Here is a 56626-nt window from a genome sequence, read left to right on the forward strand (position 1 = left end):
CGCTTAAGTTACTACCGCTTTAGTGGCTCTTCAACTCCTCTGGTGCATGACCGAAATCTTGCTCCAGTTTATCCATCAAAAACCCTAATATTGATAAAAGCAGCTACACAAGATGAGAGCTTTATTTCTTGGAGTAATTTTCAGCGAGTAAGTTATGTAAGTTTATTAAGGTGCATTGCTTATGAGCCTGAGTTTTTTGAAAAAGCGGTATCAGTCCTTACAAATTTCGCTCTAGGCGAAATAAATAATAATTATGGTAATTCAGCAAAAAGCATACTTAACTCACTTTTCAATTGCTATCTTTCTGGAACGAAAGCTGAGCCTGAGTTGCGATGCCAAGTAGCCAAGCCATTTCTTGTCAGTGCTAATGAAGAAGAACAGGAATTAGGTCTTAGTATGCTGCGTAGTGGCTTAAAAACTAAGAATTTCCAGTTAAGTCATAGTGTTGAGTTTGGAGCTAGACGACGTGACTATGGTTGGCGGCCGTCTACATTAGCTGATCGCAGTGATTGGTATAGGAGCTGGATTAATCTAGTAGCATCAATACATAACGATAACCGCCTACAGGCTGCTCTCAAAAGCATCTTGGCTGAATCACTACTTCGGCTTTGGGGCAAGTTTGGAATAGATGAGGAATTAACTAAGCTTGCTTATCAATGGCGTCATGAAAGTAGTTGGCCTGAAGGTTGGGCCTCTATTAAGAGACTGTTAGTGACTAAATCAACTAGAATTTCGCCTGAATCTTTAGACCAGTTAAAGCAACTTGAAAATCATCTTGCTCCGGTTAGTTTAGTTGAAGAGATTTATGCCAGTATCTTTGTTGATTCAGTTACAGCAATTTATAGCTTAGATATAACTTCAAATGAAAATGAAACTCTTGATTTATGGCCTGATTCAGAGCTGTATGAAAAATTGACTAAAGCAACCGAGGCTATCGGCACTAAAGCAGCAAAATCGCCTGAAACTTTAAAACGACTCATTCCTGAGCTTTGCTCTACCAGTACCAACAAAGCAGAGTTAGGGTATTTTGGTAAAGGAGTGGGCGAGCATTATCACGATGTGAATGCATTGTTAAAGTTGGTTCGTAATCATATTGAGAGTGTCGCTCCGGCTAAAGTAAGTTTACTTTGGGTGCGTGGAGTGTTGGCGGGCTGGAAAGAACAATCACCAGATGACCTTGAGATATTTTTAGATACTGCTGCTACCGATTCTGTTTGGTCAAAGCAATTCGGAGAGTTAGGAGTTCACTCCAAATTAAACCAACGGCAATTTGATCGTTTAATGAAAGCATTGGATACTGGTTGTTCAGTAGAACACCTCGATTATTTATGGTCAAAAGACCTAGCAGCAAACTCATCTGTTTCTCAGCTTATGCAGTTGAGCTACAAGCTGGCTAGTATAAACAAGCTAGGTATTCAAAAAGCAAACTTAATTTTGTACCAAGTCATTATAGGGATTGATCGCCAATCTGAATCTTATAAAAATGAACTGAGTAACGCCTTGTGGTTATTTTTTAATGATGTTGTCTGGAAAGCAGATGAGCTTTTTTTACCAAATGATCATTACCTTAAAACACTTATAGACTTCGCCTTTGAAAGATCAAGTAGTGACACCATAAACCTGCGAAATCTACATAGTCTTTTAGCTGCTACTAAAGAAACTTATTTTATTACCGACATACAGAAAACCGCTTTAAGAGCGTTCTTCAAGCATCTTCCTGAAATGACCTTAAGGGCAGTTTGTGATTTAGAAAATCAGCAAGCGATTAACAGAGCTGGACGACTTGTTGCCAGCCCTCTTTCAGAAGACCTCGACTCAGCCCTAATCTACGTTCCTAATAATATATTACTACATTGGTGTAGTGAAGGGCCGCAGAGTCGTTATCCATTTGCAGCAGAAAATTGCAAACTAATTGAGGATCATACAGCTCCAAATTTATTGCTCACAGATATAGCCTTATCAATACTCGACTTAGCACCGGATAAAAATACTATTTTAGATTTACTGGTTGAGCGCTTTGTACCAACTTCAGATAGAAGTTATAAAAGTTATGAGTCAAGATTATGCTTATTTGACCAGCTCAGGATTTCACAAGACTTAGAGCTAAATAAATTAATAGATGAAAAGCAACATCGCTTTTATTTATATATTCAAGAAGAAAAGGATAGAGAAATAAGAGAAAGTAATATGAGAAACTCAAGTTTCGAATAACTTCTACTCATCAATGCTAATTATAATCTTTGGCTAACTTCCATCAATACCTTGCCAATTTTCTTAATATTGCTTTTGCTAACATCCAACGCCTTCGCTATGATTTCCCACTGGTTCGTTGCAGCCCGAACCTCCTCAACAATCTCTCGCCAATCTTTCACTCCGCACTTTTCCGCCACTTGTTGAACATGTCTCAAGGTCGGATTGCCGCTGCCTGCAATATCGGTCGTATGCTGATTATTCAGTCCACTACTGAAGGTGAGATCAAAAGCAGGTGATAACTCCCAATCATGCTCAGGGCGGATAAACGCAAAATTTTTCGCATGGTCATCTTTGTTATGCGCTAGGACATTAAACACCATCAGGCGAAAGACTTTACGCACCTCTTCCATACTACGAGTGATATTGCGTGTCGCATTTAACACAGTTTCATAACTCACACTCGGTAAGCGATGATTAGCATAGATATAGGCCGACAAGCTCAGGGTATGTAGGCGTTTATTGCCCTCACGATCAAAACGCTTCACGGCAAAAAAACTCTCAGTTTTTTTACCCCGCTGCACAGAAATAAGGTGAGTTTCGGGCATTATTAAACCTGCTAAAACCGCCATACGCGCATAAGCTAACTCAATACGCCCCAGATCAGCTAAATCTTCACGAGCACGGAATTTCACTATCCAATGAGTAAAACCTTGCGGCAAAGTTTGGAAGCCGGACAAACATTCATCTGACTCTTCAGACAGAGCTACTGTTACCTTGGGACGTGCCCCACCTGGCGAACCACCTTGAATCTGCAATTGTTGCAAGACTTCAGGTGTTCCACCTTGCAATATTTGCTCAGCAGAATGTGCTAGCTGTGCAATATCTACCGTATTCGCTATCTCTTCTTTGAAAATTTCAGGTTGATACTCCAGTGCCCCCATTGCACGTGAACCAATATAAGCCAAACGATCCAGTGGAGTAATTTCATGAGTTTGCCAGCCAGTTAGCTCACGAAAAGCCCGATCCATTAACAATAATCCCCAACCGTCGGGTAAGGAATCATAGAAAACACCATGTAAACTACCGAACTCCTGCGGCTCTAGTGAAAGCTGAGGAGCTGCTTGAAAAGCTAAGGTGTCGGGTGACAAATCGAAACCATTTTTGAGCCATTCAACCGCGTATTGAAAATAGATAAGACCACGTGCATCCACACCTAAATCTCCGACTAGATCGCCGGCTAGTAGCACTTTCAAGTGTGAAATATGCCTCATAGACTCCCTCGCTGTCGTGGTTTTATGCTGAGTTCAGCAATCGACTGTGGTGGCTTTTCCTGAAATAACTGCTCAAATCCCGCCATATCATTTAGGGCATACGCAATTTTCAGCAGGTTTTGGAAGCTAATCTGCCCCGTAGTTTCAAAGCGTTTAATATTGGCTTCTGCTACCCCGGCCTTCTCGGCTAGTGTGCGGCGCGTCAGTTTCGCGCCCAAACGTCTTGCTTTAGCTTTTGCAGCTAGCGTGAGTGCTAATGACTCTGGTGTAGAAAAATTAAAAGCCATTATTTTACCCATAGGAAGGAAAAAAGCGTTTCTATAGCTATTATATTAGCTCTTAATAAAAAATACTTTTTTTTAGCACAACTTCATTCAATACTTCTCCAAATTTGTTAAGTAAGGGTGGTTGAAGTGCTCATTACCAGTTCCACAAACGACGGGTTAAAGACTTGCTAAACAAGCCAGCGTAAGTAGAATTCAGCTTGTGAGAATTAAGCAAACTAGCAGGCTTGACGCACTTATCAATTAGTGTGGCCTTTTAAGAAGGCACAAGCTTAAGTGAAGTCACACTGGAATTAGGGTTTGCCGACCAAGCTCATTTCCAACACCATTTTAAACGATGGCCTAGATCTAAACCCTACCAACGACAATTTGTTAAGCACTCAAACCTCATGAACTATCATCTAGCACAACTCAATATCGCGCAACTCTTAGCACCCATTGATTCGCCTCAGCTCAAAGACTTTGTAGACAATTTAGAGCGTATTAATACACTAGCCGAACAATTCGAGGGGTTTGTCTGGCGGCTACAAACTGAAGAAGGCGATGCTACGGCTTTGCGTCCTTTTGGTGAGGAGGTTATTGTCAATTTATCGGTGTGGGCCAGCGTGGAAGCCTTGCATCAGTTTGTTTATCGCAGCGCACACACACCCATTATGAGCCGCCGCCGTGAATGGTTTGCGCGTATGACGAATACTTATATGGTGTTGTGGTGGATTCCACAAGGACATGAACCCAGCGTTGAGGAAGCTAAACAGCGTTTAGACTTATTACAAACACAAGGGGCGAGTGCGCAAGCTTTTAGTTTTAAGCAGGTGTTTGAGCAGCCATCTAAAGCTTTTTAATGCACAGGCAAGCCATTCTTCAAACCCAAATGCTTTTGAAACGGTTCAAAATATTTATCCGCATAAAGCCGTTGAAATAGTCAATCTAAACACTGGAATCGACAAAAATCACGCTTGATCTTGCCATTTACAAACCCTGTAACCCCAGCCACAGCTCCAACAAAGCCATATGCCACAATTTACTGCCCTGAATCCGCGTCAAATGCTCTTCCGGTTTGCTCAAGACTTTTTCCACATAAGCCGGATTATATAAGCCACGCTCTTTAGCCTTTTGCGAGTGTAAAACATCGCGCATCATCTGCAGAAACTCGCCGCGCACGAACTTCAACGCAGGTACAGGGAAATAACCTTTGGGTCGATCAATCACGCTATCGGGCACACGCCCACGGGCTATTTTCTTTAACACATATTTGCCACCGTCACGTAGTTTCAACTCTGGCGGCATTTGTGCTGCAAGTTCGACTAGCTCTTGATCCAAGAAGGGCACACGAGCTTCCAAACCCCAAGCCATCGTCATGTTATCCACCCGCTTGACCGGATCATCAACAATGAAGGTTGTCACATCAGCACGCAATACCGCGTCTAAATGCTCGTCGGCGTACTCAGTTTCTAAGAGTTCACGCACCAGCTCGCCCGTATAATCGGAAGTTTGGAATTGGGGCTGTAGCATTTGCGCCATTTCGGTATGGTTGCGGTCAAAATAGTACTGAGAAAAACGCGCTAAGCGGTCAGGATTTTGGTCGGCATGGGTTTGCGGATACCAGAAATAGCCACCGAAAACCTCATCGGCACCTTGCCCGGATTGCACGACTTTGACGTGTTGGGAGACTTGTTCGGAGAGCAAATAAAAACCAATCGCGTCTTGCCCAAACATCGGTTCCGCCATATTCGCGACTGCTTCTGGCAGGCGCTTCAGTGTTTGCTCATTCGGAATATGGAACTTGTGGTGATTAGGTTTAAAACGCTCGACTACCGCATCGGAGTATTCGTATTCACTACCTTTTTCCTCAGGCTGGTCATCAAAACCAATCGTGAAGGTGCGAATATCTTTGATGCCGATTTCATCCAGCAGCGCGACCAACAGACTCGAATCCAAACCACCTGACAGCAGCGCCCCGACAGGTACATCCGCAATATTATTCCGCCGCCGTACAGCAACGCGCAGCGCTTCATGAATCGCCTCAATCCAATCTTGTTCACTGCGAACTTCATTGGGGCGCTTAGCGACTAGATTCCAATAGCGCTTTAAGGTTTGCCGACCATCCGCGTGAATGGTGAGTGAATGGGCAGGCGGTAGTTTGCGTATGCCATTCAACACCGTGCGCGGGGCAGGTACAACCGCATGCAGGGTAAATAAATTATGCAGCGCCAAAGGGTCAAGGCTAGTATCAACGTTCGGCGTGGCCAGTAGGGCTTGGGTATTGGAGGCAAAGCGCAAGGATTTAGCATTCTGCGTGTAATACAAAGGCTTAATCCCCATGCGGTCACGGGCTAAAAATAGGGTCTTTTGCTTCATATCCCAAATAGCGAAGGCAAACATCCCGATCAAATGCTTGGGCGCATCTTCGCCCCATTCGGCATAGGCTTTGAGGATGGTTTCGGTATCGCCATCCGAATAAAAATGATAACCCTTGGCTTTGAGTTCCGCACGTAATTCAGGGTAATTGTAAATCGTGCCATTGAATACCAGCGCAAGACCCAACTCTGCATCCACCATCGGCTGGCTAGACTTGTAGGATAAATCAATAATCGCCAAGCGCCGATGCCCAAATGCTAAAGGGCCATCCGAATAACTACCACCATGATCGGGGCCACGCTTCTCAAGCTTCGCCATCATGGCATTGAGATTGCGCAGGTCTGGAATTTGACCATCTAACCGTAATTCGCCGCTGATTCCGCACATGGGTTGTCCTTATTGATTTTTACCGGAAATAGTCTGCCATATTCTAAGCACGAAGGCGAAAACCCCAAGCTTATTAGGCTTGGGGCTGAGTTTGTATTAGCTCAGGGAGTGTTCTAAGAAAAAGCTCAGCATGGCTTCAGAAGCATTAGGTCCGGTAGGATCAACGTGGCTACCACGTACCTCACCGCCCGACCATGCATGCCCCGCGCCGTGCACTAACCAGTAGTCAATTTGCGTTTGACCCTTTTCATCTTTCATTTGTGTACGTGTATAGGCTCGAGCACCTGCAGGATTCGTTGTCGTTTGCTCAGTATTGAAATAAGCATCATTACTCGCCTCCAATCGCTGCTTAGCTTGGGCAAACACTTGCTCTGCATTCTTCAAATTGACCACAGGGTCTTGATCACCATGAAAGACAATCGTTGGCACAAAAACTGGGTATTGCTCAGTAGCTTGCACGTTATGACTGCCTTGACGCATCGCTGCCAGTGCTGCAATCACATTAGTCGCACTGCCTGCGGCCAAGCCCGAATGCACACCTACTGCAGCATATAGCTCAGGATAAGTCGCCCCCATAATCGCAGCCATAGCACCACCTGCCGACAAACCAGCTATATAGACCCGCTTAGCATCGACATAGTGATTTTGCATAATGGTTCGCGTCAAACCCGCGATCAACGCGGGTTCACCCCGATGGGTTTGCTGATTCTTCACTTTATACCAATTCCAGCAGCTTTTTGAATTGGCTGATTTGGCTTGATTGGGATAAGCCACCAATACCCCATACTGTTCAGCAAATTGATTCATCGCTGTACCTAAGGCGAAATCCTCTGCATTTTGCGTACAACCATGCAACATTACCACCAAAGGCAAAGGCTGATCGGTATAGCTACTCGGAATATACAGCTTATAGTCACGTGAACCGTATTCGTTGCTAAAATTGCGTGTCAGAAACTGTGCTTCTTGTCCAATACTAGGTTTATTTACCTGTTCAAAACACTCAGCAAGCTGCCCTGTTTCAGTCGGTTTTAATGGCTCACTGGCTGGCTGATTAGACTTACGGACGAATTGAGCTTCAATAACATTGTCATTTGTTTCATTCGCTGCACGACCTCCTTGGCGTAAATCACGCTGTAATGATTGTTGAATTAATTGGGTAGCTTGCTGTAATTGACCTAAGCGTACTAACCCCAATGCCTCTTGCATAGAATTCAAAAAACGAGCTTTCATGACGAGTCTCCTTAATAATCTTAAACGCCTTAGTGAATGCGTCCAGCTAAGGCGGTTTTCACCTCTGAGCTGGCTTGCAAAGCACCAAGTACGGTGATGGCTTCTATCGTCTCTAGCGCGAGTTCAGGTGAAACGTCGCTAGCAATCGTTGCTAGACCAACCACCTGAATATTTAATTTTTCTCCGGCGGCTTTAACCGCTTCTAAATCCTGCTTGCTGTAATGCCTTAAACCTAGTTCTAAGGTTTTGCGCACCACTGTTTGCTGCACCACTTGAGCATGGTGGGTCAGTTGGTTGCGAATCGCAGTCCGTATAAAATCGCTGCGATTCGAGTAAAAGCCTTCCTGAACCAACAAATCGATCTGTCCAAGATCGACATATCCCAAATTGATGGTAATTTTTTCTGTATCGCTACCAGTCTTGGGTCGTAGTGGTGTGATATTGCTCATTTTTTATCTCTATTGAAATTTTACCATCCATATAGATGTTATTAACCATCCATATGGATGTTATATAGTAAACTTGAGGCAATTTGTCAAATTTTCAATGAGCCAGCTAAATGATAGAATTTGGGAAATGTCCTTAACTAAGTAATACTAAAGACGTGTTAACTAGGTAAATAATTCAACAAAAATGAAAATTGATCAGCGTCACTATGACAAAAATCCAAGCAGTTTAGGCGAAAGCCTATTCATTTACGGCCTCACCGCTTTGTTCTTAGGTTTAATGTTGCTGGAGATTTTTACTCATTATGAACCGCGCAAACTAGCTGCTTTATTCTTCATTTTGTGGTGGCTCCCTTTAGTTCTTGTCCACGAATTTGGACATGCTGTGGTAGCACACGCTTTAGGCTGGCAGATACAGCGCACCGTGATTGGTTTTGGCCGCATCGTTTATCAAGGCCAACTATTTCGTGCCCCTCTAGAGCTACGCCTAATTCCACTTGAAGGTTTTGTACAGTTTAATCCAGTGTATGGTCGAGGAATGCGTTACAAGCATGCCCTCACCTACTTCGCTGGCCCCGGCATTGAACTCTTGTTGGCGTTTAGCATTATTCTGCTGATGGGTCGGGATAATTTCTTTGTGATCGAAGATGACTACACGAAACTAGCTTTCCAAGCATTGGCTTATGCAGCCTTAGCAGGTGCGATCATTAATTTAATCCCCATGGGCGTGGTCACACGCGACGGTGAAACACCCAATGATGGCTTAGGCATTTTAGTGAGCTTATTCAGTAGCGAAACAGACTATCAGAAGTCCATAACCAAGGAGCGCGAGCCAGAAGACCCTAACTCGCGCCCGTTCTAAGTTATTTTACTGGGCTACTCGCTGGAAAACCAACGGATACATCATCAGATGGGCAGTTGGCTAACTTGGAGACATTCAAATACGAGCCTTCCGCATTGCGCACAAAGGTATAGGCTAAGTCTAGCTCTTTACCATTCGCCTTAACTGACCAATACTCCTGCTCTTGGCGAGCCTGTATATCAGTAATAAGCTGCTCGGGCTTAGAGTAAAAATCTTTATCGCCGCAAGGCTCACAAAACTCCACCATCGTTCCACCCGGCTTTAGGAAATCTAAAGCATTGCCCGCTTGCTCTACAGAAATAAGTGCACATTGATCAGCCCAAGCAGCGTGCATCAAAATTCCGCTAGATAAAGCAACTAAGATTAATTTTTTAGATTGAACCGCTTTATTTTTCATCAATTTCTCTCGCAAACTATTTATTATTTAGAGAACTGAAAATAACAAAAGTTTAACTTAAATTCATAAAAGGTATGTTTAATTTATAACCGTTTGTCGTATGCTCTTTAAAAAAAGACTAAAAATCCAGCATAATGAATGGGCATGCAATAAGTTCACCAAGCGCTTGGATCCGGGCGACCTTTAGAGATCCAACTATAATGAAAACAATAAACTATAAATACGATAGCATTTACCAGCCTTTAAAAGTGGTCAATGAAGGTACTGATATTAAAAAGATTTGGCGCTTAAGACAGAGCGAATACGGAAAACATTATCCTGCTATGAATGATGCAGCGAACGATGCTTACGATCATTATTCCTGTATTTTATATACTGAAGATGCAACTGGTGATATTACTAGCACGGGACGTTTAGTTTTAGATACTGACTTAGGCTTACCTGCTGACGAAATTATTCTCCATGAAATCAATCTGTTACGCAAGAAACGTGGTGCTATTGCTGAACCAAGTCGCTTTGCCATTTCTGAGGCTGCACGGGGCATTCTACCCACTTATTTGCGTACTTATTATCGACTCGCACGCGAAAATGCAATTAACTCGTTGATCTTTATCACTCGCGATAAAAATATTGGTTTTTATCGACGCGCTTTAGGGGCGAACTTAGTTTGTAAAGATGTAGGTTACAACTACGGTACAGATTATAAGTTCTCACTCCTAGAGTGGGAAATTAAAGCAAACGATCCTATTTACTCACAAGCCTAATTGGGCAAAATCATATAATAAGGGCTATTCATGAAAGCATTAGATAGTAATGAGAAACAAAAATACCGTTATCCAGAGTCTGATTGGAATAGTTATGCACGTTTGTTTGCGGCTGTAACGACTTCGGTACAGTTGGCTGTTTACCGCGAAGCCTGTTTGCATTTACGTGGCAACGTAGTAGACTGTGGTTGTGGTAGTGCGAAGATAGCGCCGTTTTTAGCGGATAATGAACAAGTTAGCAGCTATACTGGAGTGGATTATTCAGCAGAAATGGTGACTGCTGCTGAGTGGGTGCTTAGTACTTTAGAGCGAGATAACTTTAGTATTCAGCATAGTAAGATTGAAAACGCTGTAGGCTGTTATGATTCAGCTGTTTCAATCCAAAGCTATTACGCTTGGCCAGACCCCTTAGTGACTTTACAACACATCGCTGCTCTTTTGGTCAAAGGCGGGCAATTTGTCTTGGCAACCCCTAACCCTAGTTTAAGTTTAACTAAATTGGCAAAAGATGCGCGTAAGGAATTAATCGCTCATCCTGATTTTCAGGCTTTTCAAGACTATAACCTGCAATTAGCCGCTAACCCGCAAGCTAATTTTGTCAGTATGGATGCTTTAATCAAACAAGCACAGCAAGTAGGGTTTGAAGTGATCGAATGCCATCAACAGCATTTCCAGGGTGGGTTAAATTTTTTAGTACTAAGAAAAACATAAAGTTAAATCATCGTAAGTCGACAACTTGCGATATGTAGAGGTGTAAAACGCTCATGCCGCTTAAGCATGTTTTGGTGGGTCATTTTGTCGATGACTTATATCAGGTTGAAACGGTATCTGAGCGTTTTCGCGTCTATGAAAACTACATTCATGCCTTAGGCTTCGACGGAGCAACCTACACCTTCTTTCCAAATATATTGTGGGAATTTAATAATTCTTTCTCGCCAATTTTCCTACACACTCAGACCTATCCCACCGCTTTTTTAAAACACTATGCAGAGGCCAACTTCCATGAGTGTGATTTTGCCATTCGTGTAGGCCATAAGCTACGTCTAGAAAAAATGCCCCCTTTGCCTATTGCACTCGATTGGCATGACTATGAAATAGCTGGCCTAATTAACGAAAATGAAACTAGCGTGATTGAAGTAGCACGTGAAGACTATGGCATTCGCAATGCACTGACTATTCCCACTCAACGTCCTGAAGCGGGGATTGGTGGTATGAGTGTGATTAGTAGTGAAAAAGGCGCGCGCTTCCAACATCTCAAACAAGAGAATATGGAAACGTTGCTCCGTTGTACTCAGTTGTTTCATGATATTAGCTTTAGTAATTCACGGAACATTGCTATTTTTGCCCAACCCTTCTTACAGACACTAAAAAATAAAGAAATTCAAATACTTAGGCATTTGGCTTTAGGCTATCGTCTCAAACAAATTGATCAGGGTATTTCGTATCGTTATGCCACAAATATATTAGATGAGTTACGTGCTCGCATGGGGGGGATCACTAAAGATAAGCTCATGTACTTGATTGGCCAACTCCATTTGCTCGACTTGATTTGAACGCTTAAGTGGTTAATACAGATTGAAAATGTGGAAATTTCCATATTGAAGCTACCTTTATAAACGGTAACACTCTGAACTGTCGGGAGATATGTTGAATGAGGGTACTTTTATGTCGGGAATCGACTTGGCTGAATATATACAAGAACGTATGGACACCCTAGGTTTATCGGTCACAGCAGCAGCAGGACGCTCAGGTGTTTCGCGCCAAACTTGGCACAAACTTATGCGTGCAGATATTCAGGAGGCTAAATTATCTACGCTTATGCGGGTAGCACGTACTTTAGAAACGCCTGAACCCTATTTGTTAAACCTGTATTTCTATTCAGGTCGCAAACGAGCGAATCAAGGCTAGAGCATCAGTAATAGCCAATTTCTGTAAGGCAATCAACCAGCAAAGCGCAAAATCACCTTCAAACCCGGTTGATTATCCGCAAGCTCAACTTGAGCATCATGTAAATCCGCAACGGCTTTGACTAAACTTAGGCCAAGGCCGTTGCCGGGTGTACTCCGCGCATTATCTAAACGCACAAAGCGTTTAAACACTCGCTCACGTTCTTCAGCAGGAATTCCAGGGCCTGTATCGCTGACAGTGAGCACTATATGGCCAGCTTGTTGCTCAGCGCTCAATTGGATGACACCCTCTTTAGGAGTGTATTTCACTGCATTATCCAAAAGATTAGTGATGACCTGTGCAATCAAATGCCTATTAGCCTGTAAAACTAAGCCAGCTTGTGCTTTGTAACTAAACTTAATACCTTCCTCTTCGGCAACCGCTTCATACAATTCACCTAAGTCACTAATCAACTGATCCAGTTGAATGGCTGTCCAATCATCTCTGTGCACACCCGACTCTGCTTGAGCAATACTCAACAGAGCATTAAAGGTTTTGATTAAATCGTCAACATCCTGCAAGGCATCCTGTCTAAGCTGCTGAAAATGCTCAGCATCTATCGGCTGAAAGCGACTCGTATCTAGGCGATTCCGCAAACGATTGAGTGGATTACGTAAATCATGCGCGAGATTATCGGTTACCTCCCGTGTAGCCTTCATCAAGTTTTCGATTCTCTGCAGCATGCTGTTGAGAACTAGGCTCAAGCGATCAAATTCATCATTCCGCCGAGTGACAACCATGCGTTGGCTAAGATCACCGTTGATAATTTCCCCCGCGGTTTGCCGAATACTATCAATACGCCGCAACACACCATACCCCATCAGCCAGCCCCCTAAAACTGCGAGTAAGAACATCAAAGCAATAGCTACCCACATACTTTTATAGAGCTTTTGCAATAAGGTATTTTGCTCACTCATATCAGCAGCTACCAGTAGCTGAGCTCCCCCTGGTAAACGTGTAACGACCACTCGAGCATAAGCATCGCGTCTTACTTGTATATCTAAGTCGATAATCTCTAAAACATCACTGAACCTAAGCATACCAAACACACGCCGCCCATCTTCACTCATATATTCGGCTTCTAATTTCTTAGTAAAAGGTAGCTTGGTGTTAAGGTTTAAGGCATAAACATAGAAGTGTGGTTCTACACGTTCATCATGCTCTTCATTTCTTATTCGAATAGCATCACGCAACGCCTGCAAAGACCCATAAGTCTTAGCAAAATTAATTAATAGATCACTTTGCAACTCCAAACGAACATCAGTCTGTTCACGGATTTGGCCTGAAGCGACCCAATAAATTGAAGCCATTGCTGCTCCAGCCACTAGGCTGAACAGCAAGGCATAAACTAGAGAAAGACGAAAAACAGTGGTATTAAGCAGCCGTCGGATCATAGAGCATATAACCTGCTCCACGAATGGTATGCAGTAAAGGTGGGTCAAAATCGCGGTCAATCTTGCCACGTAAGCGGCTAATGTGTACGTCAATCACATTGGTTTGTGGATCAAAATGATAATCCCACACCTTCTCTAAAAGCATAGTGCGGGTCACTACCTGCCCTGTATGGCGCATCAAATATTCAAGTAGCGTGAATTCACGAGGCTGCAAATTAATCACCGTACCTGCACGTTTGACTTGACGCTTCATTAAATCCATTTCCAGATCGAGTAAACGTAAAATTGTTTGCTCTTGCAAAGGTTGAGTGCGTCGGCCTAAGGCTTGTAAACGTGCGAGCAATTCGCTGAAAGCATAAGGTTTTACTAAATAGTCATCACCACCTGCCCGTAAACCCTCTACACGATTGTCCACCTCACCAAGGGCACTTAGAATGAGAACCGGTGTAGTAATCCCGCGAGTGCGCAGCGTTTGAATGACTGATAAACCATCGCGCTTAGGCAACATACGATCGACAATTAACACATCATATTGACCTGTCGTGGCAAGATGCAGTCCATCCTCACCATCTGCAGCATGATCAACAATATAACCGCTTTCAGCTAAGCCTTTCTGGATAAAGCTAGCAGTATGGATATCATCTTCAATGAGTAATATGTTCATAGTAAGAAAGCATAACGAGCTGTAAAAATGCTTGCCATGAACATTTGTTAATGTACTCGTTAACTACTATAACTTTGCAATCAACCCTGACATCCTTAATATTGCCGTGCATGACTACTACTGAAGCCGTTGTTACCCATCAGAATGCTCAAGCTTTGCCTGCTATTTTAGCTGGGCCAATTTTGCGCCATGTCAGTAAACACCAACTAGTGCTATGGCTGGTTACCTCACAAAACTATGCTATTCAAGCCAATTGTTATCAGGGTGATACGCTCCTAGCCTCCGCGAACTTCAGTCCTGATCATGCAGGCTCAGTCGTTTTGGGCAGACAGGCCTTCTTAAACTTATTAGTGATTAATATTCCTCAGAACCTACCAGAGGACACTTGGCTTAGCTATGACCTTGGCTTACAACTCGATGATCAAGTTCAGTGGTTAGCCACCACCACGCCACAAATTCTATATGCAGGTGAAATTCGCCCCCGCTTTGCCTTTAAACCTAGAGTCACACAGGTACTACATGGCTCTTGTCGCAAGCCACATTATAGGGGGGGCGATGCCTTATTGGTGGTTGATCAACAACTAGCAGAAGCACGTACTTTGCCTGATCCGAGTGAGCAGCCTTCGCTCCTAATGATGACCGGTGATCAGGTCTATAACGATGATGTCGCAGGCCCGATGCTGCATGCAATTCATACCGTCATTGCTCAGTTAGGCTTATATGAAGAGTCACTAGATAAAACTGAATTGCTGCACAGCCGTGAGCTACACAGTCAGCGTAAGCATTATTATCGTCGTACTGAACTCTTACCCTCGAGTCCGGGTGGGCAAGGTTTACGGAAAATTTTTCGCGGGGCGCGTAAACCTATTTTTACTTCAGCAAATGCTGCTAATCATCTAGCCACTTTAGCTGAAGTGCTAGGTATGTATTTGTTAGTCTGGTCACCTGCTCTATGGCCTTTCGTAGACTTAGATGATTTAACGGGATTAGAAGGTGAAGCCTTAGAGCGCTATCAGGCACAACTCTCTGCTATCAAGCACTTCGCTAACGGTTTGCCACAAGTTCAGCGAGTACTGGCTAGCATTCCCACGTATATGATCTTTGATGATCATGATATTACTGATGACTGGAATTTATCGCGTGATTGGGAGGAAAGCGCGTATGGTCACCCGCTATCGCGACGGATTATCGGCAATTGTTTAATTGCCTATTTGCTCTGCCAAGCTTGGGGTAATGCGCCTGAGCGCTTCCCCGAACACTTGATTAAAGCAGTACAAGCCTTGTTCCGCACAGGCAAAGAAGCTTTACATGATTTGCTGATTGATCAGCTCCTAAAAATGGAGGGTTGGCATTATAGCTTAGCTACTCAACCCAAAATTGTGGTACTCGATACCCGTACCCAACGTTGGCGTTCTGAAACTAGCGCCGCTGATCCTTCAGGTTTAATGGACTGGGAAACGCTGACTGAATTGCAGCAAGAACTCATTCATGAAAAAGCCGTCATTTTAGTCTCAGCAGCGCCAATTTTTGGTGTGAAACTAATCGAGGTGGTGCAGCGCATATTCACTTGGTTGGGTGGCTCGCTAATGGTAGATGCAGAAAACTGGATGGCGCATCCGGGTTCTGCGAATGTGATTTTGAATATTTTTCGCCACCGACACACCCCTCATAATTTCACGATTCTATCCGGTGATGTGCATTATTCCTTTGTCTACGATGTGCGCTTACGCCATCACGAACAAACCCCACATATTTGGCAGATTACTGCGTCGGGTATTAAAAATGCCTTCCCAGAAAAACTATTGAAAAACTTTGATTGGCTGAATCGCTGGCTATTTGCGAGCTATTCACCCCTTAATTGGTTTACCCGCCGTCGCCATATGCGTATTCAACAACGTCGCCCAAGTGACCATAGCGGTCGTTATCCACATCAGCGTTTATATAATGGTAGTGGGATTGGTCGGGTCTTTTTTGACGAAAACGGCGCACCAGACCGCATTCAAATTCTTTCAACTCGGGATGAGTGTATTCAGTTCAACCGTGGTTATGAAAGTGATTGGATGGATTAAAAATAAACCTTATTAGGTTACCGTTTTTTAACTTTTTGGAAAATCCACGGTAAGGTTGACCTAGCTAAGATCATCACCTATTGAACGCATTTGAGGATTTACTAAATGTCAAACTTACTGCCTGTTGGACTGTTTAACAAGAAAAAACTCTCGGTACTAGCGGCCAGTGCTTTGGTTGGTGCTTTAGCGTTTCCATTAACGATGCCTATTGCACATGCAGATGCTTTACCTCAGCTAACCCAACTGATTAAAGACAATCGCGATGCGGTAGTACATATTTCAGTGGAGATCGACAACAAAGCGGCCAGCAATGCTGTGACTGAGATGTTCTCCTTACCCGATGGACAGGAATTACCGAAAGAATTAGAGAAATTCTTCCGGAATATGCCTCGTGGCACTCCACAACCCCGTGACTCTCAAGCGATGGGTTCTGGCTTTATCATTTCGCAAGATGGCTACATCATCACCAATAATCATGTGGTCGATAATGCCAGCAAAATTAAAGTCACCTTAAATGATAAGCGTGAACTGACTGCCAAAGTGATCGGTAAGGATAAGTACAGCGATATTGCTTTGTTGAAAGTCGAGGCGACCGGTTTACCGACGGTGCGCTTAGGTGACTCAGATGGCCTTGAAGTGGGTCAATGGGTAGTGGCCATTGGTGCACCGTTTGGCTTAGATCACTCTGCTACTCAAGGAATTGTTAGTGCTTTATCACGCAGTTTGCCAGATGGTACTTATGTACCCTTTATTCAGACTGATGTTGCGGTGAATCCGGGTAACTCGGGTGGTCCGTTGTTTGATTTAAACGGTAATGTGGTTGGTGTGAACTCGCAGATTTATAGCCGTAGTGGTGGCTATATGGGGATTTCGTTTGCAATTCCAGTCAACCTAGTCAAGAACATCACCGAGCAGCTCAAAACGGCTGGGGTAGTGAATCGTGGTTGGTTAGGTGTGCAAATCCAAAACCTTGATCAAGAGTTGGCGAATTCCTTCTCGATGGCTAAACCCCAAGGTGCGTTGGTGGCTAGTGTGCAACCGTCTAGCCCAGCCGACAAAGCGGGAGTGCAGGCCGGCGATATTATTGTTGGCTTCAATAATACTGAAGTGAATTCCGCTGACCACTTACCTTTATTAGTGGGTACGACGGGTATCGGCAGCACAGTACCCTTAAAAGTACTGCGGGCGGGTGCTGAGAAAAACCTAAATGTAACGATTGAGAAGCTCGCGGATAAAGATGCTGGTGAAACTCAAGAACTTGCCCAGAACGGTACAACTGGTACGGGTGCATTGGGCTTAGCAGTTGCAGATTTAACTGACGAAGAACGCAAGGAAGCGAATCTTGGCATGGATGGCGTGGTGGTTCGCGAAGTTCGTACCGATAGCCCTGCCAGTCGTGCTGGCCTTGAAGCTGGCGATGTGATTATTTCAGTTAATAATACTGGAATTAAATCACCTGAAGAATTGAAGTCGATTGTTGATAAAGCACCGGTGGATAAACCACTAGCCATGCTGATTCAACGTGACGATCAAAAGCGCTTTATTGCTGTGGGTCGTTCTTAAAGTAGATAGATTTTCATTGTACTTTCGTTGTTTTTCATAGACCTTACTCCCTCGCTTGCCCTGTCATTGGACAGGGCGTCTTTTTTTCTGCAAGGGAAACATAATTTCAGTAAGGTCTTGGCAAATCCCCCAGCTCCACAAATACACTCTTTACTTGAGTATAGTGTTTAATGGTTTCTAAGCCATTTTCGCGCCCAATCCCTGATTGCTTGTAACCACCGACTGGCATTTCGGCAGGCGATGGGCCATAAGTATTAATCCAGCAAATGCCTGCTTGTAGTTGTGCAATCACTCGATGTGCTCGAGATAAATCCATGGTGAAAATCCCTGCCGCTAAACCATAGTTAGTCTTGTTTGCACGCTGAATCACCTCATCCTCATCTTTAAACTTCAGCACGGACATCACTGGGCCAAAGATCTCATCTTGAGTGAGCTGCATCTCGTCGGTGCAGTCCGCAAAAATCGTCGGCTGTACAAAATAACCTCTATCCAAACCATTCGCGGTCTCACGCTTCCCTCCACACACTAGACGAGCGCCTGCTTGTTTAGCCAAGTCAATATAATGTAAGACCTTTTGCAAATGCGTGGCTGAGACTAAAGCCCCGACTTGAGTTTGCATATCGGTCGGGTCACCAATCACCATTTGTTGAGTAATAGCCACAGTTTTTTCTAAAAACTCGTCATAAATATTTTCATGCACAAACACACGAGTACCATGCGTACAGACCTCACCTTGAGTATAAAAATTGGCTAATAGCGCACCATGTACTGCATTGTCTAATTTCGCATCGGGGAAAATGATTAAGGGTGACTTACCACCCAACTCTAAGGTGACATCCTTAATCGTACTTGCCGCATTAGTGAGAATTTTATGGCCGGTGACGGTCGAACCAGTGAAGGAAACCTTAGCAATTTTGGGATGTTGGGTTAAAGCCGTGCCTACTCGATAATCACCCTGTACCACATTGAAGACACCATTCGGCAAGCCTGCTTCCGTATAAATTTCAGCAAGTTTTAGAGTTGATAAGGGTGTGACTTCTGAGGGCTTATACACCATTGCATTGCCACAAGCCAAAGCCACTGCGGATTTCCAGCAGGCAATTTGAATCGGATAATTCCAAGCACCAATGCCCGCACAAACGCCCAAAGGTTCGCGGCGTGTATAAAAGAATTTGCCGTTGCCTAAATCTTGATAGCTCCCCTGAATACTCGCTGCCAGACCCGCATAGTATTCAATCACGTCCGCACCAGTGACAATATCGACGGCAATAGCTTCTTGCAGCGGCTTGCCAGTATCTTGCACTTCTAAGAGCGCTAATTCGTCATTGCGCGCACGTAACAATGCGACTGCTTTGTTTAAAATCCGCCCCCGCTCCATTCCACTTAAGCATGACCACTCTGCAAAACCCTGTTCAGCCGATTGTACAGCTTTATCCACATCCTCCACCGAAGCCTGCTGGACGCTGGTGATTACTTGGCCAGTTGCTGGATTAATCGAATCAAAGGTTTCGCCAGAGCTGGCATTTTGATAGTGGCCACCGATATAAAGGGCTTGAGGATTTGAATAAGACATAGATTTTCCTGCTCTGTGGTTTGCATTGCTTTTCATGCTAGCAAGTATAAACTGCCACTAGAGGAGAATGTTAGGTTTATAAAATCCTGCATTAGCAGACCAACTATCGTAACTTAGGAGGAATATATGCGTTTGAAACAACTGAGTGCAGTTGCCTTGATGATTGCAGCTTCAATAGGAGCCAATGTCCAAGCTGCTGAACCCGAATCCTGCAGCAAAATACGCTTTGCTGATGTTGGTTGGACAGACATTACCGCGACCACTGCTCTCGCTTCAACCCTACTCACTGCTTTGGGTTATGAGCCATCCTCCCAAGTGCTCTCGGTTCCAGTTAGCTATGCTAGCCTGAAAAATAAAGATATTGATGTTTTTCTTGGCAATTGGATGCCGACCATGAAAGCTGATATCCAACCCTACTTAGATGACAAAACTGTTGAATCTTTGGGTGCTAATTTGGAAGGGGCGAAATACACCCTCGCCGTGCCTAAATATCTGTATGACAAAGGCTTAAAAACTTTCGCCGATATTGCCAAATTTAAAGAAGACTTGAACGGTGAAGTGTATGGGATTGAGCCGGGCAATGATGGTAATCGTCTCATCCAAAGCATGATTGATGGCGATAAGTTTGGCCTGAAATCTTTCAAGATGGTTGAATCTTCCGAGCAAGGCATGTTGGCTCAAGTTGAGCGTGCGATTAAACGCAAAGAGGGTGTCCTGTTCTTAGGGTGGGAACCACATCCTATGAACTCCAAATTTGAGCTAGCTTATTTAGAGGGTGGCGATGAGGTGTTCGGCCCGAATTTAGGAGGCGCGACAATCTATACCAATGTGCGCGCTGGCTATATCACCGAATGCCCGAATGTTGGCAAGCTCATTAGCAATTTAAAATTCACTTTGCCAATGGAGAACCAAATTATGGGGGCGATTTTAGATGAGAAAAAAGAAGCGAATGATGCTGCTAAAGAATGGCTGAAAAAGAATCCTGATGCTATCCAACCTTGGTTAGAAGGAGTCACTACCAAAGACGGTAAAGATGCGACCGAAGCGGTTAAGAAAGCGCTCGAACTCTAAGCAAGGTAGGTTCCTATGGATTGGCTCACAGAACACAAACTGCCCATTGGCAAATGGTTAGGCCAAGGTGTTGACTTACTGAATCAACATGCTTCTGGCTTTTTCGATAGCATGTCGATGGTACTAGAAACCATCCTCAACGGCACAACCAGTGCACTCCTGTGGATACCCGCATGGCTTTTAATTGCAGGTATTGCAGGTTTAGCTTGGTGGTTGCATCGTAGTTGGGGTTTAGTGGTTTTTGCTGTGTTGTCCTTGCTGCTAATCGTCAATTTAGGCTATTGGCAGGAAACCATAGAGACCCTAGTCCTTGTTTTATACGCCACCTTGCTCTGTATGCTGATTGGTGTGCCGCTCGGGATTGCAGCGGCGCATCATCCAATGCTTTACACTATTTTACGTCCGATTTTAGATTTAATGCAGACGATTCCAACTTTCGTTTATTTGATTCCCACCCTGATTTTATTTGGTTTAGGTGTAGTACCCGGTCTAATTTCCACCATTATTTTCGCGCTCGCCGCACCTGTGCGTTTGACTTGGCTTGGGATTTCCAGTGTGCCGAATACCTTGATTGAAGCGGGTAAATCCTTTGGTTGCTCCAAGAACCAATTGCTGTGGCGGATTGAGTTACCACACGCGATGCCTACTATCATGGCGGGTTTGACGCAGTGCATTATGCTCTCGCTATCGATGGTGGTAATTGCAGCTTTAGTTGGCGCTGATGGGTTAGGAAAACCCGTCGTGCGCGCCCTCAATACCGTCAATATTGAGAAAGGTTTTGAAGCCGGTTTAGCGATTGTAATTCTAGCTATTTTGCTGGATCGCATCTTCAAGCAACCCACCAAACAACCAGCAGGAGCACACTAAATGGTTGCGGTTGAATTCAAACATGTTGATGTGATTTTCGGTAAAGACCAAAAGCGTGCAGCGGCTCTGCTTGATCAAGGCAAAACTCGACAGGAAATTCTGGCTGAAACTGGTTCAGTCTTAGGTGTCGCTGATGCTAGCCTGATCGTAGAAGAAGGCACGATTTGTGTGCTGATGGGCTTATCCGGTTCTGGCAAATCTTCGCTGCTGCGCTGTGTGAATGGCTTAAATCCAGTCACTCGCGGTGAACTACTGATTGCACACCAAGGTAACACTGTCGACATGGCGAAAATTTCGAGCAGCAAATTGCGCGAACTACGCCGTGATCGAATTGCGATGGTTTTCCAACAATTTGGTCTGTTACCTTGGTGCACGGTACGCGAAAACGTCGGCTTTGGTTTATCCGTCAAAGGTGTGCCCAAAGATGAAGTGAAGCGTATCGCTAATGAAAAATTAGCCTTGGTGAATCTCTCTGATTGGGCAGAGAAGCAAGTGAATGAATTATCAGGCGGGATGCAGCAGCGGGTGGGTTTAGCGCGCGCTTTTGCCACCGATGCTGATATTCTCTTGATGGATGAACCCTTCTCAGCTCTTGATCCATTGATTCGTGACCGCTTGCAAGATGAACTCTTAGAGTTACAAAAAAAGCTTAAGCGCACCATTATTTTTGTCAGCCACGATCTGAATGAAGCTCTAAAACTTGGCAATCAAATCGTAATTATGGAAAGTGGGCGAATTATTCAAGCGGGTACGGCACGGGATATTATTTTCAAACCTGCCAATGAATATGTGCGCCGCTTTGTGGCGAATATTAATCCGCTGCATGTACTTTATGCAGGTGTACTGATGCGCCCGCTCAGTCAATTTAGTCGTAATCAAGAGCTAGTCACACTGGATGGTGGTTGGATTTTGCAATTTGATGCAGCCAACCATCCGATTAGCCTGCGCTTAAATGGTCAAGATCATGCGCTTCAAACAGTCGATTTCGATACTTGGATGCAGGATGTGGTCGAGGTCGCCCAGCAAAGTGATCAGCCCCTTTTAGTCACTCAGGCCGGTAAAGTAGTGGGCGTTATCCAGCACAAAGACATTCTGCAAAGCCTATTACGTCAAACCGATTTAAGCACTGAACAGCCTATGTAGTCAGGAGTCAAACATGTCCAGCCTAACGCGGCGCGAAGCCTTAAAGACACTGCTAACTGCTTTAGCGATTCCCGTAGCTTCACAAGTAGAATGGGCATTTGCCGATAGCAATTTGCCGCAAATCGCCGGACAGCTTTACTTCCTCAAGCCCACCGATACTGAATACGCACAGCGTCGGCAAATCTTTAATAAGCGCATTGGTCTAATGCCGCGTCTGATTGCGGTGTGCTTATCGGATAAAGGCGTACAAACTGCTATGCAATACGCCGCTGCGAATAATTTGCCAGTGGCCGTAAAAAGCGGCGGACACTGCTTTGAAGGTTATAGCTTAAATAATAATGGCCTTTTGATTGATTTATCTTTATTAAAAAGCTTCAAATATACCGCTACTGATCAATCTTTTACGACTCAACCCGGTGCAAAACTCGGTGATGTGTATGCTTATCTCGCCCAGTTTAAGCGTCTAATTCCAGCGGGTTCCTGTGCTGGTGTAGGTGTGGCGGGTTTAACCTTGGGTGGTGGCTATGGTTTTTTTGCGCGGCAACTGGGTTTAACCTGTGACAGTTTAACACGAGTGAAACTGGTGGATGGGCAAGGTAAACTCTTAGACTCCAAAGATAATGCTGAGCTGCTTTGGGCCTGTAAAGGTGGGAATAACGGTAGTTTGGGTATTGTCACTGAATTGCAATTTAAGACGCACCCTACTCCAACCAACTTCACTAACTATCGCTTTAAATATCGTAATTTAACAGCTAATAAGGTAGGGGCTTTAGCAGAACGTTGGTTTAGCTTAATGCCCAACTTACCGACTACTTGTTATTCCTCATGGGTACTTGGACCAACCCAACTGACCATTCTGATCACTGATATAGCTGAACGCTCCTCACCGCTCTTACAAACTATTTTGCGGCAACTAGGCAAAGATGCGACCACAGTACAGGGCCCACAGAAAGATGAATTCCTACGCGGTATTCAGCGCTTTCGTGGTGGAACTGAACCGATGTATTTTAAGAATATTTCAGCCGGTTACTATAATAGTTATGCTGATATTAAGAATGTGCTACCCCATTTATTTACCCAAATGCAAGCCTCAGCTCTGAAACAAAATCTTATTCAGATTAATACTTTAGGTGGCGCAATTCGCGATGGATTTAGTACAGCCAGTGCCGCTTATCCGCATCGGAACTATGCCTATTTAGGTGAGTTTCAAGTCTACTACCAGCGCTCCCGTGATACCCCCAACGCCGAAGCCTTCGTCAATCAAGTGCAGCAACAATTTACCCAAGCAGGTATTAAAGCGCACTATGCCAATTACCCTGATATTGGCTTAAAAAATTGGGCGCAAGCTTATTATGCAGACTCTTATCCGCGCTTACAGGCTTTAAAACGCAAGCTTGACCCGAATAATCGCATCCAGCATCCACAAAGCATTCGCCTCTAAATCGGAGTTTTTTATGAGTTCAGTTAACCGCGCCACGGCAGTCGGTTTTATTTCTATTGTGTTATGGGGAATTTTGGCACTTTTAACCAGCCTCACTCATGGCAAAATCCCCCCCTTCCAAATGCTCGCGATGACTTTTGCACTTGCCTTTTTGCTAATGTTGGTTAATTGGCTACGTCAGGGTAAAAGCGGCTTAGAATATACTCATCAACCCATGCTAGCTTGGCTGTTAGGTGTAGGTGGCTTATTTGGCTATCACTTTTTTTATTTTTTAGCGATGGCACATGCACCCGTGGTGGAAGTAAGCTTAATTTCTTACTTATGGCCACTATTGATTGTCTTATTTTCTGCGCTGCTACCCGGCGAGCAGTTATCTAAATTTCATTTAATCGGTGCTGTTTTAGCCTTAGTAGGCTGTTGGGTCTTAATTGGTGGTGGCAGTTCAGGCTTTAGCGCTAACCATTTAACCGGCTATTTAGCCGCACTCGCTTGTGCTTTTCTATGGTCAAGTTATTCGGTAGCTAGCCGTTTGGTTAAACAAGTTCCTACCGATGCGGTCGGCTGGTTTTGTGGTGTCACTGCACTATTAGGCTTAATCTGCCATCTGCTTTGGGAAACCACCGTTTGGCCTGCCGATTGGGTGGAATGGTTAGGCGTGATTGGTTTGGGCTTAGGGCCCGTCGGGATTGCATTTTTCACTTGGGATTATGGTGTCAAGTACGGTAATTTGCAGTTGCTAGGCGTGCTCTCTTATGCAGCGCCTTTGATCTCGGTGATGATACTGATTTTAGCGGGCAAAGCTGAACCCACTTTAAGTGTACTGTTTGCTTGTCTTGCAATTGTCGGTGGTGCTTTTATCGCGGGTCAGGGTAAACCATCTCGCTAAATCCTACTCATCGCAATCACAAGACGCTTGCTCATCAAGTTCTACATCAACAGTTTCAATGTTGTCATCCTCGACATAAGTGGGATACTCATTGACTGGATTTCCTTCTATATAAGTTACTTGGGAATCTGGATAGTAGTTAGTGCTTGCTGGTTGCTGAGCATTAAACAAGGCAGATTGGGCTTGTACATTGGCGTACCACATGGCTGAACCGCCCGCAAATATATTGGTACTATCCGCATTGGCATTGGTGAGTGCGCTTATCAGGAGTACGCTTGAACATAGAGGTCTAAATAACATCAATTTACTCCCCAACATATGACTTTCATTGTTAAATATAGCACCCATACCCTTAGCTATTTAAGGAAATTTTTATGAATTTCGATGAAGTGATTGATCGCCGTCATACAAACTGTATGAAATGGGATTCAATGCAGCAATTCTACGGCGTTTCGCCAGACACTGGCCTTGCGATGTGGGTGGCTGATATGGATTTCCGCCCACCACCTGCAGTGACTGCAGCCTTACAAGCTGAAATCGAGCACGGCGTGCATGGCTATTTCGGCGATGAATCCGCTTACAAAACTGCGCTTTGTCACTGGATGCAACATCGCCATCAATGGGCAGTTGATCCAGAATGGATTAAAACCGTGCATGGCTTAGTGGCAGGCACAGCTTTATGTATTCAAGCTTTCACTCAAGTGAAAGATGGCGTAATTCTTTTTACGCCGGTTTACCATGCTTTCGCCCGCACCATTAAGGCTAATCAACGCGAAGTGATTGAATCCCCCTTACAAATTGATGCTAGTGGTTTGTATCGAATGGATTTAGCAGCCTTAGAACAGCAGCTTCAAGGCCATGAAAGAATGGTAATTCTGTGCTCGCCACATAATCCGGGTGGACGCGTTTGGTCAATGCAAGAATTGCAGGAATTGGCAGATTTCTGCTTAAAGCACGATCTATTATTGGTATCTGATGAAATTCATCACGATTTAGTGTTTCAAGGCTATAAGCATAGCCCCATGTCCTTGGCAACTCCGCAAATTCGTGAACGTTTAATTATGCTCACTGCCACGACCAAAACCTTCAATATTGCGGGCGGTTTAACCGGTAATGCGATTATTGAAAACCCTGAGCTGCGTAGCCAATTCAGCCAAGCGATGTTAGCTGCTGGCAGTTCACCGAATCGCTTTGGCGTGTTGATGTCAACTGCGGCTTATGCTCAGGGTGAAGAGTGGCTTGAAAGTTTGCTGGAATATTTGGATAACAATCGCCGCTTATTCGATGCGGGTATCCAACAGATTAAAAGTTTAAGGTCAATGCATTTAGAGGCCACTTATCTAGCTTGGGTCAACTTTGCCGAGACCGGTTTAAGCCCACAACAAGTGATTGATAAAGTCCAAAAAGAAGCAGGGATTGCAACAAGCCACGGTGCTAGTTTTGGTAGCGGTGGTGAAACGTATTTACGTTTTAACCTTGCTATGCCCCGCAGTCGAATCGAACAAGCACTGGAGCGCTTAACCGCCGTTTTTAACTAATTAAAGCCGCACGCTTTTGCACTAACCAAAAGCGTGCGAGTAAACCCAAGACTAAGCCCCAAAAAGCACTACCTAAGCCTACTAAGCTAATCCCTGATGCAGTCACTAAAAATACAATAAGCGCTGCTTCACGTTCGCTACTGTCAATCAATGCGACCTGTAAACTATTAGCAATCGTGCTAATCAAGGCAAAACCCGCAATGGCTAAAATCAAGGTTGGGGGGAAGGATAAGAATAAACTGGTAATACTCGCACCCAATAAACCCGCCAGCAGATAAAATACACCTGCACTAAAGCTCGCCAAATAACGCTTTGACTTATCCTTATCGACGTCCTCACCCATACAAATGGCTGCGGTAATCGCCGCTAAGTTATAGGCGTAGCCACCGAAAGGGGCAAGAATCATGGTGGTTAGACCGGTAAAACCAATGGTTTTAGACAACGGCGCGGCATAACCATTAGCTTTAAGCACCGCGACTCCCGGAATATTCTGGGAAGCCATCGTCACAATAAATAATGGCAACCCTACGCCAATTAAAGCTTCTAAGCGAATTTCTGGCATCACAAACACCGGCTGTGCCCATTTTAAGGAAAGCTTCCCCAAATCCATCAAACCACTAAACCAAGCAACCAACATGCCTACTATTAGCGTTAGTGGGATGGCATAACGCGGTAATAAGCGCTTCATTAATAGAAAAGTGACGAACATACAACCGACTAACAACGGTTGTTGTTGCAAGGAAACAAAGGCACTCAAGCCAAATTTCAGTAGCACACCTGCCAGCATGGCCGAAGCCAAGGGCACAGGAATCCAATGCATCAAGCGCTCAAACCAGCCTGCATAACCAATTACTGTAATCAGTATCCCACAAAGAATGAAAGCAGCCGTAGCTTCGGGTAGTGAAACACCTGCAAGACTCGTCACCAATAAAGCAGCTCCTGGTGTTGACCAAGCCGTTAACAGCGGAATCCGATAATACAGTGAGAGCGAAATACTCGAGACGGCCATGCCAATACCTAACGCCCACATCCATGAAGCAATTTGAGCCTCCGTCGCACCAACCGTATGGGTCGCTTGAAAAATGATGGCGGCTGAACTGGTATAGCCCACTAAAACAGCGACAAAACCAGCACTTAGATGCGCTAAGGAGAAGCCTTTGAACATAAATAAAGCTCTGAACGGTGAGAGCGGTATTGTAGGAGGGCTGAGAAATGAAGGCAATGAGCTTAAAAAGCACCTATACCCTAGAAAAAGGTAATTAAACCATCTCGTTAATTATTGAAAATCATGTTAGTTTTCCCATTCTTTTTAGGCAGCAACTGATTTTACGATGAAGATATTTGTTATTGGTACTTCTAACTCAGTGATGCGTGGAAACTATGCATCAGCTTTGAAGGAAAAACATGAGGTTATTAACCTCTCGGTTGGTCGAACTCCAGTGATTATGCACCTTAAAATGATTATGGAGAAAAAAGAAGAAATTGAACAAGGTGATGTGCTTATCATCGATCATTATATTAATGACATGATGTATTACGCCGCAGCCTATAAAGAAGATTACTGGCTCTATGTAGAGGACTTGTACAAATTACTAGCCAGCTTAAATATCAATGTAATCAACCTTTTATTCCCGATTCGTGGTTATAAGCAGCATCCTGATTTTGGTCATTACCAAAAAATAATTGAACTAGGTAAAGAGTACAAATTAAGTCGCCTTGATCTGAATAAATCAGGTTTTTTATGGGATGATTACACTGACTACACGCACCTGAAAAATAGCAAGTCTTATGAGTTTGGTCTGTGGCTAGGAGCAGAGCTTAGTCAACAAAGTTGGGCAAAACCTCGTGACGGGAAAATTTTAGAAACCCCATATACCTTCGTCCATTTTCAAAACTTAAATACTAACCGCCCTGTAAGAAACTTCTGTAATAGCCTAGTGAATATCAACTTTATTCGGATCACTGAAACCATTGAAGTCGATACCCAAGGCTTAGGCGAGTTAATCGGTTTTAGCTATTTTCGAACCAACAATAGCTGTGATGGCATTTGGCTTAATGAAAGACCTATCGTAACCTCTAACAATGGCTATTTTGTTGATCTATTTGATGAGAAGTTTCTACCAACAGCTAAGCTAGTAATTCGGCCAATGCTAGAACAAGGCGGCTTCTATTCACCAAATAACTTTGAATATGTGGAAGGTCAATTTGAAGGCGCAAAACTAGTTGAGCTAATTTTTAGGAAAAATGGTGAATTTTTAGTTAATCCATCCAAACATCATCGTATTCCTTTACATTATCAGCGTCCTCCAGCAGAGGCATAGCTTAGTGTACTAGAACCTTAATCATTTTATCCAAAGCGCGGATTTGCTTCCCCCGCTTATCCGCATAATGCTCTCCACTATAGCCCCACCAATCCCAGCAAGCTTGAAAATTACGCTGAGCAGCAGTGGCAAAGCTAGCACCTAACCACACTTTAGTTTGCGGATAAAGGATAACAATATGATTGCTTTCTGCCCAAGCGTTATAACCGGTTTGGGTGTAGAACATATCACCAATTAAATCTTCGGTTTGTGAGCAGCCGTGTAAAGCAATATGTAATTTACAACGCTCGCCATTTTTACAGGCCGTGGGAATATAAATATGTGCATTTCGATGCAGGCTTATACTAGGATCTTTAGTATCAAAAAAGACTTGTTGATTGAAGGGATGGAGATTAGTGGATTTAGCTTCTGTTTTAGCTTGAAGTGGGCCATAAATCTGCTGAAGTAAAGCACCAGCGGCATCCAAGTCACAATCATTGATGAAAGGTGGCAAGGCTAAATTGCAAGTCCGACCATAACTATCTGTAATCATACCGTGACTTGCATGGGGATCTTTGATATAGCTAATATTATCAGCAGGTATAAACGCTTGATAATAACTTTTTAGGCTGTCCATCACCTGAGTGGGAACTAAAGGGTCTTTCACACCAGAAAACATCCAAATCTTTTGTTTGGCCAAATGAGTCGGATCATCAATCCAACCCGCTTGAGCTAAACGCTGAGTTTCGTGGACAGAAAAATCTACATAGGGACTCGCACTACGATTCCAGAGAGCGGGCGAAGTGTGGGTACAAACACTTAACATGGCATACATACCCGTGAAGTCTAGCCAACGTGCTAAGTATTTGCCTGCAGCACAGCGATAAGGGCCGCCTGCAATCACTCCTGCCCCCATAATACGTTGGGAGTAAATGACCTGTAATTGCACTGCCATAAAAGCACCTGAAGACACTCCAGACACAGAAGTTTGCTCAGGGTCAATATGGAGCTTCTGGCTCAGTTCAGCCAAGGCAGTGGCATTGACGACCTTAGAACAGGTCACTAATAACATAAGACTGAACAAGCATTGATAGCTAAAACTAAGCATAGTCAAACAAGTTACTAGAAAAAACCTTAGTCTAAAGGAAAGCCGATTTAACCACAGAACTTATTAAGCCTATTTGGCAAGCTCTGGGCATTTATGTTACTTCTGAGCACATTCAATAATATAGCCGTATCTTTGAATTATGAGCATTACTATCTGCTGCGCTTTGAGCACTTTTAAACCTTCTAACCCTAAACTTCCAAACCCATGATGCAAGCCTTAAGCCGTTTATTGAGTAAAATTCCTCTATCTCTGTTAGTGATTGCTTGCCTCACTTTGGGCTTAGCCCCATTTTTCCCAGTCCCCCATGTATGGGAAAAACTTGAGCTGTTAGCTAATGGCGCTTTAAGTCGACCGCTTGATATCTTTGATTTAATCCTGCATGGTACACCGTGGATTTTACTAATCCTACGTTTGCTGCTAGTACGCTCTAAGTCTGCTTAGTGTTCTAAGCGGTTTACCAGTTGCTTTAAGCTATTCAGCTCAGCATTAAACTCCTCCTGTAAGCGCTCGATTTCACCCAAAATTTGAATTTTCAATTCGCTACGATCTTGTTTAGATTGCACGATAGAATCTAGCTCAAGAATCGCTTTGGAGAGTACGGGCGAAACCTCATACACGAGTTCGGCCTGACTGAGTGCACCATTGCTCACCTGAGTGCGTTGTGAACGGCCAAAAGTATAACTGCGTACCACTGGCAAAAATGAACCTTTCGGACGCTCATAGCGAATTCGTAATACATCAGTATCGGGACGCGGTTGGGTTAAAGTGTAACCAATGATCTGCATCGGGTTCTGTACGCCCATCGAACTTAAAATCGAATATTGACTCATTGCGCTGCTCCTTTATCGTTAATATCAGTCGCCTCGCTAGTGTAACGTAAAAACCTCAAGCGCTGATGAATTCGCCGTTTTCAATCGGGAAATAGTGCCGAATAGCACCGAGATAATCTGTGCATAGTCTTAGATTCAAAAATGCTAACATAGTTTGCATTGCGCATCGCTGTAGGAAACCGCTATGAAATTCGCTACCTTCAATCTGTTTCAATATGTTGCCCCTGAGTTTTATTGGTATCAACGCGCAGCACGGAATACTTATTCTGAAGCAGAATGGGCACAAAAGCAGGCTTGGATTAGCCAAAGTTTAATAACGATGGATGCTGATGTGCTGGGTTTTCAGGAGGTGTTTAGCGTTGCTGAATTGCAGACTTTGTGTGCAGCCACGGGCTATCCCTATTTTGCTACGGTAGATACGTCTGGCACGCTCCCTGATGATGAGCAGGTATTTATGCGTTCAATTGTGGCTTTAGCCTCGCGTTTTCCACTCAAGAATATTCGTACCGTGCCCATGCAAGCGGAAGTGCAAACTGAACTATTCCTGCCTGATGGCTTTCAATTCAGCCGCTTGCCAGTCTGTGCCGAAGTTGAATCCCCAGAGCTTGGCGAGGTGACGGTCTATGTGCTGCACCTGAAATCGAAGCGTGCTGCTAGTCTTGATATTACTTACATGGATGAAGTTTCATGGGAAGAACGTGGCCGCGATACTTTATTGCGTTTATCCAGAGCCAATGTCGCTTCTCTCTTACAACGCGGGGCGGAGGCCACTTTGATTTATCACAGTGTCAGTGCTGACTTAAAAATCAATCGGCAACGGCAAATTGTGGTCATGGGTGACTTAAATGACGACCAACGCTCAACACCCTTCGAAGCGATCACCATGCAAGACAAAATCTATGCGATTGGAGGGATTGAACAAGAAAATTGGCCGGAAGACTTAATACCTAAACTGCATGATTACCGCTTAAGCGATAGTTTCCGGATTGCTCCCAGCATGCGCCAATCGGCACGTCCGTTTACGCATATTCATCATGGTGCAGGGAGTTGCTTAGATCATATTCTCGTATCTAACTCACTGAATCCGCAGAATGGCCGCGCAGTCGCGGAAGTGCTGGATTATCGGGTTTGGAATCGACATTTAGATGATGATGGTATCCCGAATCGTTTGCAGTCGGATCACGGACAAGTTTGTATTACCTTGATTCCCACACATGACCCAGCAAATCAACCGCAAATTGGTAGACCCGTTATTTATCGTGATGCGGCTAATTTAGCCACTCGCCAAGATTTTATTGATTTAGCCGGTGGCATCTATCAATCCAGCAAGCATTTCCGCCAATGGAGCAGTGCGGATAAATGGGAGAACTTTTGGTCATTCTTTTTTGATAGTGCTTACGGCTGGGTTCCCTCCATTTATGGTTCAGTGCCCGTCGATGACTTATATCAGAAACAGCGCCACAGCATTGAGCATGTGATTCCGCTGGATTTCCTTGACCGTTATTTAGCCTTTAAACATCAGCCCCGGCATGTGCGTAATGGTGCCACCGTCAACCCTTTCAATTTCGCACCCTCCGAGCGTGGCTTGAATGCGAAACGCTCTAACTTTGCCTTTGATTTTGAAGGCGATAGAATTGTGCGCCCGTTTAATCTAGATCTTCAGCCCGAAGCGTTTGAGCGCACCGGTTTTGACAAAGACAATGAATGGGTGATTCCTTCACGCAATCGGGGCGATGTGGCTCGCGCCCTGCTGTATATGTTACTGGTGTATGGAATTGATGAACTGTATGAGCGGCATATTGATACTTTAGTGCATTGGGCAAAAATCGATATGCCGAGTGCGTGGGAGCTAGCCTATAACCACTGGGTACATGGTCGCTTAGGCATTCGCAACCCGCTGATTGATACCCCCGAAAAAGTTTTACCACTCTTGAATAACAAAGAGCTGATGCATGCCATGGTGATTCGCGAAGGTAAGCCTCAAGGCCAAATTTGATCGAGATATTTCGCCGCTAAAATCGTATCACGTAAAGCATAACGCGGCGACTGCATGGATAAGTGGCAGCCTTCTCGTCGTAATACCGGTTTAATCATACTGGCTTGCTGGCGGAAGCTAAGCAGGTATTTGCCGGTATTTTCATAAGGCTCAATTTTCTCAATATCCGCAATATGCGTAATCGCACTCACGGGCGCCACTTGATAAGCTGCTAAATGCTTAATCTTATGCAGATGTTTCTGTTGAATCCGCACCGCGAACCATTGCTGAGCCTCTAAAAAAGTTTTCTCCATCCCCTCCTCTTTGACGGGCACCACTAGGGTATCGAAGGCCTCTAACTCAATTTGCTTAGTGGCTAATAAGCGGCGTTGCCATTCAGTGAGTTTGTCTTCTGGCTTAGGCGGTGTGAACGCATTAATCCCCAGCATCGGTAGGATCAGAAGCATATCCGCTAAAAAAGCTTGAGCCGTAGCCCGCGCCATCGGTGACATCGTAGGCGACATCGGCGTATTTTTATTCAGGAGCACAGCACGGTTATATTGCTGCGCCAAATTAACCAAAGCATGCTCTAAAAACTGTACTTCGGTTTTGCCAATTTTGTGGTTTTGATCAAAGAAATAAATCCCCCAATCCCAACCTTCTTTATTCGCCACATGCTTACGTAAGCGTTCCCCCAAAGGATCCGCTTCGCCAATATAAATAGTTTCCTCTGCGGCATTACCTACTAACACATAGACGCCCGCTTGATTAAAGCCGGGTTCATATTTTAGGTTAGCAAACAACTCTTTAGGGAAAACCACTCCATAACCTGACCAATTGGATTTATCCACATGGCGAATCCCTTGCGGGTCGCCCGTGGGCGCAAAGACAGTAATAGAAAACGGAGCTTGCATGCCTTAGGACTTAGCCCCAATGAGTTCGATTTGATAGCCGTCAGGGTCTTCTAGGAAAGCAATAATCGTCGTGCCTGCATTCATTGGCCCCGCTTCACGAATAATCTTGCCACCGGCTGCACGCATTTTTTCACAAGCTGCATACACATCCGGTACTTCAATCGCGATATGCCCAAAAGCCGTCCCCAATTCGTATTCAGCCACACCCCAGTTATAGGTCAGTTCTAACACGGTATTATTTGATTTTTCGCCATAGCCCAAAAAGACTAAAGTGAATTCACCCGCAGGATAATCTTGGCGGCTCAGCTCACGCATTCCTAAGACTTGGGTATAAAACTGCACGGAACGCTCTAAATCACCCACACGCAGCATGGTATGTAAAATTCGCATCATGACACTCGCATTCAGTTTAAAAAACTATGGTAGCGTAAATCGCTCAAACTGGAAAAAATGCTTTCTCCGCTTGAGGGCAAGCCCTACCATAAGCGCCTTTGACTCAGAACAAGGATTAAACGTGCATTGGCTGTTACGCTGGCTCATCAATCTAGGTTTACTGGCAGCGCTCTGTTTATTCATCACTGGTGTATTCGCGCCCTTGATGGAGTTAGAAAAATTTTGGGTCTTTAAAAACCAATTTTCGCTCTACTCCGGCCTACAAGATTTATGGCAGCAAGGCGAACACTTTCTGTTTGTATTTTTGTTCTTGTTTAGCATCCTTACCCCGCTGGTCAAAATCTTTGGCCTCGCACTCGTAGTGAATAGCAGTGCAGGCTATCAACAACGTCATAAGCTATTTCTGCAGATTTTAGCGGTCTGGGGAAAATGGTCGATGCTGGATGTGTTTGTAGTCGCTTTATTATTTGTCGCCGTTAAATTGGGCGCTTTAGCAAATATCACTGTGCATTATGGTTTGTATTTATTCGCAGGCTCAGTGATTTTAGTGCATATCTTAAGTCTTTATTTGTATTTGGATAGTAGGGCTGCAGAATAAATGAGGATGAAGCTGCGGTTAATTGCTACCCGCTTTATTCCTCTTGTTCTTTGAAAATGAAAAGATTAGACTAGTCATGTAACTAGTCACAATGGAGATATTCTTATGCAAACTTGGGCCGTTCAAGACGCTAAGTCTCGTTTTAGTGAATTTTTGGATACTTGTCTGGCAAAAGGCCCGCAAGTAATCACTCGGCGGGGTGCTGAAACAGCAGTACTTATCCCTATTGATGTTTGGAAGAGGCTCCAAGCAGCGGCAAAACCATCATTGAAAGATTTATTGTTATCTGATGCTGGGCGTGGTGATCTGGTGTTACCTGAGCGTGGGCAAGCTCGGAGGCGGCATGTACAAGAGGTTCTATAAATCATGTATTTATTGGATACCAATGTTGTCTCTGAATTGAGGCGGAAAAAACCGCATGGGGCAGTCGTCGCATGGGTTCAGTCGGTTGATGACCAAGATTTATATCTCTCGTCGGTAACATTAGCCGAAATTCAAGCCGGTATTGAAATAACGCGGGATCAAGATGCCGAACGTGCAGCCGAACTGGAGACATGGCTTGATGAAGTGGCCGCCACCTATAACATCTTGGACTTGGACGGTAATACTTTTCGTGTTTGGGCAAAGTTGATGCACAAAAAATCTGACACCTTATACGAAGATGGAATGATTGCCGCTATCGCTCAAGTCAATAAGCTGATTGTCGTCACTAGGAATATCACTGACTTTGAATCGTTTGAGGTTAAGTTGCTGAATCCATTTGAGTATAAGGTTTAATGTCAACATGACGGGCACGGCGGGGAGTAGATTGGGCGAAATCACGGGCTGTCACTGCGTCCGTCGTCGACATAATTGTTAGCTCTTTTTTAAGATATATCACCAATATCTTGCTCAAGTTCTTGTATTATATGGGTTATTCTCATGCCAAAATATTTATTAATTGTCTCGTCATCAACTTTTGACAAACGTTTATAGCCTAAATATCGTGTTAAAATTTTTCTCTTATCAGCGACTGATAATATATCAAAATTTGTAATGTACTTATGTGAATTTACTTTTAGACGTTTTGTTTCATGATATGTTTTTATCAGCTTTTTTATGTGAATACTTTTAGGGCAAACTCTAGTTACGAGTTTTGTTATTGTTTGGTCTATTGAGTAAATTGGAGTTAAGTCTTCAATTTGAGAAAAATAAAACATCCATCCCCTTTTTTTGCCTTCAAATATACAGCCTGTAATTCTTAGATTCAGACGCCATTCTAAAACATCTATACTGCTATTTTTTGCATCTGGTTTAGTGGCTTGGTCGTATTTGTATTTAAAAGTTGTTAATAAATTAGCTATGGAGTCTTCAAATTTTTGTTTATTGTTTTCTATTATTGTGGATTTTCTATTTTTATACTTATATCCTAAATAATGCAATTCATCATTTATATCCCCTGACTGGCATTTTGAGTTTTTTTTGTTAAGTTCGTGTATTCCCAAGTTTGTTTTTTGAAAATCGTTCTTGATGTCATCAAATATTTTATCGCAATCCTTTTCTTTGCAAAACATTAGAATGTCATCTACATATCTAGTATAAAATATTTTTTTATTTTGCTTGTATTTATTGTCAATATCAAGCAAATATATCTCTGCTAAAATATTGGAAATTGATAATCCTTGTGGAACTCCTGATTTATTCTCTTCATCCTTTTCATTCTTAGCCTTTGTTACGGTGGTGTTTTTTATTGCTTTGTTTATGAGGTCTATTAGTTCTGGCTTCCGTATTTTTCTTTTGAGAATTTTAAGTAAAGTCTCATGATTAATAGAAGGATAAAAATTAGAAACATCTATTTTAATGTATTTGTCATATTTTTTCTTCTTAATGTTTTTATTTATTGACTCTATTTTTATTTGTGGTATTTCTATGTTTAATAAGTCTTTATAAACTGCGGCTAATATATTGCATATAGCACGTAATGTAATTCTATCTCTGAAAGTTGGTATTGATATTACTCTTGGATTCTTATTTTCTCCTTTTGATATAAGTTTCTTCTTGTATGGTGTAAAGTTATATGTGTTATTATGAACTTTTCGGTTGATTATTTCTATATGGTTATCGCACTCTTGCCTGAATTTATCTCTCCCAATTTTATCTAATCCAACAGCAGTGTTTGACTCTATGTGATTATGGTATATCTGCTTTAAAGATGTTGCTTTGAATTGATTGTTAAAATATTTATAGGCACTCATAAAAATGTTGTCATGTAGATAGTCACAACGGGTGATGTATATAAAAATATCAAGATTAATAGTCTTGCTATTTTATATCCGAGAGTAATTACTATTTCGTATTTTGATGGTTTTCTACTGGTTAAGGATGATTTGTTGAAGACTCGAAAAACATAATCGTCGATTGTATTATGATTTTCTGACAATTCTAATAAATCAGTATATTTTGCTCTAAGTTCATTGATTTTTTCTTGATCTTCATTTTTTTCTGCATCCAATGCAAGGAAATATAAATTTTGTAATTCTATGTAGTGATTTTTTAATGCTTCAGCTCTACTCTTAAAATTTTTATTTGTAACAAATAAAGAAGTGACAAGTATGACGATTGACATAATCACTAATGCCAAGTCTGTCTTTCCACCTAGCATGGAACTGTCTTTAAGCAGTATAACGGCCAAACATGTATTAATTATTGAGTAAATTATTAATAATATCTGTGAGTGATTATCATTGCTTAATAATCTCTCTGATGCTTGAATGCGTGCTTTGCGGGTAAACCAAATGTTATCAGATAATTTTGACACTTATTTTTATCTCATAGAAAAGTGGGAGGCAGATAGTTTTGAGATTATTTCATACTTCTCGAAGCATGAGAAGTCTAAGTGGCAGTTACGCTCAACTTAAATCGTATTAAAAATACAATTACTTATTAGATTCACCCCGTTTCTGGAGTTTGTCAGAGACACCGCCTCCCACTTCCTTAATATATCAGACTTTGCTTATGAGAGGCAATTTGTCATTTTAGTGAGCTAACGAAAATAGCTGAGCAGAACTGGCATAGCCAGTTTCTGACTCAGCGACTTGTTGGTTGCTTGCGAGATAGTTATAAGAACTCCGTTTATTGAATTCTACACCGACAAATCGGAATTAAAGGAGTCTGCTGCAAAAGCATCATGAATTCAGTTAAGACTAGAAATTTCTGTCAATAACTACGTTTTGAAGAATTTCTAGTCTTAACCTGAATAGCATGTTTTTTTGCTTTTTTCAGCTTCTTCTTATAATCTGAGACTTGTCTTTCAAATCAAGAAATTGGTCTTGCTATCGCAACCAACAGTTTATTAGACGGAACGCTGGAATATTAGAATATACAGCATTACGCTTTTTTAATTAAATAAAAATCAATCATTTCTAAAGAGTTGCAGGGTAATAGCCTAAACCTCTAAGCTAGCTACTTTAAGAACCACTACTTGCGAGCACTTATCCATGAAAATTGTCCCTGTCCTGATCCTAGCCACTCTATTCTGTATCAGTACCAGTTATGCGGCTGGTTTCGATTGCAATAAAGCCCGAAGCTCCACTGAGAAAACTATTTGTAATACCACTAGCCTATCCGACTTAGATGAAATTCTGGTCTTGAGCTTTAATAAAGTAGTCGCCAGCAGTGCAGATGCTAAAGCTTTAAAAACGATTCAACAGGCGTGGTTAAAAAACCGTGAAACTTGTGCGAGTAATGTCAGTTGTATCACTCAAGCTTACACTTCACGCATTAGCGAATTAGTGAATTTAGTAGCTAAAAATCAGCAAACCATGACAAAGACTGACTCTAGTAACTCAGCGAATACTCAGACTGATCCCGTACCAGCCACCCAAGCCATTGGCAAAACCTTGACTGGCACGATTGAAAGTTATGAATGTGGCGATAATTGCTATCTGACGGTGAAAGATGAACAAGGCACAGAGCATGTCGCCTTATGTACTGCGCCGCAGTGCGATAGCTGGAACGAAGTGGCTGCTATGCCGAAAAGCTTCCTGAAGAAAAAAGTACAGATCAGCTTTGGACGTGCTAAGCAATATGATGGTGCGGGTAACGAAATGGGTGAAATGGATGCCTTTGATAGCATCACGTTTTTTTAAAAAGCCTGTTAAACTAGCCCAGCCATTATAAAAAATAGGAGATAAAACATGGGCTTCTGTCATCTCAAGCTAGTTCAGGCTAGCTTGTTTTCACTGTTCGTCGTGAGCATCGGCACGCAAGCAGCAGGTAATGTTCAGGGCAAACGCTTTCAAGATTGGGGTGGCAATTGCCAAGTGGCTAACCAAGTTCGGCATTGTTATTTAGAACAAGTGCTGCACGATGGTGAGCAAAAAGTCATGGTCAGTGTGATTGGCTATCTTCCGGGGCAAAAAATACCGAGCATGGCTTTTGAATTGCCACCCAATATCCATTTACCATCGGGCTTCACCTTGAGCCTGAATGAGCGTCCAACCTTACGTTTCAAAGGTAAATGTAGCGCTCAGCGTTGCACCGCCAGTTTCCAACTCACGCCAAAAATCTTGCAGCAATTCCAAAAAGGCCAAGCTGCTACGGTTTCTTATCTATCCACACCGAATCAACGTCCAGTGAATTTGCCGTTATCATTGATGGGCATTAGCGCTGGTTTGAATGCCTTGAAATAGAAGCTTTAGGTACACAGGGCAGTGATACTGCCCTGTACTTTATGAAGCTTAGCCTAGTAAACCTTTAGCCAAAGCGTCTTGTAGCAAACGGATTTGCTCTGGGTCGGAACTATTGCTATTGATTTTAGGCGTATCCTCAACAACAGCCGGTGCAAAAGACCGTGCCGTAAAAGAAGCTGGTTCAATAGCTTGGGCAGTAGCTCCAGTTGCTGCATTGTAAATGCACATTTGAAGCTAAGAAAGCATTATCTTGCACATCTTTAATAGTGGTATTGCGCTGAATCACATCAGCGAGCGTTAAATTATTTAAGTCTTTCAACTGCTGACCTGAGAACTGGTTCTCATACCAAAAACGATCACCATCCCGCAAGGCTTCAAACTGATGGGTCAGAATCGTTGTCAGGGTTTCACCCGCTAACGAATCACCCGTGTATTTTTCTGCTAAACCGCCTACCCATAAATCCACATCATCTGGACTATCATAGACTTGCGCTAATTTCTGCCCAAAATCACCCTGCCAAATTGGATCGTTAAAGCTTTCGATACGTGATAAGCCTAAAGACTCACGCACATCATTGTAGCCAGCAATCCCATGATCGCGCCCGCGTTGCAGATTGATAGCGACTAAATCCAAGCCACCTGAACCCGGTTGACCAAATAAGAAATTACGCACATCATCAATCACCATAGGGTCGAAAGCTTGTGCGGTTTGTGACATACCACCCCGCAAGAACGGCTCGATCCCCGCTTGGTCAACTAAACCCGGTTTACTGAAAGCATCGCGTAATGACACATTACCTTGATCAATCTCATTACCCTTATCATCTAAACGCAATAAGGTCGGTGATAACATCGTATGACCAAAACGGAAAGCAGCAGCAGCAAACTCATTATTAATGCCTGCATTTTGCGTCGGGTCATAGCCTTTATACTTAGATAAAGCATCCTCACCCAGTAAGTTCGGCAGGAACTCGTTATAGGTAATCGCTTGAATTTCAGCGATCACTGTACGGCGGGCTTCTTGATAAAGCTTTTCATCCGACCAACTAGGATTCTTAGTCATCAGTTCATCCGCAATGCGATTATGTTCACGCAACCAAATCGTGTGCATAGACGTTAAGGCAGGATTTTCATTCGAGCGTTCATCTCCAGCCACAAAAGCGCCATTGGCATTCTTCGGTAATAAGTTGCCTTCGCTGGTGCGCAGTTTGCCACCCTCAAAGGAACGTAAAGCATCGGCAGTCGCTTTATCCGAGCCATACACCATTGAACCGTCAATATAGGCGGTTAAAGTGTTAGTTTGCTGCGCAACACCATTGCTATCTAAGCTTGAATTGCTCCGTGTGAGGGGAATGCTAGCAGTACCCGTGCCCTTTGGATCAAAGAAGGGATCTCCAGTCGGCACAGGAATATCAATATTTACTCCCGTATTCGCCTGCACTAGCGATAAATCATGATCAAGGAATTGTCCCCACATCCAGAAAATATCACTTAAACCTTTACGATTAGCGGTGGTTTCTGTTTGGGCTGATACCGCATTACTAACTTCACGCGTACTGGGCAGATTGACTGCCTTAGCGCCGCCCGGTTCCCGAGTACTGTCTTTGGGTGTCAAGCGTTGTAAAGAACTACCTTGCTTGCCCCAGTCTGGATGTTGCACATTATTACCGCTGCCATCGGCGCTACGGTACTCAGGTTTCTGTGCCTGATTAATTTGCTCAAGTAATTGCTTTAAAATTTCAATTAAAAAGTTGAGCAGAATATTAAAAATCGGGTTACTACCACTGCCACCACGAAAACCACTCGCAAAGCTATCCGCTCCTGCAATACCTTGTACCGCAAAGCTATTGCTGAGGTTGGGGGTAAAATTCGTGGAGTTATTGAAATTAGTGTTATTTAGATTAGTCGGTCTATTATTAATTGGGTTACGCATCGTTATCTGTCCTTGATTTAGACTGAAAAATATCGGTGATCAGTCGGTTGTGCTCATCATGAAAAACAAGCGCTCAGGACAACAATACGTAGTTTCTTTGCCGCTTCAGTTCTTAAGATAATTGGTCATAATTAAAATAAATTATTTATAGATAAAAAAGGCTGCACAAAGCAGCCTTTCTGCAACACTAATGGAGAAACTTACACACGTCTAGTACGCAAACCCGGCTCGTCAGTGGCATCTACCTCAAATGGATCGTGACGCGCTGCTTCAGCATTTTCAATTTTGCGCGCGAAGTTCCGATAGATATACCAATCCAAACTAAACCAGCGCCCCGCCCCCATGAAGAACAGCGTCAACAGCAGGATAAAATAGGTAATGTAAAGCGCAAACGGATTAGAGCCGAGCGTCGTATAGCCATGCTCGAAGAAAAATTGCTTAGCTGCAGACCCAATACCCGTTAAGCCCCCTACTGCTTGCAAACCTAACACCACGACGACTGCAAACAGACCCAATACAATCCAACGCACGGCAAAACCTAGAATTAACAAGATCGCCCCTGCTACCTCCAGACCACCAATGACCGCTGAACCAGTCGTCCCAAACATACTCAGTATCGTGTCATTCATGGCGCTAGCACCATTAATAAAAGCTTCTTGATTCCACCAAGTTAAGGGGTTATACCAGACGAAATCAGCAGCCGTGAATAAGCCTAAACGTTTCACCCCATCGACCCAGAAAATGGGTGCTAAGAGTAAACGAATGGCTAAAGGCGCTAGAAAATCAAACACTCGTAGCCAATGCAGGCTAAAAAAACCCAGAAGAAATTTCATAAGCACTCCTAAAAAAATAAAGCGTTTGCCCATGCATATCATTAACTCTTATTGGAGTATATATGCTGCACTGCTGCTTTTCTGATGAAGATTCCGCTGAACAGGCCGATTAATGCGCTGCTTGACGTGGCACAGCTACTAGCTTCGGTGGAATTTCAGCCTTAGGAACATAACAAGCTCGAATCCGCCGCACTAAGCTTTCAGCATCTAAGTCGCAAGCTGCTAATTGTTGCTCACGCAAAGCCTGCTCAATATAAGTATCAGGTAAACCGAGATTGAGTACACGGGTTGTAAGGCCAGATGCAGCTAAACACTCATTTACACCACTACCTGCACCACCTTGCACCGCATTATCTTCCAGTGTTACTAATAGCCCATGAATCTTAGCCATAGTATGAATCAGTTGACTATCTAATGGCTTGACGAAACGCATATTAACCAGACTAGCATCTAGCTGCTCAGCGGCTTGTTGAGCTTCGTTGAGGAGAGAACCAAATAATAAAATCGCAATTCCAGACTTACCTTCACGCAAAATTTCGCCCTTGCCAATGTCTAAGGCTTGCATCTCTACTTGAGGAACTAGGCCAATACCCTTGCCACGCGGATAGCGTACAGCACAAGGAGACTCTTGCTGGAAAGCGGTGAACAGCATCTGCCGACATTCATCTTCATGCGCAGGGGCCATCACAATCATATTCGGGATACAGCGCAGATAAGACAGATCATAGTTGCCAGAATGAGTGGGGCCATCAGCACCGACTAAACCCGCACGGTCAATCGCAAACACTACTGGCAAATTTTGAATCGCCACATCATGAATCAACTGATCATAGGCACGCTGCAAAAAGGTCGAATAAATCGCAACAACGGGTTTTAAACCCTCACAGGCTAAGCCCGCTGCTAAGGTTACTGCGTGTTGCTCTGCAATACCTACATCAAAATAGCGTTCTGGATACTGCTCAGCGAACTTGACTAACCCAGACCCCTCTCGCATTGCAGGCGTAATGCCCACTAAGCGTTTATCCAGTGCCGCCATATCGCAAAGCCAAGTACCAAACACTTCGGTATAAGTCGGTGTTGAGGCTTTCTTCCCAGAAACCAAGCCCGTTTTTAAATTGAAGGGGGTAACCCCATGATAGGTACAAGGATCATCTTCGGCTGGTTCATAACCCTTACCTTTCTGGGTGATGACATGCAATAACCGCGGGCCTTTAATCTGCTGCAGATTACGCATCACATTGACCATTTCGCTGACATCATGCCCGTCAATCGGCCCATAGTATTGAAACCCCATTTCCTCAAATAAAGTGCCGGGCAATACCATACCTTTCATATGTTCTTCGGTAAGCTTGGCAAGCTTTGACAGTGACTTACTGCTAGATAAGACTTTTTTGCCATTCTCCCGCATGCTGGAATACACTGGCCCTGAGAGTAAGCGCGTCAGATATTTACGTAGCGCACCGACATTCGGTGAAATAGACATCTCATTATCATTTAAAACCACTAGCAAATCAGCATCTAAATCCCCTGCATGATTCAAAGCTTCATAAGCCATCCCTGCCGTCATCGCCCCATCACCAATCACAGCAATCGCTTGCCAGTCTTCGCCTTTCTGTTTGGCGGCCAAAGCCATACCTAAAGCCGCCGCGATGGAAGTACTAGAGTGTCCTACGCCAAAAGTATCGTAAAGGCTTTCACTCCGTTTAGGAAAACCCGCTAAACCATGCTCTTGGCGAATGCTATGCATAAGATCACGCCGCCCAGTGAGAATCTTATGTGCATAGGCTTGATGACCTACGTCCCAAACTAGACGATCTTCAGGTGTATTGAAGACATAATGCAGAGCAACTGTTAGCTCCACTGTGCCTAGGTTGGAAGAAAAATGTCCACCACCGGTGGAAACACTAGTTAACAGAAAATTACGGATTTCTTTACACAGATCGGGCAAAGCATCAGGGTCTAAACGGCGTAAATCAGCCGGAGACTGGATAGATTCAAGCATGCGCGACCTCACTCAATACTAATAATTCTACTGGCAGTAGGACTTGACTTAGTGCCTACCGAACACGCTTTACAGTAAATTCGGCTATTTCCAATAATAAGGGCGCATTTAACCCTTCTAAAGCAGCCACTGCTTCTAAATATAATTCATTCAACTTCCGCTTCGCAGCACTCATCCCAATAATCGAAGGATAAGTCGGCTTACCTGCGGCTACATCAGCGCCCCGTGTTTTGCCCAAGGTTTGAGTATCGCTTTCTATATCCAGAATATCATCTTGCACCTGAAAGGCTAAGCCCAAACACTTTGCATAATAATCAAGTTGATTTAACTGTTTTTCAGGCAAATCAGGCACAGTATAGGCAGCTAACAGGACACTGCTACGAATTAAAGCGCCTGTTTTATGGATATGCATTTGCTCCAACTCAAGCTCAGTTAAGGTTTTACCTACCGACGCCAAATCAATCGCTTGCCCACCTACCATTCCGCGTGAACCAGCAGCGAAACTCAACTGCTGCAACATGTATAGACGCTGCTCAGCACTTAGATGTTCATGAGCTTGTGTGATTAACTGGAAAGCTAAAGCTTGTAATGCGTCACCCGCTAAGATAGCGGTTGCCTCATCATAAGCACGATGACAAGTAGGCTTACCACGCCGTAAGACATCATCATCCATCGCTGGTAAATCATCATGAATCAGCGAATACACATGAACCAGTTCAATTGCAGCCGCGGGCATGTCTAAAACTTCTGGCGCTACTCCTAAAGCCCCTCCCGTTGCATACACCAGCAAAGGGCGCATGCGTTTGCCACCATTCAGCACCGAATAACGCATAGCCTCATGCAGGCGCATCGGCAGAATTTCAGGTGAAGGCAACACACGGTCTAACACGGACTCAATCCGTGTTTGATAATCTTGTAAGGCAAAACTCAGCGCCTTCACTGAGTTTTATCCTCTTTAAAATCAGTTTGGCTACCATCCGCTGCTAAAAGCTTTACCCGTTGCTCAGCTACACTTAAAGCTGCTTGGCATTGCCGTGTTAATTGCACGCCACGCTCAAACTCTTGCAGGGATTCTTCTAAGGATAATTCGCCACTTTCCATTTTCTGGACAAGGGCCTCTAATTCTTGGAGGGATTTCTCGAAATCTGGCTTAGTCGTTTCTTTTTTTGCCATAAATCACACTGTATTGGCTTATTCAGTTTTTTGTTCAGGTCGAACCGCATCATAGGCCGCTAGCTGTTCAGAACTAGCCTCGCGTTGGTAACGATCCTTGAATTCGGCATAAGGAATGCCATAAATGATTTCGCGAGCTTGCTCGTAATCTAACTCAACCCCACTCGCGTTCGCTGCCCCTGCATACCATTTCGACATACAATTACGGCAGAAGCCAGCCAGATTCATTAAATCTATATTCTGCACATCGGTGCGCTTTTGAAAATGCTCGACTAACTTACGCCATGCAGCGGCTTCAACCTCTAAGCGTGTTTGCTCGTCCATCATTACGTTCCTCTCTCTAAAATGCGCATAATTTTAAACGGAAAACAACATCTTCTGGTAACTGCTTCCCACGCTCCGATAACATATCAACCTCTACGAAACGTAGAGAAAATCGCTGTTTCCCTGAGCTAATTTCAGGGTAAATATTTTTATTGGCGGGTAACTCTAACTGCAGTAATTGATAAACTTTGGTTAACCCCAAAGACATTTGAAAAAATCCATCACGCGCTGTGTATTCCTCACCATCACAGTAATTGCGCAGCAAATTCAGCATATAGGAAATCGCATCAGCGGTTGTCACGAAGGGCTGACCCCAGTTAATTAAATCAGCAACCCGAGTCTCTGCTTCTTGTTCTTGCCATTGAGTTAAAAGTGGAATGTCCACGCCATTAATCCCACCAGGCAGAGAAATTCGTTGTCTTAAACTACTGAAGAAAATATGTGAGCGTAAATGCTGACCTAAAGCACCACGCAAATGGTAAAGCTCATTCGCGTGCTTATTAAGCGCGTCTAAAGTCACATCTTGTTGATCTTGAACATCAAAATCGCGCCGCACTGATTGAGCAACACGATCCAGTTCTTTAATTACATCGCTTTTAATATCCACGCGTGCGACCAGATTATAGAGGTCGAGCAAAATATCTAAGGCCACAAGGGTATCAGCTTGATTGGCTTGGGCTAGGTGGTAGCGGAAGCGCTTAACCAGAAACTCAAGCCGCAGGAAAAGCCTGATCTTTTCATTTAGCGGTTGTTCGTAAATGGTCATAAGCACCACTCAATAAGATTAACGTTAAATACTAAAATAAACCTGCCTAAACGGCAAATTAACAACTGGAGAGACCGAGAAATTTCTTATGGAGTTGGTTGACTTGGAGTTCCAGCACTTCTTTACTCGAAGTATTATCTAATAGATCAGTTGCAGCTTGTAGCCTTAAATCACGTGAGGCCTGTATTTGCATAATTTGCTGAGTTTGACTATCTGCAGTTTGATCACGCGCTCGCACCCGCTCTAATTGCTGAAGGGGTAAACAATCAACAACAACGATCCGGTCGAATAAACTTTGATAGCCTTGTTCAACCAGCAGAGGTACATCGACAATCACATAAGCCGCACCCGATTCAAACGCAGTTTGCATCGCTTGTCCAATTCGCGCATAAATAATAGGATGTAAAATACCTTCTAACTGAGTACGTGCTGAGGGATCTTTAAAGATCTGTGCACGCATCCACGCACGATCCAGCTCACCCTCTACAGTAATCGCCTCAGCACCAAAAACAGCAGCAAGCTGCGTTAAGGCTGACTCACCCTTTTGTACGACCTCACGGGCAATGTGATCCGCATCGACAATAGGCACACCTAAAGATCTAAAAATAGCCACTGCACTACTTTTGCCACAACCTATACCGCCGGTTAGGCCCACTTTAAGCATACCAACCTCAATACAAAAAGGCCGATTTGTTTCCAAACCGGCCTTAAGAATTATTTACTACACCCGCAGATTAGGCAGCAGCCGATGCTTGCAGGGCACGAATATGGGCGTTTAAGCGACTTTTAAAACGAGCAGCTTTATTCTTATGAATAATGCCTTTGTCTGCTGTTGAATCAATCACTGGTACTGCAGCTTGATAGGCTGCTAAAGCAGCATCACGATCACCTGCAGCAATTGCATTCAGAACGCCCTTAACAGAAGTGCGCATGCGTGAACGCAGGTGTTTATTATGCATACGGCGCTTTTCATCCTGACGAACGCGCTTTTTCGCTGACTTTATATTAGGCAAGGGTCTTCTCCGCAAAACCGATCTAAAACTAAGCCGCATATTATGCAGATATTCCAAGCCCGCTTCAAGAATTAATCTAGCTCCTGACAAAAAAAGAGCTAAAGGGTCAGCTACTAAAGACTACTCCTCTTCGGCACGCCGAATATGGCTTAAAATTCCGTCTAACTCATCTAGATTATTGTACTCAATCACCATCTTACCGCGCCCACGTTTGTTGTAGCGAATCGCAACACGCGCCCCCAACTGCTCAGTGAGTTGCCGCTCTAGGCGTTGCACATCAACCGAAATGAGCACTTCCTTACGGGGTGGAGTACCGTCCAAGAGATTTTTAACTAAACGTTCGGTCTCACGCACTGATAACTGGCGCTGCACCACTTTCTGTGCAAGTTTTATCTGTAACTCTTCTTGACTTAAGCTCAATAAAGCACGCGCATGCCCCATTTCGAGTAAGCGTTGATCTAAGAGTTGCTTTACTGCTGAACTCAGCTCTAATAAACGCAGTAAATTAGTCACCGCCGCACGCGAACGCCCGACTGCTTCAGCAGTTTGTTGATGAGTCAAACCAAACTCGTCAATTAAGCGTCTTAAAGCTAAGGCCTCTTCTAATGAATTGAGATCTTCGCGCTGAATATTCTCAATTAAAGACATCGCCGCCGCCGCTTGATCAGGAATTTCCCGAATCACGGCAGGAATTGTGGTTAAACCCGCTAATTGAGCTGCACGCCACCGCCGCTCACCGGCAATCAACTCATAGCCACCTAAGCTTAAGCGCCTCACGACAACCGGTTGCACTAAACCCTGGGCTTTAATCGAATCTGCCAATTCTTGCAGGGCTTGTGCATCCATTTGGCTACGCGGCTGATAAGTACCGGGTTGAATTTGCTCAACGGGTAATTTTTGTAGTACTATCTCATCTTCTGGTGGGCTAGATCTGCGTGCTGAACTCAAAAGTACATCCAAGCCCCGCCCTAACCCCGGCTTTTTTACCATGATACAGCCTCTGGTGGTAGCATAGCGCCATTGCGCCGTAACATCTCAGCTGCAAGTGCTAGGTAGGCTAGAGCACCGCGCGAATTTTTATCATATTCCAACACCGGCAATCCATGACTAGGCGCTTCAGCTAAGCGCACATTACGTGGAATCGAGGTATTATAAACTTTATCTTTAAAATGACTTTGCAATTGCTCTGACACATCACGCGCTAGATTGCTGCGTGGATCAAACATAGTACGCACTAAGCCCATCAATTGTAGCTCAGGATTTGCTGTGCTTTTAATCTCATCAATCGTATTCACTAGAGCGCTCAAGCCCTCTAAAGCAAAATACTCGCATTGCATCGGGATCAGCACACTATCCGCAGCGACTAAGGCATTCACTGTCAGCATATTGAGTGAAGGCGGGCAGTCGATAAAAATAAAATCAAACTGTTCACGCAAAGGCTCAATCACCTCGCGCAGGCGATATTCACGCCGGTCTTTTTGCATAAGCTCCACTTCGGCCACCGTCAAATCAGGCGTACCGGGGAGCATAGAAAGCTTTAACTCAGGAATAAATTTAAGGATTTCATGGACTTGAGCTTTGCCGAGCAACACATCATTAAGGGAGAGAAGCTGATTATGTTTTTCTAAGCCCATGCCTGTGGTGGCATTGCCTTGCGGGTCTATATCAATCAACAGGACTTTGCGCTGCATAGCGGCTAAAGAAGCGGCTAAATTAACACTCGTCGTGGTTTTACCAACCCCACCTTTTTGGTTGGCAACTGCGATTACCTTGCTCATGCTTATCTCAATCAAGCACTGCCTAGGCAGTACGGGTAAGTTCTAATAAATGACGCTCAGCCTCTAAGCCGGGGACGCTCAAAGGATGACTACGGACTAATATCCAGCCTGCAGGCAACTCGGCAAGCTCGCTCTCAGGATAGCGACCTTTCATCGCATACAAGCGGCCTTGTGCAGCTAAATGCATACCGCTGACAGTCACAAAATCGGCTAAAGAGGCAAAGGCACGACTGATAATAGCAGCAAACGGCTGGGCTGGCTGCCATTGCTCAACCCGCGCTTGAACTACTTTAAGATTAGTTAAACCCAACTCTAAAGCAGCCTGTTGAATAAAACGGGTTTTTTTACCATTAGTATCTAATAAAGTAAATTCTTGACTGGGACGCAAAATTGCTAAAGGAAGCCCCGGCAAGCCTGCACCACTACCCACATCTAAGCAATGATCCGCCTGAATAAAAGGCACGACGGCCAAGCTATCCCATAAATGCAGCGACAACATCTGTACCGGATCACGTACAGCGGTGAGGTTGTAAACCTTATTCCAGCGTTGCAATAACCCCCAATAAACTTGGAGCTGTTGATCCTGCTGAGCACTCACCGCTAAACATAACTCAGCAGGTACACCCGGCCAAAGTACTTCCATTAGGCTGTCTCACGCATCGAGGCTAAGGACTGTTTTTTTAAATGCACTAGCAAGAGCGAAATCGCCGCCGGTGTGACTCCGGGAATGCGCGAGGCTTGTCCTATACTGGTAGGGCGTTGCGCCAGCAGCTTTTGACGCACCTCATTCGATAAGCCACTGACTTTGTTATAATCAAAATCAGGGGGCAAGCGTGTTTCTTCGTGCCGACGTTGCTTATCAATCTCATTTTGCTGGCGTTCAATATAACCCGCGTATTTACACTGAATTTCTACTTGCTCAGCCACCGCAGGATCAGTCACTTCAGAGCCTACAGCTTCTAAACTCGTGAGATTGGCATAAGTCACATTAGGACGGCGTAGCAGATCATACAGTTTATAATCACGGGTTAAGGTATCACCAAAGACACGCTCGGTATCCTGAACACTCAAACTACCTGGGTGTAAAACTGTGGTGCGCAAGCGTTGTTGCTCTCGTTCAATCGCTTCGCGTTTAGTGCAGAAGGCTGACCAACGCTCATCATCGACTAAACCTAGTTCACGCCCCTGTTCAGTCAGGCGTAAATCTGCATTGTCTTCACGTAACAGTAAACGATGCTCAGCCCGACTGGTAAACATCCGATAAGGCTCTTTAGTACCCAAGGTAATTAGATCATCAACTAACACACCCAAATACGCTTGATCACGTAGCGGATACCAAGCCTCACGCTCTTGCACATACAAGCCAGCATTTAAACCCGCTAATAAGCCTTGGGCAGCCGCCTCTTCATAGCCAGTCGTGCCATTGATTTGCCCTGCAAAAAATAAGCCTTGAATCGCTTTAGTTTCCAAGCTGGGTTTTAAATCACGTGGGTCAAAAAAATCGTATTCAATCGCATAGCCCGGGCGCACGATATGAGCATTTTCCATGCCTTTCATTGAACGCACTAAAGCATATTGCACATCGAAAGGCAGGCTTGTGGAAATCCCGTTCGGGTAAATTTCGTGGGTATCTAAGCCCTCTGGCTCGAGAAAGATTTGGTGACGATCTTTATCGGCAAAGCGCACCACCTTATCTTCAATTGAGGGACAATAGCGTGGACCAATACCTTCAATCACCCCTGTATACATGGGCGAACGATCTAAACCGCCACGAATAATGTCGTGAGTATGTGTATTTGTGTAAGTGATATGACAAGGAATCTGTGCGGGATGCTCTTCCGCTTTCCCTAAGAAAGAAAAGACGGGGGTTGGTGTATCACCTGGTTGCGCTTGCAATTTAGAAAAATCAATCGTGCGCGCATCAATCCGAGGAGGTGTACCGGTTTTTAAACGATCCACTCGAAAGGGCAATTCTCGCAGCCGTTGAGCTAAAGCGATTGAGGGTGGATCACCTGCCCGCCCACCAGAGTGGTTTTCCAAACCAATATGAATCTTGCCACCTAAAAATGTGCCAGTAGTCAAAACAACCGCTCGGGCGCTAAAACTTACGCCCATTTGTGTTACAACACCAGTGACTTGTTCACCTTCGACGAGCAAATCATCCGCAGCTTGCTGAAAAATTTGCAGATTAGGCTGATTTTCGACAATGCTGCGAATCGCCGCTCTATAACGCACACGATCCGCTTGAGCACGTGTTGCACGGACAGCCGGACCTTTGCTGGAATTCAAAATGCGAAACTGAATACCACCGCGATCAGCAGCATGTGCCATTGCGCCACCCAGTGCATCGACCTCTTTGACTAAATGGCCTTTGCCAATTCCGCCAATCGCAGGATTGCAGCTCATTTGACCAATGGTTTCAATATTATGCGTGAGTAAGAGCGTGCGCTGTCCCATGCGTGCGGCTGCTAAGGCCGCTTCTGTACCAGCGTGACCGCCACCGATTACAATCACATCAAAGGTTTGGGGATAACGCATAAATTACTCTTGACAAACCGTATAAACCGATCATTCACTTAGAGCCGAAAAAATACCAGCATAGATCTCAGCTAAGCTTAACTGAGTTTGCACACATGGCAATTGAAAACTAAGTTCTAAACCTTCAAACCACTGAACATCCCATCCACCATCAGGAGAGCGAAAAAATAAATCCACCTCAGGCCGATCTTGTGCCACCAACAAATAGGCTTGCAGGCTCGGTATATTCATATACGATAATAGCTTTTCAGTTCGATCACGCTTTGCTGTAGAGCTAGAAAGCACCTCAACAATTAAGCACGGGTTCTCTAAATAATACTCGTTGCTATCATCAACTGAACAACCGACTACTACATCGGGATAATAATAGTTTTTGCGATGACTCACACGAACTTTGACATCTGAACTATACACTCGGCAGGTTTTTCCTTTCAAAGCGCTGTGACAATGTGCAAAAACATTCCCTGCAATTGCATTGTGCTGTCTGCTTGATCCCGCCATAGATATTACCTGTCCATCGATCAGTTCATGACGAATATCAGCGTTTTTTTCAAAATCTAAATATTCCTGCTCAGACATTGGAGCGTCTAATGAGGATTGTTTTAAAGCTGACATACACACTCCGAATAATACTCACCAATTAACTTTATTTAAGCAGCTAATCTAGACTACGAACTAGCCTCACAGGATACTTCAACTCTGTATTTAGTATCATTTGACTCAAGCCCACTCCAAAATCTGTTGCCCAATAATAAATTTTACCCTCAATTTCTCTTTGTTCACCCGACCAAGAATAAAGGGCAGGAGTATTTGGAAATGATTGTATGTTAATAGTAGGCTTTTGATATTTTTTATTAGCTTCTTCAGTCTCACCACACCCATCATAGGTTTTATTACCGATCTCAGATACAATAACACCGTTACTACAAAACACTAAAGAATGTAACTCTTCTCTTGTCGGTAAGCGCCAATCATCGTAGCCAGCAAAACTAATAGTGCCTCTAAAATTTATTAAGGCATCTTGCACTGTGTATTTCGTTGCAAAACCTGTACAGTTTTCCCCCTTTAACCCCTCACTGCATTTCTTCCACATCAAATTAGTTTTGGTATCTGTGATTGCTCCATTGCCATGATCAATATAACGATTACTCTTAAATAGTGAGGTCGTTAATGTATCGACTGCAGACCCTAAATACCTTTGATACAAAAGCACAACACCTATCCCAACTAACATAGCAAGTAGAATCGCAACATTAAATAACACTTTATTAGTTTTCTTTAATCCTGAAGACTGTTGGGAGAAATTTAGTGAGCTATATGGTAGGTTATATGGGCTAGAGCACAATCGTTTGATAGCCGTTAAGAGCCTTTGAAAACTAGAGTCACACGGGTCTCCTTGCCAATTGCTTAAGTCTTCAGTATGTAAGGTATTAAATGGTGGTGGAATCTCTACCACTTTTAACCGCACTGGTAGCAAACAGCTATCTGCCAAAGCAGCCTCTGCACGAACCCACTTTGAATCTATTGAAGATTGCGACCATAGGACAATAGTACATTTAGCTAGCTTAATTGCCTGCTGAATTTCAAGTGAAAAATCTTGACCACCGTGCAATGAATTAGTATCTCGCCACACAGAATAGCCGTACCACTCTAAAAGATAGGTAAATTTTTGAGCATACTCGGAGTCCTGACGGCTATAACTAATAAAAATATCGGACATACATAATTGCTCTAGACCTAGAACCAGTAAAGTATAAAACAAACATTACGGAAAACGGCTATCGTCACTCAACTTATTAGTCGCTAAACTTCATTTTCATACACTATGATGAACCAGCCTCGGGTTGGATGCCTAAACGCGCAAACAGTTGCATATCATGATTCTCGTCTGGATTATCTGTTGTTAACAAACGCTCACCGTAAAACATCGAGTTCGCGCCTGCAAAGAAGCACCATGCTTGAGTTTCATCACTCATTTCGGTACGCCCAGCCGACAATCGGACATAAGACTTTGGCATTAGAATGCGCGCTACGGCAATGGTACGAATAAAATCTAACGGATCTAATTTATCATTCGCCGCTAACGGTGTACCTTCAATCCGCACTAAATCATTGATAGGTACTGACTCAGGATGCTGCTTCATATTCGCCAATTGCTGTAAAAGACGCGCACGATCCCGCTCTGTCTCACCCATCCCTAAGATACCACCACTACACACATTAATGCCTGCATTACGCACATACTCAAGTGTATCTAAACGATCCTGATAAGTACGAGTGGTGATAACTTGCCCGTAGAATTCCGGTGAGGTATCTAAATTATGATTGTAGTAATCCAAACCTGCATGCTTTAAGCGCTGTGCTTGGTGACCCGTCAGCATCCCCAAAGTCACACAAGTTTCCATGCCTAAATCTTTCACCGAGCTGACCATTTCGATCACGCGTTCTAAATTCTTGTCGGTGGGATTACGCCATGCAGCTCCCATACAAAAGCGAGTGGCACCATTCGCTTGGGCAGTTTTAGCAGCGGCAATCACTTCGTCCAGCGGCATTAAACGCTCGGTTTGCAAATCGGTATCGTAGCGCGCACTTTGTGAACAATAACTACAATCCTCAGGACAAGCACCGGTTTTAATACTAAGGAGTGTACTAATTTGTACGTGATTGACCGTGAAATTTTGCCGGTGAATCTGATGTGCTTTAAACATCAAATCATTGAAAGGCAAGGTAAATAGAGCTTGAATCTCTTCAAGCTGCCAGTCATGGCGTAATTTAGTCACACTCAACCCTCACTTCTCAATTTTAACATCATGCCATGGTTCTTTATTGATCTTCATAATCTGGATAACTGCTAAAGGAATAATCACAACAGCACAAACCACCCATAAATGAACCCAATACTTTACAAAAAAGTCACCGGGTGCAAAGGTTAACACGGGTACTAGCAAACCTGCCAAGCCATAATAATGATAAGCAGCAATTTGCGTGTAATAACCTACCCGTGGATTGGGATGATGACGGAACATAGCATAAACAAACATGGACGCACCAAACCAGAGAATGAAAATCGGAAAGGGAATGAGTACAGCTAAAATATTCCCAAAATAGAAAATTCGCGCTGTTTTGCGAGAGCTTTCAGCGGTAATAATTTCGGCTTTTGTACTCATGATTCACAGTATCCTTTATTAGAAAGCGCTTAAGTCTAGTGAGCTTGATGCAACTGTCAATGATACAGAACAAATGACATGCAAGAAAAAAGCCGGCTATTAAACCGGCTTTTTATTCTTATCGACTAAGCTTAGTACTTATTCAGCAGCTTGAGCTTCGCCAGCACCATCTACTAAAGAAACATAGGCCATCGGCGCATTATCACCCGCACGGAAACCGCACTTAATGATACGCAAGTAGCCGCCTGGACGCTGCTTATAGCGTGGGCCTAATTCAGTGAATAACTTAGCGACAACGGTTTCATCACGTAAACGTGCGAAAGCAATCCGGCGGTTATGTACTGAATCTTCTTTAGAACGAGTAATTAAAGGCTCAGCCACGCGACGTAATTCTTTCGCTTTTGGTAGAGTCGTTTTAATCGCTTCGTAGCGCAGTAATGAGTTGGTCAGGCTCTGTAACAATGCTTTGCGATGGCTGCTGTTACGGCTTAATTGACGACCAGTTTTACGATGACGCATCTTAAAATCCTTCAGGCGCTAGGCTAACCTTACGGTTACCCTACTTTACTATCTTTGTGATCGAGACCAGCAGGCGGCCAATTATCCAGCTTAGTTCCCAGAGTCAAACCGTGTGAAGCCAAGACATCTTTAATTTCAGTTAAAGATTTTTTACCCAAGTTTGGTGTCTTTAAAAGTTCAGTTTCTGTACGTTGCACTAAATCACCGATATAGAATAAATTCTCAGCTTTCAGGCAGTTAGCAGAACGAACTGTTAACTCGAGGTCATCCACTGGACGCAGCAGAACCGGATCAACTTCAGGTTGATTGTCGATGTGACGGATTGGCTCTTCAATGTGTAGATCAAAGAAAACGGCTAATTGCTGCTGCAGAATTTGCGCAGCCATACTCAATGCATTTTCTGCATCGATTGAACCATCAGTTTCAATCTCAACAATCAGCTTATCCATATCCGTGCGTTGCTCAACCCGCGCGCTATCTACATTGTAGGCAACACGTAAAATTGGGCTGTAACTGGCATCTAACACCAAAGTACCTAAAGGTAACTCTGGGGAATCTGGGCCACGGCGGACGGAAGCGGGTTGATAACCACGACCACTGGTGATCGTTAAGTTCATTTCCAACTCGACATCGTCCTTAGTAATGTGAGCAATCACATAATTAGGATCAATGATTTCAACATCATGATCTAATTCAATGTCTGCCGCTGTTACCGGACCTTTACCTTTTTTCTTCAGGGTTAAGGTTGCCTCATCACGTGAATTCAAACGTACCGCTAACTTTTTCAGATTGAGCAGGATTTCAACTACATCCTCCTGCACACCTTCAATCGTTGTGTACTCATGAACAACACCGGCAATTTGTACTTCCGTAATTGCACTGCCCGGGATCGAGGACAGCAGAATACGTCGCAGGGCATTACCCAGCGTGTGTCCAAAACCGCGCTCCAGAGGCTCTAGAGTGATACGGGATGTGTTTAGCCCCAACTCCTGAACCTGGACATTACGTGGTTTCAGTAAATCAATCGTTTTTGAGGTCATGCTAGTCCCTGTAATCGTTGACGAGTCGGTTGAAAATTACTTAGAGTACAATTCAACAATCAATGACTCATTAATTTCAGCAGGTAGATCAGCACGATCTGGAGCAGACTTGTAAGTCCCTTGTAACTCTTTCACGTTAACATCTACCCATGACGGGAAGCCTAATTGCTCAGCTACTTTAATGGAGTCTTGCACGCGAACTTGCTTTTTCGCTTTTTCACGTACAGAGATCAGATCGCCCGCTTTTACTTGGTAAGAAGCAATGTTGACGATTTTACCATTAACTAGAATTGCTTTATGGCTAACGAGCTGACGAGACTCAGAGCGCGTTGCACCGAAACCCATACGATACACTACGTTATCCAAACGCCCTTCTAATAAGCGCAACAGGTTTTCACCGGTAG

60 protein-coding genes (1 of these 60 cut by a window edge) are annotated in these 56626 nt (G+C 43.9%); 23 read left to right on the plus strand and 37 right to left on the minus strand.

All coding sequences use genetic code 11. From position 1 onward, the window contains the following. Window positions 1–2211: hypothetical protein (locus Q0307_RS01835; RefSeq protein WP_298655620.1), on the plus strand; the 2211-nt coding region annotated here is incomplete at its 5' end. Window positions 2212–2231: 20 nt separating this feature from the next. Here Q0307_RS01835 and Q0307_RS01840 read toward each other — a convergent pair. Next, the gene (locus Q0307_RS01840; protein WP_298655623.1) at window positions 2232–3464 is read right to left on the minus strand and encodes a type II toxin-antitoxin system HipA family toxin; all 1233 of its coding nucleotides are present in this window, start codon (window positions 3462–3464) and stop codon (window positions 2232–2234) included. Further along, window positions 3461–3751: an XRE family transcriptional regulator gene (locus Q0307_RS01845; protein ID WP_298655626.1), complete on the minus strand. Its 291-nt coding sequence runs from the start codon at window positions 3749–3751 to the stop codon at window positions 3461–3463. Before Q0307_RS01845 ends, Q0307_RS01840 begins: the two co-directional genes overlap by 4 nt. 386 nt (window positions 3752–4137) lie before the next feature. Here Q0307_RS01845 and Q0307_RS01850 point away from each other — a divergent pair, with 386 nt between their 5' ends. Next, entirely contained in the window at window positions 4138–4590 is a 453-nt protein-coding gene (locus tag Q0307_RS01850; RefSeq protein ID WP_298655630.1) for a DUF3291 domain-containing protein, read from the plus strand. Between the two features lie 127 nt (window positions 4591–4717). On the opposite strand, the gene Q0307_RS01855 is transcribed toward Q0307_RS01850, so the two are convergent. The 3 genes from Q0307_RS01855 to Q0307_RS01865 all read right to left on the minus strand — a co-directional run bounded on the left by Q0307_RS01855 (window position 4718) and on the right by Q0307_RS01865 (window position 8172). Beyond that, window positions 4718–6493, minus strand: a complete 1776-nt coding sequence (locus Q0307_RS01855; RefSeq protein WP_298655633.1) for an N-acetylglutaminylglutamine amidotransferase — start codon at window positions 6491–6493, stop codon at window positions 4718–4720. A gap of 96 nt (window positions 6494–6589) precedes the next feature. Further along, window positions 6590–7723 carry a PHB depolymerase family esterase gene (locus Q0307_RS01860; protein WP_298655635.1) on the minus strand — a complete coding sequence of 378 codons (1134 nt, stop codon included), beginning with the start codon at window positions 7721–7723 and terminating at the stop codon, window positions 6590–6592. 29 nt (window positions 7724–7752) lie between these two features. Then, on the minus strand, window positions 7753–8172 hold the full coding sequence (locus Q0307_RS01865; protein WP_298655638.1) for a hypothetical protein: 420 nt from the start codon (window positions 8170–8172) through the stop codon (window positions 7753–7755). Between the two features lie 184 nt (window positions 8173–8356). Between Q0307_RS01865 and Q0307_RS01870 the strand changes: the two genes are divergently transcribed. Then, the gene (locus Q0307_RS01870) at window positions 8357–9031 is read left to right on the plus strand and encodes a site-2 protease family protein (RefSeq protein WP_298655641.1); all 675 of its coding nucleotides are present in this window, start codon (window positions 8357–8359) and stop codon (window positions 9029–9031) included. 1 nt (window position 9032) lies between these two features. Here Q0307_RS01870 and Q0307_RS01875 read toward each other — a convergent pair whose 3' ends face one another. Then, window positions 9033–9428 carry a hypothetical protein gene (locus Q0307_RS01875; protein ID WP_298655644.1) on the minus strand — a complete coding sequence of 132 codons (396 nt, stop codon included), beginning with the start codon at window positions 9426–9428 and terminating at the stop codon, window positions 9033–9035. Between the two features lie 200 nt (window positions 9429–9628). Here Q0307_RS01875 and Q0307_RS01880 point away from each other — a divergent pair, with 200 nt between their 5' ends. The 4 genes from Q0307_RS01880 (at window position 9629) to Q0307_RS01895 (ending at window position 12100) form a co-directional block, all read left to right on the plus strand. Continuing rightward, on the plus strand, window positions 9629–10192 hold the full coding sequence (locus Q0307_RS01880; protein WP_298655647.1) for a hypothetical protein: 564 nt from the start codon (window positions 9629–9631) through the stop codon (window positions 10190–10192). A gap of 30 nt (window positions 10193–10222) precedes the next feature. Beyond that, a complete protein-coding gene (locus Q0307_RS01885; RefSeq protein WP_298655650.1) occupies window positions 10223–10903 on the plus strand; it encodes a class I SAM-dependent methyltransferase in 681 nt (226 codons plus the stop codon). A gap of 53 nt (window positions 10904–10956) precedes the next feature. Then, window positions 10957–11745 (plus strand): autoinducer binding domain-containing protein, encoded by a 789-nt coding sequence (locus tag Q0307_RS01890; RefSeq protein WP_298655653.1) that lies wholly within the window; start codon window positions 10957–10959, stop codon window positions 11743–11745. A 112-nt stretch (window positions 11746–11857) separates the two neighbouring features. Continuing rightward, a complete protein-coding gene (locus tag Q0307_RS01895) occupies window positions 11858–12100 on the plus strand; it encodes a helix-turn-helix transcriptional regulator (protein ID WP_298655656.1) in 243 nt (80 codons plus the stop codon). A 32-nt stretch (window positions 12101–12132) separates the two neighbouring features. Here the strand turns inward: Q0307_RS01895 and Q0307_RS01900 are convergent, their stop codons facing one another. Both Q0307_RS01900 and Q0307_RS01905 read right to left on the minus strand, forming a co-directional pair. After that, the gene (locus tag Q0307_RS01900) at window positions 12133–13449 is read right to left on the minus strand and encodes a HAMP domain-containing sensor histidine kinase (protein ID WP_298655659.1); all 1317 of its coding nucleotides are present in this window, start codon (window positions 13447–13449) and stop codon (window positions 12133–12135) included. Window positions 13450–13513: 64 nt separating this feature from the next. Continuing rightward, on the minus strand, window positions 13514–14197 hold the full coding sequence (locus Q0307_RS01905; protein ID WP_298655661.1) for a response regulator transcription factor: 684 nt from the start codon (window positions 14195–14197) through the stop codon (window positions 13514–13516). Window positions 14198–14307: 110 nt separating this feature from the next. On the opposite strand from Q0307_RS01905, the gene Q0307_RS01910 reads away from it, so the two are divergent. After that, a complete protein-coding gene (locus Q0307_RS01910) occupies window positions 14308–16266 on the plus strand; it encodes an alkaline phosphatase D family protein (protein WP_298655664.1) in 1959 nt (652 codons plus the stop codon). Window positions 16267–16371: 105 nt separating this feature from the next. Continuing rightward, on the plus strand, window positions 16372–17829 hold the full coding sequence (locus Q0307_RS01915) for a DegQ family serine endoprotease (RefSeq protein ID WP_298655667.1): 1458 nt from the start codon (window positions 16372–16374) through the stop codon (window positions 17827–17829). A gap of 106 nt (window positions 17830–17935) precedes the next feature. Here the strand turns inward: Q0307_RS01915 and betB are convergent, their stop codons facing one another. Continuing rightward, window positions 17936–19402: a betaine-aldehyde dehydrogenase gene (betB, locus tag Q0307_RS01920; RefSeq protein WP_298655670.1), complete on the minus strand. Its 1467-nt coding sequence runs from the start codon at window positions 19400–19402 to the stop codon at window positions 17936–17938. A gap of 126 nt (window positions 19403–19528) precedes the next feature. On the opposite strand from betB, the gene Q0307_RS01925 reads away from it, so the two are divergent. From Q0307_RS01925 to Q0307_RS01945, 5 genes are read left to right on the plus strand one after another with little or no spacing between them, the layout of a single operon-like run. After that, a complete protein-coding gene (locus Q0307_RS01925) occupies window positions 19529–20473 on the plus strand; it encodes a choline ABC transporter substrate-binding protein (protein ID WP_298655672.1) in 945 nt (314 codons plus the stop codon). Window positions 20474–20488: 15 nt separating this feature from the next. Continuing rightward, window positions 20489–21340 carry a choline ABC transporter permease subunit gene (gene choW / locus Q0307_RS01930; RefSeq protein ID WP_298655674.1) on the plus strand — a complete coding sequence of 284 codons (852 nt, stop codon included), beginning with the start codon at window positions 20489–20491 and terminating at the stop codon, window positions 21338–21340. Beyond that, window positions 21341–22483: a choline ABC transporter ATP-binding protein gene (gene choV, locus Q0307_RS01935; RefSeq protein ID WP_298655677.1), complete on the plus strand. Its 1143-nt coding sequence runs from the start codon at window positions 21341–21343 to the stop codon at window positions 22481–22483. A 13-nt stretch (window positions 22484–22496) separates the two neighbouring features. Continuing rightward, window positions 22497–23924 carry an FAD-binding oxidoreductase gene (locus Q0307_RS01940; protein WP_298655680.1) on the plus strand — a complete coding sequence of 476 codons (1428 nt, stop codon included), beginning with the start codon at window positions 22497–22499 and terminating at the stop codon, window positions 23922–23924. 13 nt (window positions 23925–23937) lie between these two features. Beyond that, window positions 23938–24810, plus strand: coding sequence for an EamA family transporter (locus Q0307_RS01945; protein WP_298655683.1), 873 nt, complete (start codon window positions 23938–23940; stop codon window positions 24808–24810). Window positions 24811–24813: 3 nt separating this feature from the next. Here Q0307_RS01945 and Q0307_RS01950 read toward each other — a convergent pair whose 3' ends face one another. After that, window positions 24814–25110, minus strand: a complete 297-nt coding sequence (locus Q0307_RS01950) for a hypothetical protein (protein ID WP_298655685.1) — start codon at window positions 25108–25110, stop codon at window positions 24814–24816. A 74-nt stretch (window positions 25111–25184) separates the two neighbouring features. Between Q0307_RS01950 and Q0307_RS01955 the strand changes: the two genes are divergently transcribed. Then, window positions 25185–26348 carry a MalY/PatB family protein gene (locus Q0307_RS01955; RefSeq protein WP_298655688.1) on the plus strand — a complete coding sequence of 388 codons (1164 nt, stop codon included), beginning with the start codon at window positions 25185–25187 and terminating at the stop codon, window positions 26346–26348. Here the strand turns inward: Q0307_RS01955 and Q0307_RS01960 are convergent. Then, on the minus strand, window positions 26341–27513 hold the full coding sequence (locus Q0307_RS01960; RefSeq protein ID WP_298655691.1) for a benzoate/H(+) symporter BenE family transporter: 1173 nt from the start codon (window positions 27511–27513) through the stop codon (window positions 26341–26343). The genes Q0307_RS01955 and Q0307_RS01960 overlap by 8 nt on opposite strands. A 166-nt stretch (window positions 27514–27679) precedes the next feature. Here Q0307_RS01960 and Q0307_RS01965 point away from each other — a divergent pair, with 166 nt between their 5' ends. Continuing rightward, the gene (locus tag Q0307_RS01965) at window positions 27680–28669 is read left to right on the plus strand and encodes a hypothetical protein (RefSeq protein ID WP_298655695.1); all 990 of its coding nucleotides are present in this window, start codon (window positions 27680–27682) and stop codon (window positions 28667–28669) included. A 1-nt stretch (window position 28670) separates the two neighbouring features. Here Q0307_RS01965 and Q0307_RS01970 read toward each other — a convergent pair whose 3' ends face one another. Beyond that, the gene (locus Q0307_RS01970; protein WP_298655698.1) at window positions 28671–29720 is read right to left on the minus strand and encodes a PHB depolymerase family esterase; all 1050 of its coding nucleotides are present in this window, start codon (window positions 29718–29720) and stop codon (window positions 28671–28673) included. A 240-nt stretch (window positions 29721–29960) separates the two neighbouring features. Here Q0307_RS01970 and Q0307_RS01975 point away from each other — a divergent pair, with 240 nt between their 5' ends. Further along, on the plus strand, window positions 29961–30197 hold the full coding sequence (locus tag Q0307_RS01975; RefSeq protein ID WP_298655701.1) for an RND transporter: 237 nt from the start codon (window positions 29961–29963) through the stop codon (window positions 30195–30197). On the opposite strand, the gene Q0307_RS01980 is transcribed toward Q0307_RS01975, so the two are convergent. Further along, window positions 30194–30586, minus strand: a complete 393-nt coding sequence (locus Q0307_RS01980) for a DUF3461 family protein (RefSeq protein WP_298655703.1) — start codon at window positions 30584–30586, stop codon at window positions 30194–30196. The genes Q0307_RS01975 and Q0307_RS01980 overlap by 4 nt on opposite strands. A 184-nt stretch (window positions 30587–30770) precedes the next feature. Between Q0307_RS01980 and Q0307_RS01985 the strand changes: the two genes are divergently transcribed. After that, complete coding sequence (locus tag Q0307_RS01985) at window positions 30771–32582, plus strand: endonuclease/exonuclease/phosphatase family protein (protein WP_298655705.1); 1812 nt, start codon at window positions 30771–30773, stop codon at window positions 32580–32582. Here Q0307_RS01985 and Q0307_RS01990 read toward each other — a convergent pair. Beyond that, window positions 32567–33475 carry a GIY-YIG nuclease family protein gene (locus tag Q0307_RS01990; protein ID WP_298655708.1) on the minus strand — a complete coding sequence of 303 codons (909 nt, stop codon included), beginning with the start codon at window positions 33473–33475 and terminating at the stop codon, window positions 32567–32569. The two genes, Q0307_RS01985 and Q0307_RS01990, sit on opposite strands and share 16 nt — an antisense overlap. Window positions 33476–33478: 3 nt before the next feature. Further along, the gene (gene gloA / locus Q0307_RS01995; RefSeq protein WP_298655963.1) at window positions 33479–33865 is read right to left on the minus strand and encodes a lactoylglutathione lyase; all 387 of its coding nucleotides are present in this window, start codon (window positions 33863–33865) and stop codon (window positions 33479–33481) included. 124 nt (window positions 33866–33989) lie between these two features. Here gloA and Q0307_RS02000 point away from each other — a divergent pair, with 124 nt between their 5' ends. The 3 genes from Q0307_RS02000 to Q0307_RS02010 all read left to right on the plus strand — a co-directional run bounded on the left by Q0307_RS02000 (window position 33990) and on the right by Q0307_RS02010 (window position 35243). Beyond that, the gene (locus tag Q0307_RS02000) at window positions 33990–34466 is read left to right on the plus strand and encodes a paraquat-inducible protein A (RefSeq protein ID WP_298655711.1); all 477 of its coding nucleotides are present in this window, start codon (window positions 33990–33992) and stop codon (window positions 34464–34466) included. Window positions 34467–34571: 105 nt separating this feature from the next. Beyond that, entirely contained in the window at window positions 34572–34829 is a 258-nt protein-coding gene (locus Q0307_RS02005) for a type II toxin-antitoxin system Phd/YefM family antitoxin (RefSeq protein WP_298655714.1), read from the plus strand. A 3-nt stretch (window positions 34830–34832) separates the two neighbouring features. Further along, the gene (locus tag Q0307_RS02010) at window positions 34833–35243 is read left to right on the plus strand and encodes a type II toxin-antitoxin system VapC family toxin (RefSeq protein WP_298655716.1); all 411 of its coding nucleotides are present in this window, start codon (window positions 34833–34835) and stop codon (window positions 35241–35243) included. A gap of 89 nt (window positions 35244–35332) precedes the next feature. Here the strand turns inward: Q0307_RS02010 and Q0307_RS02015 are convergent, their stop codons facing one another. Both Q0307_RS02015 and Q0307_RS02020 read right to left on the minus strand, forming a co-directional pair. After that, window positions 35333–36700, minus strand: coding sequence for an RNA-directed DNA polymerase (locus tag Q0307_RS02015; protein ID WP_298655719.1), 1368 nt, complete (start codon window positions 36698–36700; stop codon window positions 35333–35335). After that, window positions 36697–37263, minus strand: a complete 567-nt coding sequence (locus tag Q0307_RS02020; protein WP_298655722.1) for an SLATT domain-containing protein — start codon at window positions 37261–37263, stop codon at window positions 36697–36699. The genes Q0307_RS02015 and Q0307_RS02020 overlap by 4 nt, the downstream gene beginning before the upstream one ends. A 679-nt stretch (window positions 37264–37942) precedes the next feature. Here Q0307_RS02020 and Q0307_RS02025 point away from each other — a divergent pair. Both Q0307_RS02025 and Q0307_RS02030 read left to right on the plus strand, forming a co-directional pair. Next, window positions 37943–38593, plus strand: coding sequence for a hypothetical protein (locus Q0307_RS02025; RefSeq protein ID WP_298655725.1), 651 nt, complete (start codon window positions 37943–37945; stop codon window positions 38591–38593). A 48-nt stretch (window positions 38594–38641) separates the two neighbouring features. Beyond that, window positions 38642–39136 carry an invasion associated locus B family protein gene (locus tag Q0307_RS02030; RefSeq protein ID WP_298655728.1) on the plus strand — a complete coding sequence of 165 codons (495 nt, stop codon included), beginning with the start codon at window positions 38642–38644 and terminating at the stop codon, window positions 39134–39136. A gap of 181 nt (window positions 39137–39317) precedes the next feature. Here the strand turns inward: Q0307_RS02030 and Q0307_RS02035 are convergent, their stop codons facing one another. The 20 genes from Q0307_RS02035 to rpsD form a co-directional block, all read right to left on the minus strand. Further along, window positions 39318–41069 (minus strand): peroxidase family protein, encoded by a 1752-nt coding sequence (locus Q0307_RS02035; RefSeq protein ID WP_298655731.1) that lies wholly within the window; start codon window positions 41067–41069, stop codon window positions 39318–39320. 200 nt (window positions 41070–41269) lie between these two features. Beyond that, window positions 41270–41902 (minus strand): DoxX family protein, encoded by a 633-nt coding sequence (locus Q0307_RS02040; protein WP_298655734.1) that lies wholly within the window; start codon window positions 41900–41902, stop codon window positions 41270–41272. 109 nt (window positions 41903–42011) lie between these two features. Continuing rightward, window positions 42012–43904, minus strand: coding sequence for a 1-deoxy-D-xylulose-5-phosphate synthase (gene dxs / locus Q0307_RS02045; protein WP_298655737.1), 1893 nt, complete (start codon window positions 43902–43904; stop codon window positions 42012–42014). Between the two features lie 55 nt (window positions 43905–43959). Beyond that, the gene (locus tag Q0307_RS02050) at window positions 43960–44844 is read right to left on the minus strand and encodes a farnesyl diphosphate synthase (RefSeq protein WP_298655740.1); all 885 of its coding nucleotides are present in this window, start codon (window positions 44842–44844) and stop codon (window positions 43960–43962) included. Next, entirely contained in the window at window positions 44841–45077 is a 237-nt protein-coding gene (locus Q0307_RS02055) for an exodeoxyribonuclease VII small subunit (protein ID WP_298655743.1), read from the minus strand. The genes Q0307_RS02050 and Q0307_RS02055 overlap by 4 nt, the downstream gene beginning before the upstream one ends. Window positions 45078–45095: 18 nt before the next feature. Continuing rightward, window positions 45096–45401 (minus strand): DUF1244 domain-containing protein, encoded by a 306-nt coding sequence (locus tag Q0307_RS02060; protein WP_298655966.1) that lies wholly within the window; start codon window positions 45399–45401, stop codon window positions 45096–45098. 16 nt (window positions 45402–45417) lie between these two features. Further along, entirely contained in the window at window positions 45418–46167 is a 750-nt protein-coding gene (gene zapD, locus Q0307_RS02065; RefSeq protein WP_298655745.1) for a cell division protein ZapD, read from the minus strand. A 58-nt stretch (window positions 46168–46225) separates the two neighbouring features. Then, on the minus strand, window positions 46226–46831 hold the full coding sequence (gene coaE, locus Q0307_RS02070) for a dephospho-CoA kinase (RefSeq protein WP_298655747.1): 606 nt from the start codon (window positions 46829–46831) through the stop codon (window positions 46226–46228). 70 nt (window positions 46832–46901) lie between these two features. Further along, window positions 46902–47180, minus strand: coding sequence for a 30S ribosomal protein S20 (gene rpsT / locus Q0307_RS02075; RefSeq protein ID WP_298655750.1), 279 nt, complete (start codon window positions 47178–47180; stop codon window positions 46902–46904). 120 nt (window positions 47181–47300) lie between these two features. Then, window positions 47301–48173, minus strand: a complete 873-nt coding sequence (locus Q0307_RS02080; RefSeq protein ID WP_298655969.1) for a ParB/RepB/Spo0J family partition protein — start codon at window positions 48171–48173, stop codon at window positions 47301–47303. Beyond that, window positions 48164–48958: a ParA family protein gene (locus tag Q0307_RS02085; protein ID WP_298655751.1), complete on the minus strand. Its 795-nt coding sequence runs from the start codon at window positions 48956–48958 to the stop codon at window positions 48164–48166. Before Q0307_RS02085 ends, Q0307_RS02080 begins: the two co-directional genes overlap by 10 nt. Window positions 48959–48980: 22 nt before the next feature. After that, complete coding sequence (gene rsmG, locus Q0307_RS02090; protein ID WP_298655783.1) at window positions 48981–49601, minus strand: 16S rRNA (guanine(527)-N(7))-methyltransferase RsmG; 621 nt, start codon at window positions 49599–49601, stop codon at window positions 48981–48983. Then, a complete protein-coding gene (mnmG, locus tag Q0307_RS02095; protein ID WP_298655786.1) occupies window positions 49601–51496 on the minus strand; it encodes a tRNA uridine-5-carboxymethylaminomethyl(34) synthesis enzyme MnmG in 1896 nt (631 codons plus the stop codon). The genes rsmG and mnmG overlap by 1 nt, the downstream gene beginning before the upstream one ends. Before the next feature lie 30 nt (window positions 51497–51526). Then, on the minus strand, window positions 51527–52111 hold the full coding sequence (locus tag Q0307_RS02100; protein WP_298655789.1) for a Uma2 family endonuclease: 585 nt from the start codon (window positions 52109–52111) through the stop codon (window positions 51527–51529). Between the two features lie 43 nt (window positions 52112–52154). Then, window positions 52155–53216 carry a TIR domain-containing protein gene (locus tag Q0307_RS02105; protein ID WP_298655792.1) on the minus strand — a complete coding sequence of 354 codons (1062 nt, stop codon included), beginning with the start codon at window positions 53214–53216 and terminating at the stop codon, window positions 52155–52157. A 103-nt stretch (window positions 53217–53319) separates the two neighbouring features. Beyond that, complete coding sequence (gene bioB / locus Q0307_RS02110) at window positions 53320–54276, minus strand: biotin synthase BioB (protein WP_298655795.1); 957 nt, start codon at window positions 54274–54276, stop codon at window positions 53320–53322. A gap of 9 nt (window positions 54277–54285) precedes the next feature. Next, window positions 54286–54663 carry a hypothetical protein gene (locus Q0307_RS02115; RefSeq protein ID WP_298655798.1) on the minus strand — a complete coding sequence of 126 codons (378 nt, stop codon included), beginning with the start codon at window positions 54661–54663 and terminating at the stop codon, window positions 54286–54288. 138 nt (window positions 54664–54801) lie between these two features. Beyond that, window positions 54802–55182: a 50S ribosomal protein L17 gene (gene rplQ / locus Q0307_RS02120; protein WP_298655802.1), complete on the minus strand. Its 381-nt coding sequence runs from the start codon at window positions 55180–55182 to the stop codon at window positions 54802–54804. 35 nt (window positions 55183–55217) lie between these two features. Then, window positions 55218–56222 carry a DNA-directed RNA polymerase subunit alpha gene (gene rpoA, locus Q0307_RS02125; protein ID WP_298655805.1) on the minus strand — a complete coding sequence of 335 codons (1005 nt, stop codon included), beginning with the start codon at window positions 56220–56222 and terminating at the stop codon, window positions 55218–55220. A gap of 36 nt (window positions 56223–56258) precedes the next feature. Beyond that, window positions 56259–56626, minus strand: the 3' portion of a protein-coding gene (gene rpsD / locus Q0307_RS02130) for a 30S ribosomal protein S4 (RefSeq protein ID WP_298655808.1). The gene runs 253 nt beyond the window's last position; the window shows 368 of its 621 coding nt (coding positions 254–621); its start codon lies off the right edge, out of view; its stop codon occupies window positions 56259–56261.

This window comes from uncultured Thiothrix sp. (assembly GCF_937873765.1).
Classification (GTDB): domain Bacteria; phylum Pseudomonadota; class Gammaproteobacteria; order Thiotrichales; family Thiotrichaceae; genus Thiolinea.

What these genes read in the sequence shown, in the direction of transcription:
- Q0307_RS02100 (WP_298655789.1), bottom strand. Translation starts at nt 52,111, where the DNA reads ATGTCAGCTTTAAAACAATCCTCATTAGACGCTCCAATGTCTGAGCAG.
- Q0307_RS01890 (WP_298655653.1), top strand. Translation starts at nt 10,957, where the DNA reads ATGCCGCTTAAGCATGTTTTGGTGGGTCATTTTGTCGATGACTTATAT.
- Q0307_RS01945 (WP_298655683.1), top strand. Translation starts at nt 23,938, where the DNA reads ATGAGTTCAGTTAACCGCGCCACGGCAGTCGGTTTTATTTCTATTGTG.
- choV (WP_298655677.1), top strand. Translation starts at nt 21,341, where the DNA reads ATGGTTGCGGTTGAATTCAAACATGTTGATGTGATTTTCGGTAAAGAC.
- Q0307_RS01950 (WP_298655685.1), bottom strand. Translation starts at nt 25,110, where the DNA reads ATGTTATTTAGACCTCTATGTTCAAGCGTACTCCTGATAAGCGCACTC.
- rpoA (WP_298655805.1), bottom strand. Translation starts at nt 56,222, where the DNA reads ATGACCTCAAAAACGATTGATTTACTGAAACCACGTAATGTCCAGGTT.
- Q0307_RS01900 (WP_298655659.1), bottom strand. Translation starts at nt 13,449, where the DNA reads ATGGCTTCAATTTATTGGGTCGCTTCAGGCCAAATCCGTGAACAGACT.
- Q0307_RS02035 (WP_298655731.1), bottom strand. Translation starts at nt 41,069, where the DNA reads ATGCGTAACCCAATTAATAATAGACCGACTAATCTAAATAACACTAAT.
- Q0307_RS01910 (WP_298655664.1), top strand. Translation starts at nt 14,308, where the DNA reads ATGACTACTACTGAAGCCGTTGTTACCCATCAGAATGCTCAAGCTTTG.
- betB (WP_298655670.1), bottom strand. Translation starts at nt 19,402, where the DNA reads ATGTCTTATTCAAATCCTCAAGCCCTTTATATCGGTGGCCACTATCAA.
- Q0307_RS02005 (WP_298655714.1), top strand. Translation starts at nt 34,572, where the DNA reads ATGCAAACTTGGGCCGTTCAAGACGCTAAGTCTCGTTTTAGTGAATTT.
- Q0307_RS01850 (WP_298655630.1), top strand. Translation starts at nt 4,138, where the DNA reads ATGAACTATCATCTAGCACAACTCAATATCGCGCAACTCTTAGCACCC.
- Q0307_RS01975 (WP_298655701.1), top strand. Translation starts at nt 29,961, where the DNA reads ATGATGCAAGCCTTAAGCCGTTTATTGAGTAAAATTCCTCTATCTCTG.
- Q0307_RS01875 (WP_298655644.1), bottom strand. Translation starts at nt 9,428, where the DNA reads ATGAAAAATAAAGCGGTTCAATCTAAAAAATTAATCTTAGTTGCTTTA.
- Q0307_RS02115 (WP_298655798.1), bottom strand. Translation starts at nt 54,663, where the DNA reads ATGAGTACAAAAGCCGAAATTATTACCGCTGAAAGCTCTCGCAAAACA.
- rsmG (WP_298655783.1), bottom strand. Translation starts at nt 49,601, where the DNA reads ATGGAAGTACTTTGGCCGGGTGTACCTGCTGAGTTATGTTTAGCGGTG.
- mnmG (WP_298655786.1), bottom strand. Translation starts at nt 51,496, where the DNA reads ATGCGTTATCCCCAAACCTTTGATGTGATTGTAATCGGTGGCGGTCAC.
- coaE (WP_298655747.1), bottom strand. Translation starts at nt 46,831, where the DNA reads ATGCTTAAAGTGGGCCTAACCGGCGGTATAGGTTGTGGCAAAAGTAGT.
- Q0307_RS02085 (WP_298655751.1), bottom strand. Translation starts at nt 48,958, where the DNA reads ATGAGCAAGGTAATCGCAGTTGCCAACCAAAAAGGTGGGGTTGGTAAA.
- gloA (WP_298655963.1), bottom strand. Translation starts at nt 33,865, where the DNA reads ATGCGAATTTTACATACCATGCTGCGTGTGGGTGATTTAGAGCGTTCC.
- Q0307_RS01855 (WP_298655633.1), bottom strand. Translation starts at nt 6,493, where the DNA reads ATGTGCGGAATCAGCGGCGAATTACGGTTAGATGGTCAAATTCCAGAC.
- Q0307_RS01955 (WP_298655688.1), top strand. Translation starts at nt 25,185, where the DNA reads ATGAATTTCGATGAAGTGATTGATCGCCGTCATACAAACTGTATGAAA.
- Q0307_RS01925 (WP_298655672.1), top strand. Translation starts at nt 19,529, where the DNA reads ATGCGTTTGAAACAACTGAGTGCAGTTGCCTTGATGATTGCAGCTTCA.
- Q0307_RS02040 (WP_298655734.1), bottom strand. Translation starts at nt 41,902, where the DNA reads ATGAAATTTCTTCTGGGTTTTTTTAGCCTGCATTGGCTACGAGTGTTT.
- Q0307_RS01985 (WP_298655705.1), top strand. Translation starts at nt 30,771, where the DNA reads ATGAAATTCGCTACCTTCAATCTGTTTCAATATGTTGCCCCTGAGTTT.
- Q0307_RS01880 (WP_298655647.1), top strand. Translation starts at nt 9,629, where the DNA reads ATGAAAACAATAAACTATAAATACGATAGCATTTACCAGCCTTTAAAA.
- rplQ (WP_298655802.1), bottom strand. Translation starts at nt 55,182, where the DNA reads ATGCGTCATCGTAAAACTGGTCGTCAATTAAGCCGTAACAGCAGCCAT.
- choW (WP_298655674.1), top strand. Translation starts at nt 20,489, where the DNA reads ATGGATTGGCTCACAGAACACAAACTGCCCATTGGCAAATGGTTAGGC.
- dxs (WP_298655737.1), bottom strand. Translation starts at nt 43,904, where the DNA reads ATGCTTGAATCTATCCAGTCTCCGGCTGATTTACGCCGTTTAGACCCT.
- Q0307_RS02030 (WP_298655728.1), top strand. Translation starts at nt 38,642, where the DNA reads ATGGGCTTCTGTCATCTCAAGCTAGTTCAGGCTAGCTTGTTTTCACTG.
- Q0307_RS02015 (WP_298655719.1), bottom strand. Translation starts at nt 36,700, where the DNA reads ATGAGTGCCTATAAATATTTTAACAATCAATTCAAAGCAACATCTTTA.
- Q0307_RS01860 (WP_298655635.1), bottom strand. Translation starts at nt 7,723, where the DNA reads ATGAAAGCTCGTTTTTTGAATTCTATGCAAGAGGCATTGGGGTTAGTA.
- Q0307_RS01865 (WP_298655638.1), bottom strand. Translation starts at nt 8,172, where the DNA reads ATGAGCAATATCACACCACTACGACCCAAGACTGGTAGCGATACAGAA.
- Q0307_RS01885 (WP_298655650.1), top strand. Translation starts at nt 10,223, where the DNA reads ATGAAAGCATTAGATAGTAATGAGAAACAAAAATACCGTTATCCAGAG.
- Q0307_RS02055 (WP_298655743.1), bottom strand. Translation starts at nt 45,077, where the DNA reads ATGGCAAAAAAAGAAACGACTAAGCCAGATTTCGAGAAATCCCTCCAA.
- Q0307_RS02105 (WP_298655792.1), bottom strand. Translation starts at nt 53,216, where the DNA reads ATGTCCGATATTTTTATTAGTTATAGCCGTCAGGACTCCGAGTATGCT.
- Q0307_RS01940 (WP_298655680.1), top strand. Translation starts at nt 22,497, where the DNA reads ATGTCCAGCCTAACGCGGCGCGAAGCCTTAAAGACACTGCTAACTGCT.
- Q0307_RS01895 (WP_298655656.1), top strand. Translation starts at nt 11,858, where the DNA reads ATGTCGGGAATCGACTTGGCTGAATATATACAAGAACGTATGGACACC.
- zapD (WP_298655745.1), bottom strand. Translation starts at nt 46,167, where the DNA reads ATGACCATTTACGAACAACCGCTAAATGAAAAGATCAGGCTTTTCCTG.
- Q0307_RS02060 (WP_298655966.1), bottom strand. Translation starts at nt 45,401, where the DNA reads ATGGACGAGCAAACACGCTTAGAGGTTGAAGCCGCTGCATGGCGTAAG.
- Q0307_RS01980 (WP_298655703.1), bottom strand. Translation starts at nt 30,586, where the DNA reads ATGAGTCAATATTCGATTTTAAGTTCGATGGGCGTACAGAACCCGATG.
- Q0307_RS01845 (WP_298655626.1), bottom strand. Translation starts at nt 3,751, where the DNA reads ATGGCTTTTAATTTTTCTACACCAGAGTCATTAGCACTCACGCTAGCT.
- Q0307_RS01870 (WP_298655641.1), top strand. Translation starts at nt 8,357, where the DNA reads ATGAAAATTGATCAGCGTCACTATGACAAAAATCCAAGCAGTTTAGGC.
- Q0307_RS02010 (WP_298655716.1), top strand. Translation starts at nt 34,833, where the DNA reads ATGTATTTATTGGATACCAATGTTGTCTCTGAATTGAGGCGGAAAAAA.
- Q0307_RS01915 (WP_298655667.1), top strand. Translation starts at nt 16,372, where the DNA reads ATGTCAAACTTACTGCCTGTTGGACTGTTTAACAAGAAAAAACTCTCG.
- Q0307_RS01905 (WP_298655661.1), bottom strand. Translation starts at nt 14,197, where the DNA reads ATGAACATATTACTCATTGAAGATGATATCCATACTGCTAGCTTTATC.
- Q0307_RS01840 (WP_298655623.1), bottom strand. Translation starts at nt 3,464, where the DNA reads ATGAGGCATATTTCACACTTGAAAGTGCTACTAGCCGGCGATCTAGTC.
- Q0307_RS01965 (WP_298655695.1), top strand. Translation starts at nt 27,680, where the DNA reads ATGAAGATATTTGTTATTGGTACTTCTAACTCAGTGATGCGTGGAAAC.
- Q0307_RS01990 (WP_298655708.1), bottom strand. Translation starts at nt 33,475, where the DNA reads ATGCAAGCTCCGTTTTCTATTACTGTCTTTGCGCCCACGGGCGACCCG.
- Q0307_RS01960 (WP_298655691.1), bottom strand. Translation starts at nt 27,513, where the DNA reads ATGTTCAAAGGCTTCTCCTTAGCGCATCTAAGTGCTGGTTTTGTCGCT.
- Q0307_RS02025 (WP_298655725.1), top strand. Translation starts at nt 37,943, where the DNA reads ATGAAAATTGTCCCTGTCCTGATCCTAGCCACTCTATTCTGTATCAGT.
- Q0307_RS01970 (WP_298655698.1), bottom strand. Translation starts at nt 29,720, where the DNA reads ATGTTATTAGTGACCTGTTCTAAGGTCGTCAATGCCACTGCCTTGGCT.